38 protein-coding genes, 1 tRNA gene, 2 pseudogenes and 1 riboswitch are annotated in these 44,359 nt (G+C 70.2%); of the genes and pseudogenes, 21 read left to right on the top strand and 20 right to left on the bottom strand.

The window, feature by feature from the left end; all coding sequences use genetic code 11:
- Positions 1–174: 174 nt before the first annotated feature.
- Complete coding sequence (thrC, locus tag NMN56_RS38910; protein WP_274044957.1) at positions 175–1,521, bottom strand: threonine synthase; 1,347 nt, start codon at positions 1,519–1,521, stop codon at positions 175–177.
- A riboswitch (SAM riboswitch) is annotated at positions 1,515–1,668 on the bottom strand. (Overlaps the previous gene by 7 nt.)
- Positions 1,669–1,818: 150 nt before the next feature.
- On the opposite strand from thrC, the gene NMN56_RS38915 reads away from it, so the two are divergent.
- Positions 1,819–2,778 (top strand): glucosyl-3-phosphoglycerate synthase, encoded by a 960-nt coding sequence (locus tag NMN56_RS38915; RefSeq protein ID WP_274044956.1) that lies wholly within the window; start codon positions 1,819–1,821, stop codon positions 2,776–2,778.
- Positions 2,779–3,088: 310 nt separating this feature from the next.
- Here NMN56_RS38915 and NMN56_RS38920 read toward each other — a convergent pair whose 3' ends face one another.
- On the bottom strand, positions 3,089–3,226 hold the full coding sequence (locus NMN56_RS38920; protein WP_274044955.1) for a hypothetical protein: 138 nt from the start codon (positions 3,224–3,226) through the stop codon (positions 3,089–3,091).
- Positions 3,227–3,461: 235 nt separating this feature from the next.
- Between NMN56_RS38920 and NMN56_RS38925 the strand changes: the two genes are divergently transcribed.
- The 5 genes from NMN56_RS38925 to NMN56_RS38945 all read left to right on the top strand — a co-directional run bounded on the left by NMN56_RS38925 (position 3,462) and on the right by NMN56_RS38945 (position 8,721).
- The gene (locus tag NMN56_RS38925) at positions 3,462–4,733 is read left to right on the top strand and encodes an ABC transporter substrate-binding protein (RefSeq protein WP_274044954.1); all 1,272 of its coding nucleotides are present in this window, start codon (positions 3,462–3,464) and stop codon (positions 4,731–4,733) included.
- Positions 4,733–5,746 (top strand): carbohydrate ABC transporter permease, encoded by a 1,014-nt coding sequence (locus NMN56_RS38930; RefSeq protein ID WP_274044953.1) that lies wholly within the window; start codon positions 4,733–4,735, stop codon positions 5,744–5,746. The genes NMN56_RS38925 and NMN56_RS38930 overlap by 1 nt, the downstream gene beginning before the upstream one ends.
- Complete coding sequence (locus tag NMN56_RS38935) at positions 5,739–6,680, top strand: carbohydrate ABC transporter permease (RefSeq protein WP_274044952.1); 942 nt, start codon at positions 5,739–5,741, stop codon at positions 6,678–6,680. The genes NMN56_RS38930 and NMN56_RS38935 overlap by 8 nt, the downstream gene beginning before the upstream one ends.
- Positions 6,681–6,685: 5 nt before the next feature.
- Entirely contained in the window at positions 6,686–7,921 is a 1,236-nt protein-coding gene (locus NMN56_RS38940; RefSeq protein ID WP_274044951.1) for a Gfo/Idh/MocA family protein, read from the top strand.
- Positions 7,922–8,586: 665 nt separating this feature from the next.
- Complete coding sequence (locus NMN56_RS38945; RefSeq protein ID WP_274044950.1) at positions 8,587–8,721, top strand: hypothetical protein; 135 nt, start codon at positions 8,587–8,589, stop codon at positions 8,719–8,721.
- A gap of 271 nt (positions 8,722–8,992) precedes the next feature.
- On the opposite strand, the gene NMN56_RS38950 is transcribed toward NMN56_RS38945, so the two are convergent.
- The 4 genes and pseudogenes from NMN56_RS38950 to tdh form a co-directional block, all read right to left on the bottom strand.
- Entirely contained in the window at positions 8,993–10,246 is a 1,254-nt protein-coding gene (locus NMN56_RS38950) for a helix-turn-helix domain-containing protein (protein WP_274044949.1), read from the bottom strand.
- A 300-nt stretch (positions 10,247–10,546) separates the two neighbouring features.
- A pseudogene (locus NMN56_RS38955) lies at positions 10,547–11,446 on the bottom strand (LysR family transcriptional regulator); the annotation flags it as partial.
- A gap of 192 nt (positions 11,447–11,638) precedes the next feature.
- Positions 11,639–12,832, bottom strand: a complete 1,194-nt coding sequence (locus tag NMN56_RS38960; protein WP_274044948.1) for a glycine C-acetyltransferase — start codon at positions 12,830–12,832, stop codon at positions 11,639–11,641.
- 57 nt (positions 12,833–12,889) lie between these two features.
- Positions 12,890–13,936 carry an L-threonine 3-dehydrogenase gene (tdh, locus tag NMN56_RS38965; protein ID WP_274044947.1) on the bottom strand — a complete coding sequence of 349 codons (1,047 nt, stop codon included), beginning with the start codon at positions 13,934–13,936 and terminating at the stop codon, positions 12,890–12,892.
- 396 nt (positions 13,937–14,332) lie between these two features.
- Between tdh and NMN56_RS38970 the strand changes: the two genes are divergently transcribed.
- Entirely contained in the window at positions 14,333–15,778 is a 1,446-nt protein-coding gene (locus NMN56_RS38970; protein ID WP_274044946.1) for an alpha,alpha-trehalose-phosphate synthase (UDP-forming), read from the top strand.
- Positions 15,779–15,924: 146 nt separating this feature from the next.
- Here NMN56_RS38970 and otsB read toward each other — a convergent pair whose 3' ends face one another.
- The 3 genes from otsB to NMN56_RS38985 are packed head-to-tail and all read right to left on the bottom strand — an operon-like array spanning position 15,925 to position 18,584.
- Positions 15,925–16,767 (bottom strand): trehalose-phosphatase, encoded by an 843-nt coding sequence (gene otsB / locus NMN56_RS38975; protein ID WP_274044945.1) that lies wholly within the window; start codon positions 16,765–16,767, stop codon positions 15,925–15,927.
- A 10-nt stretch (positions 16,768–16,777) separates the two neighbouring features.
- Positions 16,778–17,236 carry a DUF3263 domain-containing protein gene (locus NMN56_RS43485; RefSeq protein ID WP_430542828.1) on the bottom strand — a complete coding sequence of 153 codons (459 nt, stop codon included), beginning with the start codon at positions 17,234–17,236 and terminating at the stop codon, positions 16,778–16,780.
- Positions 17,237–17,288: 52 nt separating this feature from the next.
- Complete coding sequence (locus NMN56_RS38985) at positions 17,289–18,584, bottom strand: extracellular solute-binding protein (RefSeq protein WP_274045073.1); 1,296 nt, start codon at positions 18,582–18,584, stop codon at positions 17,289–17,291.
- Positions 18,585–18,973: 389 nt separating this feature from the next.
- On the opposite strand from NMN56_RS38985, the gene NMN56_RS38990 reads away from it, so the two are divergent.
- The 3 genes from NMN56_RS38990 (at position 18,974) to NMN56_RS39000 (ending at position 22,149) form a co-directional block, all read left to right on the top strand.
- A complete protein-coding gene (locus tag NMN56_RS38990) occupies positions 18,974–19,894 on the top strand; it encodes an ROK family protein (RefSeq protein WP_430542829.1) in 921 nt (306 codons plus the stop codon).
- Positions 19,891–21,039, top strand: a complete 1,149-nt coding sequence (gene nagA, locus NMN56_RS38995; protein WP_274044943.1) for an N-acetylglucosamine-6-phosphate deacetylase — start codon at positions 19,891–19,893, stop codon at positions 21,037–21,039. The genes NMN56_RS38990 and nagA overlap by 4 nt, the downstream gene beginning before the upstream one ends.
- 159 nt (positions 21,040–21,198) lie before the next feature.
- On the top strand, positions 21,199–22,149 hold the full coding sequence (locus tag NMN56_RS39000) for a 1-phosphofructokinase family hexose kinase (protein WP_274044942.1): 951 nt from the start codon (positions 21,199–21,201) through the stop codon (positions 22,147–22,149).
- A 402-nt stretch (positions 22,150–22,551) separates the two neighbouring features.
- Here NMN56_RS39000 and NMN56_RS39005 read toward each other — a convergent pair whose 3' ends face one another.
- From NMN56_RS39005 to cdgB, 3 genes are all read right to left on the bottom strand, one after another.
- Complete coding sequence (locus NMN56_RS39005; protein WP_274044941.1) at positions 22,552–22,953, bottom strand: hypothetical protein; 402 nt, start codon at positions 22,951–22,953, stop codon at positions 22,552–22,554.
- 94 nt (positions 22,954–23,047) lie between these two features.
- Entirely contained in the window at positions 23,048–24,010 is a 963-nt protein-coding gene (locus NMN56_RS39010) for a carbohydrate-binding protein (protein WP_274044940.1), read from the bottom strand.
- Positions 24,011–24,104: 94 nt separating this feature from the next.
- On the bottom strand, positions 24,105–25,877 hold the full coding sequence (gene cdgB / locus NMN56_RS39015) for a diguanylate cyclase CdgB (RefSeq protein ID WP_274044939.1): 1,773 nt from the start codon (positions 25,875–25,877) through the stop codon (positions 24,105–24,107).
- 426 nt (positions 25,878–26,303) lie between these two features.
- Between cdgB and NMN56_RS39020 the strand changes: the two genes are divergently transcribed.
- On the top strand, positions 26,304–26,777 hold the full coding sequence (locus NMN56_RS39020) for a flavin reductase family protein (RefSeq protein ID WP_280842835.1): 474 nt from the start codon (positions 26,304–26,306) through the stop codon (positions 26,775–26,777).
- A gap of 190 nt (positions 26,778–26,967) precedes the next feature.
- On the opposite strand, the gene arfB is transcribed toward NMN56_RS39020, so the two are convergent.
- Positions 26,968–27,405 (bottom strand): alternative ribosome rescue aminoacyl-tRNA hydrolase ArfB, encoded by a 438-nt coding sequence (gene arfB / locus NMN56_RS39025; RefSeq protein WP_274044938.1) that lies wholly within the window; start codon positions 27,403–27,405, stop codon positions 26,968–26,970.
- Between the two features lie 216 nt (positions 27,406–27,621).
- On the opposite strand from arfB, the gene NMN56_RS39030 reads away from it, so the two are divergent.
- The 3 genes from NMN56_RS39030 (at position 27,622) to NMN56_RS39040 (ending at position 29,241) form a co-directional block, all read left to right on the top strand.
- A complete protein-coding gene (locus NMN56_RS39030; RefSeq protein ID WP_274044937.1) occupies positions 27,622–28,197 on the top strand; it encodes a TerD family protein in 576 nt (191 codons plus the stop codon).
- Between the two features lie 178 nt (positions 28,198–28,375).
- Positions 28,376–28,873 (top strand): hypothetical protein, encoded by a 498-nt coding sequence (locus NMN56_RS39035; RefSeq protein ID WP_274044936.1) that lies wholly within the window; start codon positions 28,376–28,378, stop codon positions 28,871–28,873.
- 89 nt (positions 28,874–28,962) lie between these two features.
- Entirely contained in the window at positions 28,963–29,241 is a 279-nt protein-coding gene (locus tag NMN56_RS39040; RefSeq protein ID WP_274044935.1) for a DUF2630 family protein, read from the top strand.
- A gap of 194 nt (positions 29,242–29,435) precedes the next feature.
- On the opposite strand, the pseudogene NMN56_RS39045 reads toward NMN56_RS39040, so the two are convergent.
- Together NMN56_RS39045 and NMN56_RS39050 are read right to left on the bottom strand one after the other, a co-directional pair.
- Positions 29,436–30,770 (bottom strand): annotated as a pseudogene (locus NMN56_RS39045) (glycoside hydrolase family 27 protein); the annotation flags it as partial.
- Between the two features lie 203 nt (positions 30,771–30,973).
- The gene (locus NMN56_RS39050; protein ID WP_274044934.1) at positions 30,974–31,642 is read right to left on the bottom strand and encodes a pentapeptide repeat-containing protein; all 669 of its coding nucleotides are present in this window, start codon (positions 31,640–31,642) and stop codon (positions 30,974–30,976) included.
- Positions 31,643–31,770: 128 nt separating this feature from the next.
- On the opposite strand from NMN56_RS39050, the gene NMN56_RS39055 reads away from it, so the two are divergent.
- The 4 genes from NMN56_RS39055 to NMN56_RS39070 all read left to right on the top strand — a co-directional run bounded on the left by NMN56_RS39055 (position 31,771) and on the right by NMN56_RS39070 (position 35,095).
- Positions 31,771–32,823, top strand: a complete 1,053-nt coding sequence (locus NMN56_RS39055; protein WP_274044933.1) for a zinc-binding dehydrogenase — start codon at positions 31,771–31,773, stop codon at positions 32,821–32,823.
- A gap of 221 nt (positions 32,824–33,044) precedes the next feature.
- Positions 33,045–33,824, top strand: coding sequence for an endolytic transglycosylase MltG (mltG, locus tag NMN56_RS39060; RefSeq protein ID WP_274044932.1), 780 nt, complete (start codon positions 33,045–33,047; stop codon positions 33,822–33,824).
- A 15-nt stretch (positions 33,825–33,839) separates the two neighbouring features.
- Entirely contained in the window at positions 33,840–34,421 is a 582-nt protein-coding gene (locus NMN56_RS39065; RefSeq protein WP_274044931.1) for a TIGR03086 family metal-binding protein, read from the top strand.
- A 146-nt stretch (positions 34,422–34,567) separates the two neighbouring features.
- Positions 34,568–35,095 (top strand): GNAT family N-acetyltransferase, encoded by a 528-nt coding sequence (locus NMN56_RS39070; protein WP_274044930.1) that lies wholly within the window; start codon positions 34,568–34,570, stop codon positions 35,093–35,095.
- Positions 35,096–35,166: 71 nt separating this feature from the next.
- Here NMN56_RS39070 and NMN56_RS39075 read toward each other — a convergent pair whose 3' ends face one another.
- The 4 genes from NMN56_RS39075 to NMN56_RS39090 form a co-directional block, all read right to left on the bottom strand.
- On the bottom strand, positions 35,167–35,910 hold the full coding sequence (locus tag NMN56_RS39075) for a hypothetical protein (protein WP_274044929.1): 744 nt from the start codon (positions 35,908–35,910) through the stop codon (positions 35,167–35,169).
- 498 nt (positions 35,911–36,408) lie between these two features.
- Entirely contained in the window at positions 36,409–38,568 is a 2,160-nt protein-coding gene (locus NMN56_RS39080) for a restriction endonuclease (protein WP_274044928.1), read from the bottom strand.
- A 1,653-nt stretch (positions 38,569–40,221) separates the two neighbouring features.
- Positions 40,222–40,425: an ATP-binding protein gene (locus tag NMN56_RS39085; RefSeq protein WP_274044927.1), complete on the bottom strand. Its 204-nt coding sequence runs from the start codon at positions 40,423–40,425 to the stop codon at positions 40,222–40,224.
- Between the two features lie 8 nt (positions 40,426–40,433).
- Positions 40,434–40,616, bottom strand: coding sequence for a hypothetical protein (locus NMN56_RS39090; protein WP_280842829.1), 183 nt, complete (start codon positions 40,614–40,616; stop codon positions 40,434–40,436).
- A gap of 211 nt (positions 40,617–40,827) precedes the next feature.
- Here NMN56_RS39090 and NMN56_RS39095 point away from each other — a divergent pair, with 211 nt between their 5' ends.
- On the top strand, positions 40,828–41,136 hold the full coding sequence (locus NMN56_RS39095) for a putative quinol monooxygenase (protein WP_274045071.1): 309 nt from the start codon (positions 40,828–40,830) through the stop codon (positions 41,134–41,136).
- Entirely contained in the window at positions 41,133–42,353 is a 1,221-nt protein-coding gene (locus NMN56_RS39100; protein ID WP_274044925.1) for a helix-turn-helix domain-containing protein, read from the top strand. Before NMN56_RS39095 ends, NMN56_RS39100 begins: the two co-directional genes overlap by 4 nt.
- A 184-nt stretch (positions 42,354–42,537) precedes the next feature.
- Here NMN56_RS39100 and NMN56_RS39105 read toward each other — a convergent pair.
- Positions 42,538–42,611 (bottom strand) — tRNA-Thr (locus NMN56_RS39105).
- Positions 42,612–42,799: 188 nt separating this feature from the next.
- Between NMN56_RS39105 and NMN56_RS39110 the strand changes: the two genes are divergently transcribed.
- A complete protein-coding gene (locus tag NMN56_RS39110) occupies positions 42,800–43,930 on the top strand; it encodes an ABC transporter ATP-binding protein (RefSeq protein WP_274044924.1) in 1,131 nt (376 codons plus the stop codon).
- The last annotated feature ends 429 nt before the right edge of the window (positions 43,931–44,359 follow it).

The following is a 44,359-nucleotide window of genomic DNA, read 5'->3' on the forward strand; positions in this document are numbered from 1 at the left end:
GTCCTAGAGGGGGGCGAAGCCCCCCTCTAGCGGGGGGCTGTTGGGGGGCAGCGCCCCCCAACGCCCGGCCGGCGAGGCCAACGGGGCAAGGGGCGAAGCCCCATCAGGAACGGACGGGGACAACGGACCGGTCAGGACAGGACGAAGACCAGGCCCAGGCCCAGGGAGCAGGAATCACGCAAGCCCAGCGGCCCGAAACGCACTCAACGAAGGCGCAATAACCGCACTGGGCCCAGAGGAAGACGCAACAGCGTCAAGCGTCTTCAACCCGTCCCCGGTGTTCAACACCACCGTGCTGAGCGACGGATCGACAACCCCCGCCTCCAGCAACTTCCGCGTCACGCCCAGCGTGACGCCACCCGCCGTCTCCGCGAACACCCCCTCCGTCCGCGCCAGCAACTTCATCGCGTCAACGATCTCCGCATCGTTGACGTCCTCGACAGCGCCGCCGCTCCCGCGGCAGATGTCGATGACGTACGGCCCGTCCGCCGGGTCCCCGATGGCGAGCGACTTGGCGATGGTGTCGGGCCGCCGCACGGGCCGGACCACGCCGCCGTCCTTGAAGGCGCGCGAAACCGGCGAACAGCCCTCCGCCTGTGCGGCGAAGATCCGCACAGGCTTGTCCTCCACGAGCCCCAACTCAACGAGCTCCCGGAGCCCCTTGTCGATCTTCACCAGCTGGCAGCCGGAGGCGACGGGGATGACGATCTGGTCCGGCAGTTTCCAGCCAAGCTGTTCGCAGATCTCGTACGCGAGGGTCTTGGAGCCCTCGGCGTAGAAGGGGCGCAGGTTGACGTTGGTGAAGCCCCAGCCCTCGCCGAGCGGGTCGCCGATCAGCTCGGAGCAGAAGCGGTTCACGTCGTCGTAGGTGCCGTCGATGGCGACCAGGTCGCCGCCGTAGATGGCGGCCATCACGACCTTGGACTGCTCCAGCCCGTCCGGGATGAACACGCACGAGCGCAGGCCCGCACGCGAGGCCGCTGCCCCGACGGCGCCGGCGAGGTTGCCGGTCGAGGAGCAGGACAGGGTGGTGAACCCGAAGGCGCGTGCGGCCTCCAGGGCGATGGCGACGGGGCGGTCCTTGAAGGAGTGCGTCGGGTTGCCCGAGTCGTCCTTGACGTACAGGCCGCCGGTGACGCCCAGCTCGGCGGCGAGCCGGTCGGCCTGGACGAGCTGGGTGAACCCGGGGTTCAGGTTCGGCTTGTCCGCGACATCGGCAGGAACGGGCAGCAGCGGCGCGTAACGCCACATCGAGGCGGGTCCGGCCTCGATCTGCTTGCGGAGCCTCTCGGGGTCACCGGTCGGCAGCTCGTAGGCGACCTCCAGCGGACCGAAACACTCCAGGCACACGAAGCTGGGCCCGAGCGGAACGCGGGTGCCGCACTCGCGGCAGGAGAGCGCGACGGCGGAGCCGAGCGAGACATCGGAGGCGGCGGACGTACCAGCGGCGGGGATACCAGCGGCGCCGGCGGAAGATTCTGCGGCTTGCACAGCCATGGAGGCGAGGCCCTTTCTCCTCATCTTCCCCGTGACGTATCTCGTCCCGGGACGGAATTGGCACCGTCCCCACGAAGGCTTCTCTCGCCTGTGGTGTCCGCTTACGCGCGGATTCGCGGGATGGTTGCCGGGGCTTCAACGGGCCGTTCCCTCTGCCCCTCTGGATGAGCTCTATGGCACCGGAGCCGTATCAGGCACCGGGCGTTTGTCGCGACGACCCCGGCATGCGGGGCCTGCTCACGTTGTTCAAGACTGTAACTGACGACAGTGACGCTTGAGATAGTCGTCCGAACAGCGAGATGGGTCACAGGAGGAGCGGACGTGCTCGATGAGGTGGGCCGATGGCTGCGGGACCGCTCCTGGTCCGCGGCCGACCGGCCGCTCGACCAGCTGCTCGCGGCCAAGCGCCGGACGGGCAGCACGGTCAGCGTCGTGCTGCCCGCGCTGAACGAGCAGGAGACGGTCGGCGAGATCGTCTCGGTGATCCGCGACGAGCTGGCCTCGACGACCTCGGCGGGGGGTCCGCTGGTGGACGAGCTGGTGGTCATGGACTCGGGCTCGACGGACCGTACGGCCGAGGTCTCGGCCGCGGCCGGGGCCAAGGTCATCCACCGGGACGAGGTGCTGCCGCGGCTTCCGGCCCGTCCCGGCAAGGGCGAGGTGCTGTGGCGCTCGCTGCTGGCGACCAGCGGCGACATCGTCTGCTTCGTGGACGCTGACCTGCGGGAGTTCTCCCCCGACTTCGTCTCCGGCATCGTCGGCCCGCTGCTGACCGATCCCGGCCTGCAGTTCGTCAAGGCGATGTACGACCGTCCACTGCTGGGCAGCACGGGCGGCGGCGGCCGGGTCACGGAGCTGGTGGCACGCCCGCTGCTGAACCTGCACTGGCCCAGGCTGGCCGGCCTCGTCCAGCCGCTGGGCGGCGAGTACGCGGCGCGGCGCGATCTGCTGGAGCGGCTGCCGTTCCCCGTCGGGTACGGGGTGGAGCTGGCGCTGCTGGTGGACGCGCTGGAGCTGGTCGGCCTCGACGCGCTCGCACAGGTGGACGTGGGTGTGCGGCGGCACAGGCACCAGGACGGGCAGGCGCTCGGCCGGATGGCCGCGGCGATCTACGCGACCGCTGAGCGCCGCCTGACGGGCGAGCCGCGCGGGTCGACGGCGCTGACGCAGTTCGAGCGGGACGCGGCGGGCGCCTTCGTCCCCCGCGACCACACGCTGGAAGCGGAGGAGCGTCCGCCGATGTGCGAGGTACCGGAGTACGCCCCCCGCCACGCGGCCTGACCCGCACCGCATCGGCCGGCTGGCCGCAGCCGGCGAACTCGGCGCACACCCGAGCCGCACCCGACCGGCCGGTCCGCCCGACGGCAGCGCACCGGCCGACCGGTCCTCCCGACGGCGACGGCAGCGCACCGGCCGACGACCGGTCCGTACGGCCCACGGACAACCGCACCGACCGGGCGATCCCCCCGGCGGCAGCGCATCGACGGACGACCGTCGATCGCGACGCATCAGCCGACAGCCGCCGACCGGTCATCGCAGACGCATCAGCCGACGACCGACGACCGACAGCCGACAGCCGATCGCAGGCGCATCAGCCACCGGCCGCCAATCGCACCCGTATCGGCCGACGACCCACCAACCGCGGCCACACCAGCTCCGCCAGTTCCGCCAGTTCCGCCAGTTCCGCCGAGTCCGCCAACTCCCCCGCCCCACCCGGAATTTGGCGCATTCCGCACTCCCCCGCGGCAGCGGCATGTGCTCTCCGGGGCCGCCCCGCGAGGGATCGCGCGAACCCATGACTGCGTAAAGATGATCGGAAGAGCCATTGACCCGTCATCTTTGAGCAAATAGCGTCCGGTCATCCCGGTTGAGGGCAGCGGCGCCCGCGGAAACGACATCCGGTCGACCGGGGGCCACCCGTGCCCGAATGACGCCGCTACTCCGGCTCCTCAGGAAGGCTCCGCGTGCGCAGACGTTCTCTCCTCGCCGCTGCCGCCACGACCACGCTCGCGGCAGGCTGCGGCGCTCCCACCGTGACCACCAGCGACTCCCTGCGCGGGCGCATCACCTACGGCGTCTGGGACGTCTACCAGATGAAGGCGATGCGCAAGGCAGCCAAGGAGTTCGAGCGCACGCACCCCGGGACGACCGTGGACGTGCAGCTCACCCCCAACGCCACGTACTGGACGAAGCTGCGCACCGCGTGCTCGGGCGGCTCGGCTCCGGACGTGTTCTGGCTGAACGGGCCCAACTTCGGCCTCTACGCCGACGCCGGGCAGCTTCTGCCGCTGGACACCGAGGGCGCCGACGCCGTCTTCGACCCCGGTGACTTCCCGGCCGACATGACGAAGCTGTACCGCTGGAAGGGCACGCAGTACGGGGCACCCAAGGACTTCGACACGATCGCCCTGTGGTTCAACAAGGAACTGTTCGACCGGGCCAAGGTCGACTACCCGGACGGCTCCTGGACCTGGCAGGACATGATCAACAACGCGCAGCGGCTCACCGACAGGAAGCGCGGCACGTACGGGATCGCGGCGCCGGTGCGCTCGCAGGAGAACTACTACGACTCCATCGCGCAGGCCGGCGGCTGGGTCATCTCCAAGGACCGCACGAAGTCCGGCTATGCGGACCCGAAGACCATGGAGGGGCTCAAACTGTGGGTCGACCTGATCCACCGTTACCGCGCCTCGCCCACGCTCCAGCAGCTCACCGACACCGATCCCACCCAGATGTTCCAGGCGGGCAAGCTCGCGATGGGGTGGGAGGCGTCGTACAACGCGGCCACCTTCTGGGCCGATCCCGAGCTGCGCGCGAAGATCGATGTGGCCCCGCTGCCGCGGGGCAGGCACCGCGCCAGCATTCTTCACGGGCTCGCCAACGTGATCTACGCCCGCACCAAGTACCCGGCGCTGGCCCGCGAGTTCGTCCGGTTCATGTCCGGTAAGAGCGCCTCCCTGATCCAGGCGAAGTACGGCACCGCCATCCCCGCGCGCAACGGCACGCAGAAGCCGTGGACCGACGGCATGCCCAAGTTCGACCTCCAGGTCCATCTGGACGCCGTCGACTACTCCGTGCCGTACCCGATCTCCACCAACACCGCCGCGTGGGCGCACAAGGAGCTGCAGATGCTCGCGAGGGCATGGAGCGGGAACGAGAGCCTCGACAGCGCGACGCGTTCCCTCACCAAGGCGATGGACAAGCTGCTCGCCCAGGAAGGGAAGGCACGGAGCTGATGAGCCCGGAGACCGAGACAGCGGGGGCGAAGGGCGCCCCACCTCCCGTAATCCCCGTAACTCCCGTCACGTCCGTCACCGCACTGGACGAGCGCCAACTGCGCAGGCGCGAGCGCAAGTTCCACAACAGGGACAAGTGGTGGGGCTACGCACTGATCGCTCCGGCCGGGCTGGGCCTCGCGGTCTTCTACTTGTGGCCCGTTCTCCAGACGCTGTACTACAGCTTCACCGAGTGGGGCCCGTTCGGCGGCACCACCTGGATCGGGATCGAGAACTACCGCACGCTGGTGTCCGACCCGGAGGTGTGGCAGTCCCTCGGGAACACCCTCTTCTACACCGTTCTGGTGCTGCTGGGCATTCCGGTCGCGATGGTGCTGGCGGTCCTGCTGAACCTCAAGGGGATGCGGGGCACCGGCTTCTACCGCACCCTGTACTTCCTGCCGGTCGTGACCATGCCCGCCGCCGTGGCCGTCGTATGGCGCTGGCTCTACAACGGTGACATCGGCATCATCAACGAGGCCCTCGCGAAGATCGGCATAGACGGCGCCTACTGGGTCTCCGATCCCAGCACCGTCCGGTTCGCGGTCGCCGCCGTCGGCGTCTGGATGACCGTCGGATACAACATGATCCTGCTGCTCGCCGGGCTCCAGGGCATACCGCAGGACTACTACGAGGCGGCTTCGCTGGACGGCGCGGGGCGCGTGCGCCAGTTCTTCTCGGTCACGCTGCCGCTGCTGAGCCCGACGCTGTTCTTCACGACCGTGCTGTCGGTGATCCAGTCGCTCCAGGTCTTCGACCTGATCTACATGATCCTGGGCGCCAACACCGCCGTAGGGCCGACGAATCCGGCCTACTCCGAGGGCCAGACGGTCGTGATGCTCTTCTTCCAGAAGTCGTTCTACGACAACCAGCGCGCGTACGGAGCAGCCATCGTCTGTGTGCTGTTCGTCCTGATCATGGCGCTGACCGCCCTCCAGTTCCGGTTGCAGAAGAGGTGGGTCCACTATGGCTGAGACGACAACCGCACAGCCCACGCGGCCGGCGGGCGGACATCCGGCCCCCGGCGGCCCCGCGTCCGAACGCCCGGCGGCCGAACCCCCGGCGGCCAAGCGGCGGGTGAGGCGCGCGAGCCGTCAGGGGCGGCTGTGGCCGGCGCATGTACTGCTCTCGCTCGGAGCGGTCGTCACGGTCTTCCCGCTGCTGTGGCAGGTGCTGACCTCGTTCAAGAGCTTCGGTGAGTCCACCCGGGTACCGCCGACGATCTGGCCCGAGCACTGGCAGTGGTCGAACTTCTCCACGGTGTTCGACTCGATCCCGTTCGGCGACCAGTTCGTCAACACCGTTCTGATGACGCTGATCAGGACCGTGGCCCAGCTGCTGCTGTGCTCGATGGCGGCGTACGCGTTCGCACGTATCCGCTTCCCCGGGCGCGGGGCGATCTTCCTCGGGTTCCTGGCCGTGCTGATGGTGCCGAGCCAGCTGTTCCTGCTGCCGCAGTACCAGATCATGCAGGACCTCGGCTGGCTCAACTCCCTTCAGGCGCTGAGCGTCCCGGGCATGTTCAGCGCGTTCGGCACCTTCCTGCTGCGGCAGTTCTTCCTGGGCCTGCCCGGCGAGCTGGAGGAGGCGGCCCGCCTCGACGGCGCCAACCCCTTCACCGTCTACTGGCGCATAGCCCTGCCGCTGGCCCGCCCCGGACTGCTGGCGCTCGGCATCCTCACCTTCCTGTGGTCCTGGAACGATCTGATGTGGCCGCTGGTGGTCAACACCGACCCGGCACAGATGCCGCTGTCGGCGGGGCTCGCCTCGCTCCAGGGCTCCCACATGACCGACTACCCGGTGCTGATGGCGGGTTCGCTCCTCGCCACGCTCCCGGTGATCGTGGTCTTCGTCGCGATGCAGCGCCACTTCATCCAGGGCATCGCTTTCTCCGGAATGAAGGGTTGAGCACCATGACCGACACCCAACTCACCCCCGCCGACGCCGCCCAGGCGCGTACCGGCACCCGCGACCTGCGCCTCGCCGTGCTGGGCCTCGGGGTGCGCGCCACCCTCGCGCGCGAGGCGCACAGGCCGGGCGAGGGTGCCGCCGTCGTCGCCGCCGTCGATACGAGCCCCGGCATGTTCGGGCGTGCACGCGAATGGTTCGGCGAGGACGTACGGCTCTACACCGACCACCACGCGCTGCTCGCCGCCGAAGAGCTGGACGCGGTCTTCGTCATCACCCCCGACCACACGCACGAGGACATCGCCGTCGACCTGCTGCGGGCCGGCGTCGCCGTCTTCGTGGAGAAGCCGCTCGCCATCACCACCGAGGGCTGCGACCGCGTACTGGAGGCCGCGCGCACCGGCGGGGCGCGGCTCTACGTGGGCCACAACATGCGGCACATGCCCGTGGTGCGCACGATGCGGGACCTGATCAGAAGCGGAAAGATCGGCGAGGTCAAGGCCGTATGGTGCCGCCACTTCGTGGGCCACGGCGGCGACTTCTACTTCAAGGACTGGCACGCCGACCGCCGCAACACCACGAGCCTGCTCCTCCAGAAGGGCGCCCACGACCTCGACGTCATCCACTGGCTCGCCGACGCCTACACCGAGCGCGTCACCGCACTCGGCGGGCTCACGGTCTACGGCGACATCGAGGACCGCTCGGGCCAGGCCCCGGGCGCCGTGATGCCCGACTGGTACGACCCGGAGAACAACTGGCCCCCGCTGTCCAACACGGGGCTCAACCCGGTCGTCGACGTAGAGGACCTCTCGATGATGGTGATGCGCCTGGAGGGCGGCATCCACGCCAGCTACCAGCAGTGCCACTACACCCCCGACTACTGGCGCAACTACACGGTCATCGGCACCGAAGGCCGCCTGGAGAACTTCGGCGACCACGGCGACACGGCCGAGGTCCGCGTCTGGACCCACCGCAGCGGCTACCGCGCCGACGCCGACCTCGTCGTCCCCATGGCACCCCCCGGCGAAGGCGGCCACGGCGGCTCGGACCCGGCACTGGTCACGGAGTTCCTCCGCTTCGTCCGCTCCGGCGGCACCACCGACACCAACCCCGTCGCCGCGCGTGAGGCCGTGGCGGCAGGAACGGCCGCCACGGAGTCGCTGCGCAACGACGGCACACCGGTGACGGTACGGCGCGTGGCGCCGGAGTTGGCCCGGTGGTTCGAGGGCGGGCAGGAGTAGGCACACGGCCGCGCGAGGCCCTTGCGGGCCGGCGGCCCCTGCGGCCCTGGTGCCCCTTGTGCCCTTGGTGCTCCCTGGGGCCCAGGGAGCACCAAGGGCGCCTGCTGAACATGCTCCGCTTCCCTGTACCTGGCATCGCCTTGTAGAGCTGCGCATCAGGAGGCTTGTCCAAAGGAACGCCGTGCGGCACACAAGGCACCTACCTTTGGCCTGTGAATGGCAGACGTAGATGGATCGGGACAGCAGCCTTGTATGTCGCCTGGTGGGGCGTGACAACGGTGGGGTTCCGCCTTCTTGGGCTGCTCATCGACGACTTCAAGAGCTGGCCGGTGTGTGCGGGGATGGGCGTCGCTTCGATCCTGATAGGGGAGCTGTCGGAGCGGCGGCGCCAACGTCGGCGAGGTCGGGAGTCGCATACGTCTCCCAGCACCGCACCTCCGCCCGGCCGCACCACAGGCGCACCAGATCAACCGGAGAACAGCGGCGAACCACGGTGAGAGCGGCGAGTCCGCCGAGGCCGCGCCCGCAGGCCGCCCGCGATGCCCTTGAAGCTCGGTGCCGGGCGCGGTTGACCCCGCCAACGGCCCGTGGCCGGTCCGGCGGCGCGAACGGGCCGTCATAAGGCCCGGCTGTCATGACGGGTCTCCCGCAAGGGGCGTGCACACATGGGTGCCGTTGACGACGAGCCATGGGAGGCCGTCTGCGTTGCCGGGAGCTGGGTCGTCGTACACGTCGAAGCCCAATGGGCCGCCGCAGCGCGGGCATCGTTCGGGCCAGGCCGCCTCGGCGGCGTGGCCTAGGCACTCGACCGCGACCGCGAGGTCACGAGACATTGCGGGGGCGGCAGCGCGGGCAGGCGCAGGGCGGGTAGAGCATGGGGAGCGGCAACGGTGCGGGGCCCTTCCTGCCTTCCAAATTCCCTGGCCCTTCAGGGTCAGGGGGTACGGCCCCAGAGCCTTCGTCGGCGTCGTGCATGGCGACCTCTCCACGTCCGTGATCAGGTAGTCACTGACGGTAGAGGTGCGCGCACGGCCGAGGGGACACAGTTCGTGTCCCCTCGGCAAGCGCCGCTCAGGCGGCGAGGAGCCCGATTTTCACGGCGAGTTCGGAGGCACGGCGGCGGCGCTGCGGGCTCTTCGCCTCGGCCTCTTCCAGCACGATGCGCCGGGCGTACCCGTTGTAGCGGATGGTCTCCGGCGCGGCCTCGTACGCCTTGTCCAACGTCGCCAGCGCTGCCTCGGATTGCCCGTCCAACTGGTAGCCGCGCGCTTCCTCGATGCGGTGGCGTGCACGGCGGGGGCGGGACGGGATCGTGATCGCGTCGGCCGCCGCCGCCTGCCGCACGCTCTCCCCGCCCGCGTGCAGTTCGACCGCCACCGTCACCGCGTGCGCACCCATGATGGCCTGCGAGAAGGAGGTGACCGGGTGGTAGTAGCCGGTGGGCAGACGCGATGCCTTCCCCCGCGCCTTGTCCCACCAGCCCCACGCCGAGCCGGTGTCACCCCGCCGCGCGGCGGTGTAGCCGGCCTCGAATTCGAGCGCGCCCGTGATCGCCAGTACATCGTCCGAAGCATCCGGCAGCAGCGGCGTCAGATACTCCAGCGTCGCCCTGTTGACATCGTCGGCGGCATCGAAATGCGCAGGGCCGCTGTCCCGGTGCGCCTGCGCGCTGAGCCATGCCGCGACACCGATCGCGTGCGGGTCCTCGGATTCCTGTGCCGCGACCATGCCGCGGTCGGCCACACGCCACAGCAACGAGGACTCCGGCTGGTAGGCCACGAAGAACTGCGTCAGCGAGTACACCTCGGAGAGCACGGCCTGTGCGGCCCTGCGTTCGCAGGCCGAGGTGGCCTGCCGCACCGCGAGTTGCGCTCCCCGGATCAGGTCGGGCAGCAACTGGCCGATCACCTCACGGTGGTTCGGAGCCTGGTGGCGGGCCCTCCACGCGTGTGCGAGCCGCGCGGCAAGGTGCCCGGGGCGGGGCGCCTCCGTGTCCGCGTGAACGGGGAACGCGTTGACCGCGGCGGCCACGGCGGGAAGGCGACGGTGGCCGGGCCCGATGAACAGTTCAAGACCGGGCTGTTGAGTGCCGGTGAGGTCGGCCAGAGAACGGACCCGAAGGGCCTCAGCGATGCGCAGGATCACCGGCAGCTTCGGCATCTGGAGCCGCCCGTACTCAAGCTGCTTGACCCAACTCGGCGACATGCCGAGCAGACCGGCCAGCACCGTTCTTGGCATCCCCCGCCGCTCGCGGAGCAGTTGCATCCGTTGGCCGAACGCCAGCGGCTCGCTGTACGGGTCCGGGGTCCCATCCTCAGCAGACACGGCCTTGCCCCTCTCTGCGGAACTCGACACTGCCAGAGTATGGGCCGAGGCGTACGCGCAGGCGGGTACCGCACATCGCCCACCATGACCAGCGGCGCACACCCTCTCCGTGGCCCGGCCCGGCAACCTCTCATACGGTCACCGGACCACCACCCCTCACGCGCCTTTCCTGACCTCCGCCGGAGCCCCGCGCTCCGCCGACCCCGCCCGCCCTGCCGGAGCCCCGCGTTCCGCCGGAGCCCCGCGCTCCGCCGGGTCACGCACCCGCTCGCCCGGATCCACCCGCTCACCCGGATCCACCCGCTCCGCAGCCGCCAGCAGCGCGTCCAGTGCGGGCCGTATCAGCGGGTGGCCCTCCGCGCCGCTGCGTACGGCGGCGAAGACGCGGCGGGTGGCGGCGACGCCTTCCAGGGGGCGGACCACCACGCCGCCCAGTTCCATGCCGAGCAGGGCGGAGCGGGGGACCATCGCGACGCCGGCGTCGGCGGCTGCGAGGGCCACGACGGCGCGGAAGTCGTCGGAGAAGTGTTCCAGGCGCGGCTTGAAGCCGGCGTGTTCGCAGGCCAGGACGGCGACATCGTGGCACGGGTTGCCGGGGTAGGGGCCGATCCAGCGTTCGCCCGCCAGGTCGCTGATGCTCAGCCGGCCCGAGGACGCCAGCGGGTGTGCGGAGGGCAGTACGGCATCGAACGGTTCGCTGTACAGGGGGGTCAGGTGCAGGCGCTGGTCGTCCTGCCGGGGCGTGCCCCGGTACTCGACGGCGACGGCCAGGTCGGCCTGCCCGTCGAGGACCATCAGCAGGCTCTCGTCGCCCTCGGCGTCCCGCACCCGTACCCGCACGCCCGGGGCGCTGTCGGCGAGCGCGGTGATGGCGGGCGCGACGACGAGGCCGATGCCGGTGGCGAACGCCGCGACCGTGATCTCGCCCGCCATACCGGAGGTGAAGGCCGCCAACTCGGCCTCGGCCCGCTCCAGTTGGGCACAGACGACATCGGCGTGCTTGAGCAGGATCTCGCCGACGGCGGTGAGCTGGATGCCCCGGCCGTTACGTTTCAGCAACCGGTGCCCCGTCTCGTTCTCCAGCGCGGCGAGCTGCTGGGAGACGGCGGAGGGCGTGAGGTACAGCGCGGCGGCGGCTGCGGTCACCGTCCGGTGGTCCGCGACCGCCTGGAGGGTACGCAGCCGCCGGGCGTCGATCACGTGTTCATAGTGCCAGAGCCGCCAGGGCCCCAGGGCCCCCAATGCTGCCAGCGCCGGCCACACCACCAGCACCGCCCGCACCACCAGCGCCGCCCGCACCACCAGGGCCACCAGCGCCGCCCGCACCACCGGCGCCGCCAGCGCCACGGCGCCACCCCGCACCACGGCGCCACCCCGCGCCGCTCACGCCGCTCACGCCGCCAGCGCGGTCCTGGCCTTCACGAACGCGCTTACGGCCTGCTCCACGTCCTCGGCCGAGTGCGCGGCCGAGAGCTGCACCCGGATCCTGGCCTGGCCCTGCGGCACCACGGGGTAGGAGAAGCCGACGGCGTAGATCCCCTCATCCAGCAGGTGGTCCGCCATACGTCCGGCGACGGACGCGTCCCCGATCATGACGGGCACGATGGGGTGGTCGCCCGGCAGTATCTCGAAGCCCTCCTCGGTCATCCGCGAGCGGAACTGCGCGGTCCGTTCCTGGAGCTGCTGCCGCAGCTCGCCGGAGGTCTCCACGAGGTCGAGCACCTTGAGCGAGGCGGCGGCGATGACGGGTGCGAGGGAGTTGGAGAACAGGTACGGGCGCGAGCGCTGGCGCAGCAGTGCGACGATCTCTGCGCGCGCGGCGACGTAGCCGCCCGAGGCGCCGCCGAGCGCCTTGCCGAGGGTGCCGGTGAGGATGTCCACGCGGTCCATCACGCCGTGCAGTTCGTGGGTGCCGCGTCCGCCGGGGCCCGTGAAGCCGACGGCGTGCGAATCGTCGACCATGACCATGGCGTCGTAGCGGTCCGCGAGGTCGCAGATCTCGGGCAGCGGCGCGAGGTAGCCGTCCATGGAGAAGACGCCGTCGGTCACGATCAGCCGGCGCCGCGCGTCCTGGCTCTCCTGGAGCCGCTCCTCCAGCTCGGCCATGTCGCGGTTGGCGTAGCGGAACCTTCGGGCCTTGGACAGGCGGATGCCGTCGATGATGCTGGCGTGGTTGAGCGCGTCGGAGATGACCGCGTCCTGGCCGTCGAGCAGGGTCTCGAACACCCCGCCGTTGGCGTCGAAGCAGGAGCTGTAGAGAACGGTGTCCTCGGTGCCGAGGAACGCGGAGATCCGGTCCTCCAGCTCCTTGTGGATCTCCTGCGTACCGCAGATGAAACGTACGGACGCCATCCCGTAGCCCCAGCGGTCGAGGCCGTCGCGGGCCGCGGCGACGACCTCGGGGTGGTCGGCGAGACCGAGGTAGTTGTTGGCGCAGAAGTTGAGCACGGAACCGGGTGCGCCGCCTGCCGTGACGGTGACACCGGCGCTCTGCGGGGTGCCGATCACACGCTCCGGCTTGCTGAGCCCGGCTGCCGTGATCTCGTCCAGGGTGGTGCGCAGTTCGTCGCGTACGGAGTCGAACATGGGGTCCTCCAGAGGTCGGTGGGGTGAGGGCGCGGGTGGGACGGGACCGGATACGGGTCAGGCGGTCCAGTCGAGGATGACCTTGCCGCCGTTGCCGCTCGCCGCCTCCGCGAAGGCGTCCTCGAACGACCGGTAGGAGTACCGCCCCGTGATCACCGGGCTGAGGTCGAGGCCGCCCTCCAGCAGCACGGACATGGCGTACCAGGTCTCGAACATCTCGCGCCCGTAGATGCCCTTGATCGTGAGCATGGAGGTGACGATCCGGGCGAAGTCGACGGGGAACTGCTCGGTCGGCAGGCCGAGTACGGCCATCTTGCCGCCGTGCGTCATGTTGGCGACCATCTCGCCCATCGCCGCCGGACTGCCGGACATCTCCAGGCCGACGTCGAAGCCCTCGCGCATGCCCAGTTGCCGCTGCCCCTCGGCGACGGAGGTCTCCGCGACGTTCAGCGCGAGGCTCACGCCCACCTTGCGTGCCAGCGCGAGGCGGGGCTCGCTGACATCGGTGATCACGACGTTACGGGCACCCGCGTGCCGGGCAACGGCGGCGGCCATGACGCCGATGGGGCCCGCGCCTGTGATCAGGACGTCCTCGCCGACCAGCGGGAAGGACAGCGCGGTGTGCACCGCGTTGCCGAACGGGTCGAAGATCGCGGCTGTATCGAGGTCAACGGGCCCCCTGTGCACCCACACGTTGGAGGCCGGCAGCGCCACGTACTCGGCGAAGGCGCCGTCACGGCCGACGCCGAGCCCGACGGTGCTGCGGCACAGATGACGGCGGCCCGCACGGCAGTTGCGGCACTTCCCGCACACCAGGTGGCCCTCGCCGCTGACGAGGTCGCCCACCGCGAGGCCACCCTGATCGGGCGCCTCTCCCGCGTGCCGGCCGACCTCGACGATCTCGCCGACGAACTCGTGCCCCGGTATGAGCGGTGGCCGCACGGCGCCCTGCGCCCAGCCGTCGTAGGCGAGTATGTGCAGGTCGGTGCCGCAGATGCCGCTGCGGAGCACCTTGATCAGCACCTCGCCCGCGCCGATGGCGGGCTCAGGCACGTCTCTCAACGTCAGTCCGGGCTCTGCCTTGTCTTTCACGAGTGCTTTCACGCGTACGTCTTCCTGAACACAGGGGAAGGGGGGACGCGCCCGTGCGCACGGCTCCCGCCCGCACGGGCGCGGTCGGCGAACCTCAATCTGCCCCCTCCCCGCCGCAGGGTCCATCGAGCTTTTCTTAAACCGGGCAACAGCAGAGCTAAAACCCTGACGCCTCAGCCCTGAACGGCCGGAGTCTCAGCAGTCCTGAGCCGCAGGAGTCAGCAGTCCTGAACGGCCGGAGTCAGCAGCCCTGAGCCAGGGGAGCCAGCAGCCCTGAGCGGCCGGAGTCAGCAGGGTGCCGGCCCGCCGACAGCGGCGCTTCATGACGCCCCCGCACACCGCCCCCACCAGCCCCGCACGGCAAGACGCGCACGTTTGAGCGGATCTGTCGGCGGTTAAGCTCCGCGCATGGTCGCTGGGGCAACATCGCAGGTACTGGTCGCTTCCAACCGGGGACCCGTCTCCTACACCAGAGGTGACGACGGGAAGCTCACCGCCGAACGCGGAGGCGGCGGGCTCGTCTCAGGGCTCTCCGCGATGGGCTCCGAGGCGGTATGGGTGTGCGCCGCACTCGGTGACGGGGACCGCGAAGCCGTACGCCGCACGGGCGGAACACTGGACCGCGCGGACACGGGCGGTCAGACCGTACGGATGCTCGACATCCCGCCCGGCACCTTCGAGGCGGCGTACCACGGAGTGGCCAACTCGGTGCTGTGGTTCGTCCACCACATGCTGTACCAGATCCCGCTTGAACCGGCGTTCGACGACGACTTCGTCCGCCAGTGGGAGGCGTACGAGGCGTACAACGCCGCCTTCGCCGTCGCGCTCGCCGACGAGGCCGAGCACGGCGCGACGGTCCTGGTGCAGGACTACCACCTCACGCTGGTCCCGACCCTGCTGCGCGAGCGACGTGCCGACCTGCGCATCGGACACTTCTCGCACACGCCCTGGGCGCCGCCGGACTACTACCGCCTGCTGCCCGACGCCGTCGCGGCGCAGGTGCTGCGCGGCATCCTCGGCGCCGACCGCGCCGCCTTCCTCACCCGCAGGTGGGCCGATACGTTCGCGGAGTGCTGCGCCCGCGTCCTGGGCGCCGAGGTGCGCGGCGACGAGATCACCTACGAGGGCCGCACGACCCGCCTCGGGGTGCATCCCCTGGGCGCCGACGCCGACTTCCTGCGCGAGCGTGCGCACCGCGACGATGTGGCGGAACGCATGGGCCAGTTGTGCGAGCAGATCGGCACGGCCCCCGACGGAAGCCCGCGCCGCACCGTCGTACGGGTGGACCGCACCGAGCTGTCCAAGAACATCGTGCGCGGACTGCACGCCTACCGCCGCCTGCTCTCCGACCGTCCCGAGTGGCGCGAGCGCGTGGTCCATCTCGCCTTCGCCTACCCCTCCCGGCAGGACCTCGCCGTGTACCGCGACTACACGGCGGAGGTGCAGCGCGTCGCGGAGGAGATCAACTCGGCCTTCGCCACGGCCACTTGGACGCCGGTCCTCCTGCACGTCAAGGACGATTTCGCACGCTCACTTGCCGCCTACAGACTGGCCGACGTGGCGCTGGTCAACCCGATCCGCGACGGGATGAACCTCGTGGCGAAGGAGATCCCCGTGGTCTCCGACGACGGCTGCGCGCTGGTGCTGTCACGGGAGGCCGGGGCGTACGAGGAGATGGCTGAGGACGCGCTCGTGGTGAACCCCTTCGACGTCGTGGCAACGGCCGAGGCGCTCCGGACGGGCCTGGAACTCGATCCGGCCGAACGGCTCGACCGCACCAAGCGCCTCTCCGCCACCGCGACAGCACTCCCCCCGGCCCGCTGGCTCCTCCAGCAGCTCGAAGCCCTGCGCTGAAGCGCACAACTCCGAAGCGCACAGCGTCGAAGCCCCGCGCTGAGGCGCCCGACGTCGAAGCCCCGCGCTGAGGGGCCCGGCGGAAGGCGCACCGCGGGCTGAGCAGGCTCGGTCCGCTGTGCGCCGGTCACTCCGCCGGGCAGCGCTCAGTCCAGGGCCTCGGCCAGGGACTCCAGGAGCGCCGCCACGCCTTCGGGGCCCGGCACCAGCAGGTCGGCGCGCTCGGCGAGGCGGGGTACGGACTCGCCGGTGCCCTCGGCGCCGCTGCACACCAGCAGGCCGGGCACGCCCTTGCCCCGCAGGGCCTCGACCGTGTCGTAGGCGGCCAGGTCACCGAGGTCGTCGCCCGCGTACACGACGGCCCCGGCGTCCGTCTCACGGACGAAGTCGTCGAGCGCGCCGCCCTTGTCGGCGCCAGGCGGCCTCAGTTCGAGGACCATCCGGCCCGGCTCGACGACCAGCCCATGGCGCGCGGCGAGGTCGCCCAGCGGGCCCCGCAGCAGCGAGAAGGCCGCCTCGGGCGAGGCGGTACGGCGGGTATGGACGGCCAGGGCGCGGCCCTTGTCCTCGGTCCAGGTGCCCTCGGGAACGCCCAAGCCGTCCAGCAGCGCGGGCAGTTCGGCGCGTACGGCCGCGACGCCCGGCGGCGGTTCCTCGGCGCGCACGGCGCCGTCGGGCGCCCGCCAGCTCTCGGCACCGTAGGCACCGAGCACAGTCAGGTGGTCCAGTCCTTCGGCGCCCTCGAAACCGCCGTACCGCACGGCGTCGGCCGCCGGCCGGCCCGTGATGACGGCGACGGCGCGCAGCCGGGGCGCGAGCCGGGAGAGCGCGGGCACGGCGCGCGGGTGGGAGCGGGCCTGCCGGGGGTCGGCGACGATGGGCGCGAGGGTGCCGTCGAAGTCGAGCGCGAGCACCGCGCGCCCGGGGTCGGTGAGGAGGGCGGCGAGCCCTTCCCGTCCGGCTTCGGTGGCTGGTTCAGGCAGCGGCATGCCGCGCACCCTAGCGCGTGCGATCGCGCCGTTCCTGTCGCTCGCGGCGCAGCCTGTTGACGGTGACCGGGTCGTACGCGAGCGCGTGCACGTCGTCGAGCAGCGCGTTGAGCAGCTGGAAGTAGCGGGTGGGCGACATGTCGAGCCGTTCCCGTATGGCCCGCTCGCGGGCGCCGGGCGAGGACCAGCCGCGCGCGGCGAACGCCAGCACGGCCCTGTCGGTCTCGTCGAGCCCGGGTGTCTCCGCCCGGTCGGTCCCGGGCGCCTCCGAACGGCCGGCCCCAGCCACCTCCGCGTACTCCGGCGGCAGGGGCGTCTCCGTGTCCTCGGAAGCGGACTCGGACGCATCCTCAGAAGCGGGCTCGGAAGCAGGTTCGGAAGCGCCCTCAGAAGCGGGCTCGGAAGCAGGTTCGGAAGCGTCCTCGGGCGCATGCTCACTGCGGACCGTGTCGGCGCTGTGCTCGCTCATCTCTCCACGCTACTCGCTCGCCGCGCCGCGCCCCGTTCACCTGGTCAACCGCTCACTTCGACGGCGAACTGGTGGCCTTCTCCTCGGCCTCGGCCTTGCGCTGGAGCCCGTTGAGAACGCTCTTGGGGTCGCCGCCCCTGGTGACGGCCTCGCCGACGTTCTTCTTGATCGCGGCGCTGGTGCCCGCCCAGGAGACCTTGCCGACGGGGTAGAACTGCGCGGTGTCGAGCTGGTCGAGGAAGCGCCACAGCTTCTTGTGCCGCCGGTCCTCCCGCATGCGGGTGGTCGCCGAGGTGGTGACGGGCATGAGGTCGTAGCGGGAGGCGAAGGCGTAGTGGTTCGTCTCGCGGTAGACGAAGTCGAGGAACTTGCCCGCCTGTTCCCTGTTCCCGTTGGCGCGGAAGGCCATCATCCAGTCGGCGACGCCGAGGTTGGACTCGGAGGGCCCGCCCTTGCCGGGGATCTTGCCGGTGCCGTAGCTGACGCTGCGCCGCTCGGCCTGCTGCATGAGGGTGGGGTGACCGTTGAGCATGCCGACATCGCCGCGTCCGAAGGCGTCGAACAGCTCCTGCCTGTCGGTACGCGCCGGGTTGGTGCCGGTGAACCCCGGGGTGACGAGGTTGTCCCGTATCCAGGTGAACGTACGGACGTTGGCGGCGGAGTTGATGGTGTAGTTGCCGACGTTGTCGACGTACGAGCCGCCGCCGCTGAGCATCCACATCATGGTCTCGGCCGGCGCCTCCTCAGGTCCGAGGGGAAGGCCGTAGGGGATCTCCACGCCCGCCTTCTTGAGGGCGAGGGCCGCGGCCTTCAGCTCCTCCCAGGTCTCGGGCGGCGACTCGGGGTCGAGGCCGGCGTCGCTGAAGAGGTTCTTGTTGTAGAAGAGCAGCCGGGTGCTGGAGACGAAGGGCAGCCCGTACTGCACGCGCTGCACCTCGCCCGCCTCGGCGAGCCGGACGAGGAAGTCGGCCTGTACGGGGATGGAGAGGAGTTCGCTGACCTTGTAGAGCCTGCCCTGTGACGCGTAGTCGGCGTAGGCCCCGATCTGGGCGACGTCCGGGGGCTCATCGGCCGCGACCATGTCGGCGACCTTCTTGTCGACCTCGCTCCAGCTGTGGACGGCGACGTCGACGGAGATGTCGGGGTTCTTCTTGGTGAAGGCGTCGGCGAGGGACTCCCAGTACGTCTGGGAGCTGTTGTTGCCGCCCGGGTCGCCGTAGTCGGCCGCCACCAGCTTCAGGGTGACCTTGCCCGAGCCCGAGCCGTCTCCGCAGCCCGAGAGCGCCGTCATCCCGGTTGCGCCTGCCAGACCGGTGGCGGCCATGCCCAGGAATCGCCGTCTTTCCATCATCCCCACTACCCCTCAGAGCCCCGCCGTGTGCCGTCCGGCAGCGGATGGCGCGTGCCCCGCACCGTCCGGTGCCGGGCGAGTGTCCCGCCGTGCGAGCTATAAGGTCTACACCAAAGGTGATAGCGGTACGGATTCGACTTGGACTCCTTTCGGAATCTCCCAAAGCTGTCCGCGTCCGGACAAACCCCTCCCCCGTACGTGTCCCGCACCCCCTTCAGCCCCTCTCCGCGCGGCCGGGAGACGCCGGGAGGGAAGAAGATCCCCCCTAGTGGACTAGACCTTTTTCGTGGTCTCGCGGGAGACTGTGCCCCGTGAGTAACCGTGATGAGCCCACGACCGTACGCACCGCGCAGTACGTCATCGCCCTCGATGTCGGCGGCACGGGGATGAAGGCCGCCCTCGTCGGGTCCGACCACACGCTGCTGTACGAGACCCGCCGCCCCACCGAGCGCGAACGCGGACCCGAGGCCGTGATCCAGGGCATCCTCGACTTCGCCGCCGAGCTGCGCGCCTTCGGCGTCCAGCGGTACGGCGCCGAACCACTGGCCGCCGGCGTCGCCGTGCCAGGGGTCATCGACGAGGAACACGGCATCGCCGTCTACTCCTCGAACCTCGGCTGGAGCGACGTACCCATGCGCAGACTGCTGCGCGAACGGCTCGGCGAGGACCGCCCCGCCGGTCTGCCCCCGCTCCCCGTGGCGCTCGGCCACGACGTGCGGGCTGGCGGGCTGGCCGAGGGCAGGATCGGCGCGGGCGAGGGCGTCGACCGCTATCTGTTCGTCCCTCTCGGCACCGGCATCGCCGGCGCCATCGGCATCGGAAAGACCGTGGAACCGGGCGCGCACGGCAGCGCCGGCGAGATCGGCCACATCGTCGTACGCCCCGACGGGCCCCCGTGCGAGTGCGGGCAGCGCGGCTGCCTGGAGCGGCTGGCCTCGGCATCGGCCGTGGGCCTCGCCTGGGCCGAGGCGTGCGGCGACCCGCAGGCCACCTCCGCCGACGCGGCCAAGGCCGTCGAGTCCGGTGACCCGCGCGCCCGCGAGGTGTGGCGGAACGCCGTCGACGCGCTCGCCACCGGCCTCGTCACGGGCCTCACGCTGCTCGACCCGCGCACACTGATCATCGGCGGCGGCCTCGCCGAGGCGGGCGACACCCTCTTCGTTCCGCTCCGGGAGGCGGTACGCGAGAAGGTCACCTTCCAGCCACTCCCGGCAATCGTGCCTGCGGCACTCGGGGACGCCGCAGGTTGCCTGGGCGCGGGACTTCTCGCCTGGGATCTTCTCTCCGCGGAGGTTGCGAGCCGATGAGCAAGCGAACAGTGCTGACCGGTGCCAAGGTCGTGCTGCCGGGAGGTGTGCGGGAGGACACGGCGCTGACGGTCGAGGACCGCAGGATCGTCCCGGGCGCACCCGGCGAGGGGGACAACACGCTGGATCTGACCGGGCACTGGATCGTGCCGGGCTTCGTCGACATGCATGTGCACGGCGGGGGCGGCGCGTCCTTCTCGGCCGGTACGCACGACGAGGCGATGACGGCCATCGCGACACACCGCCTGCACGGAACGACGACCATGGTCGCCTCGACCGTCACAGGTGACCTGGACGACCTCTCCCGGCAGGCGGGCGCGCTCAGCGAACTCGCCGAGCAGGGCGAGCTGGCGGGCGTCCACTTCGAGGGACCCTTCATCTCCTGCGAGCGGCGCGGCGCGCACGAGCCGTCGCTGCTGCGCGACCCCGACCCCGCCGACGTACGCAAGCTGCTCGACGCGGCACGCGGTACGGCGAAGATGATGACCCTCGCACCCGAGCGCCCCGGCGGCCTGGAGTCCGTAAGGCTGCTCGCCGACAACGGTGTCATCGCCGCCGTCGGACACACCGACGGCACGTACGAGGACACCCACGAGGCCATCGAGGCGGGCGCGACCGTCGCCACGCACCTCTTCAACGCCATGCCGCCGCTGGGCCACCGCGCCCCCGGCCCCGTGGCAGCGCTGCTGGAGGACGAGCGCATCACCGTCGAGCTGATCAACGACGGCGCCCATCTGCACCCGGCCGTCGTGGAGTTGGCGTTCCACAGGGCGGGCGCGGCGCGCGTGGCGTTCATCACCGACGCGATGGGCGCCGCCGGTGTGGGCGACGGCCGCTATCCGCTCGGCGGCCTGGAGGTCGACGTACGCGACGGCGTCGCCCGACTGGTCGAGGGCGGCTCCATCGCCGGCTCGACGCTCACCCTGGACCAGGCGTTCCGGCGCGCGGTGACCGTCGACCGGCTGCCGGTCGGCGACGTGGTCAGCGCCCTCTCGGCGAACCCGGCACGGCTGCTGGGCGTGGACAGCGAAGTGGGCTCGCTGGAGCCCGGCAAGTACGCGGACCTGGTCGTGCTGGACGGCGAGTTCATGCTGCGGGGCGTCATGCGGCGCGGGGAGTGGGTGGTGGCTCCGCAGGGGGCCTGAGCTGCCCGTATCGGCCCGGGGGGTCGCCCGTCGGCGCCTCCAGTGGCATGATCGCTCACGCGTCCCTCGGGACTCCGCGGGAACTCCCGTGGGACCCGTAGACCTGTGAGTCCGTCATGTCCGTCATGCCCGTTACATCGGTGAGGGTGGTGTGAGCGAGTGATTCTGACCGTCACGCTCAATGCCGCGGTCGATCTCACCTACCGCGTGCCCAGTCTCACGCCGCACAGCTCGCACCGGGTACGCGAGGTGATCGAGCGGCCGGGTGGCAAGGGCCTCAACGTCTCCCGGGTGCTCGCCGCCCTCGGCCTCGCCACCACGGCGACGGGCTTCACCGGGGGCGACACGGGCCGCGAGCTGCGCGGCCTGCTCGCCCAGACCCCCGGGGTGACCGACGCGCTGGTGCCCGTCGCCGGGCGCACCCGGCGCACCGTCGGCGTCGTGGACGAGGGCAGCGGCGACACCACCCAGCTCAACGAGCCGGGCCCGCACATCTCGGCCGAGGAGTGGGAGACCTTCCTCGGTACGTACCGCGAGCTGCTGCACGCAGGTCCCGCGCCGTCGGGCGAGCGCACGGAGGCGGTGGCGCTGTGCGGCAGCCTGCCGCCCGGCGTACCCGTCGGCGCGTACGCGGCGCTCGTACGCGAAGCCCGTACGGCGGGGGTGCCGGTGCTGCTCGACACCAGCGGCGAGCCGCTGCGGCGCGGGATCGCGGCCAGGCCGGACATGGTGAAGCCCAACGCGCACGAGCTGGCCGGGATCACCGGCACAACGGAACCGCTGCGCGCGGCGCGCGCGGCCCAGCGGCGCGGCTCCCGCGCCGTTGCCGCCTCGCTCGGCGAGGACGGGATGCTGCTGGTCACCCAGGACGGCGCGTGGAGCGCCGCCGTACCCGAGCGGCTGTCGGGCAACCCGACAGGCGCGGGCGACTCGGCCGTCGCCGGCCTGCTGTCCGGCCTCTCCGAGGGCCTGCCGTGGCCCGACCGGCTGGCTCGCGCCGTCGCACTCTCGGCGGCGACCGTACGGGCACACGCTGCGGGCGAGTTCGACACGGAGACGTATGCACGGCTGCTGCCGGAAGTCCGCGTAAAACCCCTCACCACGCCGTAACGGCTCGCGCCTGGCCCTTACGACACCGGCCCCGGTGTGCCCCCGTGTGTGCTTCGCCCCCCCCGCCTCGCCTCGCCTCGCTTCGCCTCGCTTGGGAGGTCTGCGCCAGAGGCGCAGGGCTGGCAAGCGCAGCCCTCACGCGGGGTACGCGCACCGAGAGGCTGCCCCTGAACGCGCGTCGCGGGCTACCGGCCCGCCGTGGCCGATCGCGCAGTTCCCCGCGCCCCTTCGGGGGCACACCTCGCTTGGGAGGTCTGCGCCAGAGGCGCAGGGCTGGCAAGCGCAGCCCCCACGCGGGGTACGCGCACCGAGAGGCTGCCCCTGAACGCGCGTCGCGGACCGCCGGCCCACCGTGGCCGATCGCGCAGTTCCCCGCGCCCCGTCGGGGCGCAGAGCTGCGGGTTACATCCAGTCCGTGCAGTAGTTCTTCAGCTCGTTGCCCTGGTAACGAGCTGCCTGTACGCCGACATCGAAGATGCCGGAGTCGTTCTTCGCCGTGGTCTTCCAGTACTTGGGAGCGCTGGACGCGTTCGAGCGCCAACGCCAGTACTTCTTCTTGCCGTTGACGTCCTTGGTGACCAGCCGCACCCGCGCGTGGGCGCCGTCACCCTTCTTGTCGTCCTGTGCGTTCAACTCGACGCTGATCTTGTCGGTCGCACCGCCGAAGTCGAAACTCGCGCCGCCGTTGGCTCCCGCGGTGCGGCACCCGATGTACTGGGGTGCCGCCTGGGCCGGGCCCGCCAGGGTCAGGGCCAGGGTGCCCGCGGCAGTCGCGGCACCCAGCACGGTGAACTTCCTCTGCACCGGGACTCCCCCAAAAACACGTCCACGTACGGATCACTGCGTCCGCAAAACTAGGTGTCCGTTGCAGAGGGCGTCAAGGAACCCCAGCTCAGCGCTACTTCCAGCCGCGTTCGAGCCTGACCTGGTCGAGGTTGGCGTTGCACTGGTTGCCGTCCTCGCAGGAGATCTTGATGCTGTTCTCGCCCTTGGTGAGCTGGATGTTGGACCACGTGGTCGCCCAACCCTTCGCCCAGTCACCCTTCTTGGCGCCGGCCCAGTTCTTCATCCGGAGCGGACGGTCCTGGGCCTCGCCGTTGACGGTGAGCGTGGCGTCGGCGTCCTCGCCGGGTACGCCGTAGCGCACATGCAGGGTGTACTTGCCGCCCTGCGGCACGTCCTTCAGCTCCCACGTCGCCGAGGCGCCGGGCTGGTTGAGGCCGCCGACGTAGGCGCCGCCCCTGCCCTTGGCGTTGGGGACGTCCTTGGACGCCGTCGCCCCTCCACCGAGCGTGAGGCTGGCCGCGTCCTCCTTGGGCGGAGTCTTGGGCGCCGGCTTGTCCTTGTCGGGCTTGGGGTCCTTGCCGCCCTTGTCCCCGTTCTTGTCGCCGGCCTGCTGGGAGGTGTCGTCGTCCTTGCCCTCGGCCGCGTTCGCGCCGTTGTCCTTGTTGAAGATGATCGCGGCACCGATGCCGATGACCACGGCGGCGACAACGGCGATGGCGCCGACCAGCAATCCGGTACGGCTACGGCCCCCGCGGCCGTAGCCGTCTCTGCCGCCCGCTCCCTGCCGCGCCGCCGCGCGTCCGCCCGGCACCGTCTCGGGTGCGGCGTAGTGCGCGCTGGGCTGCTGGTTCGGCGGCGGCGGGGGCTGCTGCTGCGGGCGCTGCTGCGGATAGCCGTAGCCGTACTGCCGCTCGCCGACCGCGCGTACCTGGTTGTACGAACGACGGGGGACGCCGGGCTGCTGGGTCGGTGCCTGTGCGGCACCGTCGCCGCCCTCCTGCCGGTAGAGATAGGCGAACGGGTCGTCCTCGCCGCCCTCCGGCGCAGCGCCGTTGCCGTTGTTCTCGGCGGTCATCCCCTTCACTCCCTACTGCGTCAGGTATCCGGGCGAGCCTACCTCTCCTGGGCGAACCACTTGTTGCGGTCGTAGCGGATCGCTGCACGCGGAGCTACCCTGCCCGGCGCTGGCCCTTGGCCCGTGACCGCTTCTCCACATACATCCGCTGGTCAGCGGATTGCAGGACCTCTTCGGCCGTCATACCGCAGCCCGCCCAGCCGATGCCGAAACTGGCGCCCACCCGGACGCCCCGGCCATCGACCCGGATCGGGGGGATGATCGCATTCCGCAGCCGCACCGCAAGATCCTGGGCCTCGGCAGGGCCCAGCCCGTCGGCCAGCACCACGAACTCGTCGCCGCCCATCCGGGCCACCGTGTCGTTGTCCCTGACCCCGGCCGAGAGCCGGCGCGCGACCTCGACGAGGACCGCGTCACCGCAGTGGTGCCCGTAACGGTCGTTGATCGACTTGAACCCGTCCAGGTCACAGAAGAGGACGGCGAGCCCCTTCTCCCCGGGCCCGTCGCCCTCGGGCGGCACCGCGTGCACATGGTGGTCGCGCACTCCGGGGCCGCCGGGCTGCCCCGGCACCCCTCCGGAGCCCTGGTCACCCGGGACGCCGGGCAACTGGCCGGGGCCGCCGTGGATACCGGTCAGCTGCCCGGACTCCGCAGGTCCCGGTCCCGCTCCGGCAGCCATGTCTCCGAGCCCGTCGAAGTCCACGAAGCTGTCGTACTCCCGGCCGTAGCCGTGCCCGTCGGGCTCGATACGGGCCACGCCCGCCGCCGCCCCGCCGCCCACGCCCCTGGCGGGCAGCGGGCAGAGCCTGCTGTTGAGCCGCGCGCGCAGCTCGGCGCTGTTGGGCAGCCCGGTCAGTGAGTCATGGCTCGCACGGTGCGCGAGCTGCAGCTCGTGCCGCTTGCGCTCCTCGATGTCCTCGACGTGCGTGAGCAGATAGCGAGGCCCGTCCGCCACATCGGCGACCACGGAGTTGCGCAGCGAGACCCAGACGAACGAGCCGTCCCGCCGGGCCAGCCGCAGCTCGGCCCTGCCGCCCTCGGCTGAGGTGCGCAGCAGGGTGCCGATGTCCTCGGGGTGCACGAGGTCGGAGAAGGAGTAGCGGCGCATCGCGGAAGCCGGCCGGCCGAGCAGCCTGCACAGCGCGTCGTTGATCCGCAGCAGCCGTCCGTGCTGGTCCCCGCCCATCTCGGCGACGGCCATACCGCTGGGCGCGTACTCGAACGCCTGCCGGAAGCTCTCCTCGCTCGCGCGCAGCGCCTGCTGCTCCCGCTCCAGGCGCACCAGCGCCCGCTGCATGTTCGACCGCAGCCGTGCGTTACTGATCGCGATGGCGGCCTGCGAGGTGTACATCTGGAGCGCTTCGCAGCCCCATGCGCCGGGGCGGCGTCCGTTGCGGGGCCTGTCGACGGAGACCACGCCCAGCAGCTCACCGTCGGAGGCGTAGAGCGGCGCGAAGAGGCGGTCCATCGGATGCCACTCGTCATTGAAGCGCGGCGCGGGTCCCGCCGTGTGCCACTGGGGCACATCGTCGTCGTCGAGCACCCAGCCCTCGGTGTACGGGATGAAGCGGAGCACTCCCCACTGCTCCCCCATCGCCAACCGCCGCTCCCAGGAGATACGGGAGCCGACCCGGCCCGCCATCATCGCCTCGGCCGCCGGGCTGCCCGCGACGGCGGCGACGACGAGGTCACCGTCGGCGCGCACCAGATTCACAGCGGCGATCTCGAAGCCGAGTCCCTCGACCACCCCGTCGGCCACGGTCTGGAGCGTGTCGGCGAGGCTGCGTGCGGTGTTGAGCTGCGCCACGACGTGGTGCAGCTGACGCAGACTGGCGAGGCGGACATAGGGCTCCGACTCGGTTTCCATCGCCCTCCCCCTGAGCCTTGTACGTCAACTCCAGGTGCTCGCGGGACTTCGCTGTCCGACTGTCACGGCCACTGAATCACAGCGAGCTGTTCACCCGGTACACAGGGTCAACAATTAATGCCCTCTGTGACTCAAGTCACAACAGTGTGCGACCAGTTGACTGCGGCGCGTGCCGCCCTCGCCCCGTCCCCGTACCGCGCAGGTGGAAGCCGGGAGGGAGCGGGATGGGAGCGGTTCCCCACCCCTCGACCCGCACTCCTACGGCCGCTGGTCCTAGTCCCAGCCTGGTCCCGGAGGCCGATGCGCCCCCCGCGCGGAGATCGTTAGCGTATACACGTGTCCCAAGCAGTGCAGCAGCAGATGAGCCAGCCGCCCCGCCGGATGCCCCATGCTGATGGGGTGAGTGATGAGGAGTTCCGTGCCGCGATGGCACGTCTGGCAGCGGGTGTGGTGCTCGTGACCGCGCACGACCCGGAGGAGGGAGCGCACGGCGACGACGTCGGCATGACGGCCACGGCCTTCATGTCCGTCTCCCTCGAACCACCACTGGCGCTGATCAGCCTCCGCAACGACTCGCGCATGGACGAGTTGCTGGCCAGGCAGGACCAGTGGGCGGTCTCGCTGCTCACCGACGGACAACGCCAGACCGCCGGTCGCTTCGCTATGAAGGGGCGGCTCAGCGACCGGCTCCTTTTCCAGGAACTCCCGCATTCACACGGAGCCACGACGGGGGCCGCCCTGGTCGACGGGGCGCTCGCCGCCGTCGAGTGCCGCACCGAGCAGCGGGTCACGGCGGGGGACCACACGCTGGTCATCGGCCGCGTCCTCGCCACCCACCTCACCCAGGGCGAGGGCGGCCCGCTGCTGTACTACGGCGGTCGTTACCGCTCCCTGGGCTGAGCCCCGCAATCTGACCGAAACTCGATGCGGCCGAAGCTCGATCCGGTCAAAGCTTGATGCGGCCGAAGCTCAACGCAGTCAAAGCTCGATCCGGTCAAAGCTCGACCCGGCCGAAGCTCAATGCGGTCAAAGTTGGATGCGGCCCAGAGACACGGTGCCCCTCACGTACGGCTTACGGCGTACGGCGCGCTCAGTCCCAACTGCGGCCCGTACGGCCCCGCTTGATGTCGCTGCGCTGCTTCTTCTGCCGGAGCCGGCGCTCGTTGATGCCGCGGGGGATCTTCTTCTTGCGGCGGGGCGGAGGGGGCGGAGCCGTCGCTTCCGCGAGCAGTGTGGCCATCCGGACGGCGGCCGTCTCACGGTTGCGCCACTGCGAGCGGTGCTCACTCGCCCGTACGACCAGGACGCCGTCCACCAGACGGCCCGCGAGGCGCTCCAGCGCGCGCCGCTTCCACACCTCGGGCAGCGCCTCGGTCTTCGCGAGATCGAAGCGCAGCTCCGCCTGGCTGTCGCTGGTGTTCACATGCTGTCCACCGGGCCCGGACGAGCGCGAGAAACGCCACGTCAGCTCGGCCTCCGGCAGGGAGACCGAGCCGCGAATGAAATAGGGACCGGGCATGGGTTCCATGGTCAGGGCTTCCGGCGCCCGCGTCATCCGCTTTTACGGACGCGTTCACGGACGCGCGTGCGCGCGATGAACGTAAAGAAGGCAAAGAAAGCTGGAACCCGGTCGTCCCCCGACTGCGTTGTGGAGTGTGTGGGGCCGTCGGCCGACCGTCGGCCCCGCGACTGGTCTCTCGGAGATTTCCTACAGATCCACAGATCGCAACAGAAGGGCACCCCCATGGCTGTAAGCCTGTCCAAGGGCGGCAACGTCTCGCTCACCAAGGAGGCACCGGGCCTGACCGCCGTCACGGTCGGCCTCGGCTGGGACGTCCGCACCACCACCGGCACGGACTTCGACCTGGACGCGAGCGCCATCGCGGTGACCGCCGAAGGCAAGGTCTACTCCGACCAGCACTTCATCTTCTTCAACAACAAGGCGACCCCGGACCAGTCGATCGTCCACACCGGTGACAACGTCACCGGCGAGGGCGAGGGTGACGACGAGCAGATCAAGGTCAACCTGGCCGCGCTGCCCGCCGAGATCGACAAGATCGTCTTCCCGGTCTCGATCTACGACGCCGAAACCCGCAGCCAGAACTTCGGCCAGGTGCGGAACGCCTTCATCCGCATCATCAACCAGGCCGGCGACGCCGAGATCGCCCGCTACGACCTGAGCGAGGACGCCGCCACCGAGACCGCCATGGTCTTCGGTGAGCTGTACCGCAGCGGTGCCGAGTGGAAGTTCCGCGCCGTCGGCCAGGGGTACGCCTCGGGCCTCGTCGGCATCGCCCAGGACTTCGGCGTCAACGTCTGAGTCCACGCACGGCGCTGCTGACGTCCCCGCACGCACGGTGCGGGGCCAAGTTCCGGCACGCACGGTGCGGGGCCAAGTTCCGGCACGCACGGTGCGGGGCTGAGTTCCGGCACGCACGGTGCGGGAGTGGTGCTCCCTCGGCGGAGGGAGCACCACCCCGGCGTGACACCATCGCCCCGTGCTCGATATCGGCTACGCCCTCTCCCATCGTTTTCCCGACCCCCCGCAGACGGATTACAGGACGGCGGACGTACGGGCCCTGCGCCACGACCTGTTCAGCGGCGACGTCTACCTCGCCGACACCACCGAAGACCGCGAGCTGGCCACGGCCTGGGGCTGGGTCCCCGTCCTGGACTTCGCGTGGGCGCTCTGCGACATCGCCGAGCAGCTCGACCGGGACCCGCTCGGCAGCAGGTCACCCGGACCGCACCGCACCGAACTCGACTTCACCGAGTCGGCCGACCTGCTGCGCTTCACCCGCCGCTTCGGCTGGGTGGAGATCACCGCAGACTGGTCGCGCGAGACAGAGCGCCCCCTCTCCTTCCCGTTCACCGAGCTGCGCCGCGAGTCCCGCGACTTCCTGCACGACCTGATCGCGGACCTCACCGACATGCACGACGGCCTGGCCGACAACCCCGCACTCTGGGCCCTCACGGCCCGCTTCCCCCGCGTCTGAACCCGGCCCGCAAAGGCGGTCCGCCGCATCGCGTCTCCCGGCCCCTGTTCATAGGGTGGGAAGAGCGACCTGAGAGAAGGTGGGACCCCATGGGCCAGCCGCAGGACGAACGCCGCGAGCAGCAGGCCGAGGAGCAGATCCTCGCTCGCGTGAAGCAGCTCATCGAGGACGAGCACATGCTGCGCCGGCAGCTCGCGAAGGGCGACCTCTCCACGTCGGAGGAGCACGAGGCACTGCGCGGCCTCGAACGGGAGCTGGACCAGTGCTGGGACCTGCTCCGCCAGCGCCGCGCGAAGCGCGACGCCGGCGAGAACCCCGCCGACGCCTCCCCGCGCCCCTCCCCCGAGGTGGAGGGCTACCTCTCCTGAGCCACGCCTGAGCCCCTCCGGAGCCTCCGGTGAACGCGGTGCTCGGCGCACCGGGAGCCCGGCTGCCCAAGGGGTTCCGGGCCCGAAGCCCCTCAAGCCCCGCTCACTCCACCTTCAAAGCCCCGCTCACTCCGCCCTCAGAGCCCCGTCCGCCGCGCTCGCCCCGCGCGCGGGCGCGCTCACTCCGCCGGGCCGACGCGGACGAGGACCGTGCCGTGCGCGGGCACGGTCGCGGATATCTCACCGGTCGACGTGCTGTCCTGGTGCTTCCACAGGTCCCGCACGTCGTACGAGTCGGCCTGTGGCAGACCGGCCTCGGTCGCGGTGGTGGCGATGGACTGCTCCTGACCCGTCTCGTTGAAGAGCGCGACGGCGCGGCTGCCGTCCGCCATCTCCTTGCTGACGACCCAGCGCCCGCCGTCCTGCGAGACGACCTCGCCCTGCTTTCCGAGGGCGTCCTGGTCGACGGCGACGACCTCCTTGTTCCCGAGGATCTCCAGCGTCGCGCCGTCCGCCTCGCGCAGGTCGGAGCCGATGAGCAGCGGCGCCGCCATCACCGACCACATCGAGAAGTGGGTGCGGTACTCCGTGTCGGTCATGCCGCCGTTGCCGACCTCCAGCATGTCCGGGTCGTTCCAGTGCCCGGGGCCCGCGTACGGCGCGAGCGGCAGGTTCTGCTTCATGATCCCGAGCATGCTGCCCCAGTTGTCGGCGATGTCCCCGGTAGTACGCCACAGGTGACCGACGCCGGCCGCCCACTCCCATGGCTTGTTCTCGCCCCACTCGCAGATGCTGTAGACGATGTCCCGGCCCGTCTTCTCCAGCGCGGCGCGCATCGTCTCGTACCGCTCCCGCGCGGGCACACCCTGGTTGTTGCAGTTGTCGTACTTGAGGTAGTCGACGCCCCAGTCGGCGAACTGCCGCGCGTCGCTCTCCTCGTGCCCGAGCGCGCCGGGCATCCCCGGGGAGTTGTTGCAGGTGTGGGTGCCGGCGCTGGTGTAGATGCCGAGCTTCAGGCCCTTGTCGTGCACGTAGTCGGCGACGGCCTTGATCCCGCTGGGGAACCGCTCGTGGTGCGGAACCAGCTTGCCGTCCCCGTCACGCTGGGGCTCCGCCCAGCAGTCGTCGAGGTTGACGTACTCGTACCCCGCGTCCTTGAGGCCCTTCTCGACGAAGATGTCCGCGATCCCCTTGACCATCTCCTCGTTGAACTCGGGCCCACAGCCTGTGGAGTTCCAGTTGTTGAACCCCATCGGCGGCGTGAGCGCCAGGCCGTCCCCGGGAGCGTGCGGCGCCGCCTGCCGGTCGGCTTGCGGGCTCCCCGCGGCGGGGGTCGCCGCCGTTTCCGGGTTCACCACCGGAACGGGATTCGTCACCGCGGCGGGATTCGCCGCCGGAACGGAATCCGTCCCCGGAACGGAATTCGCCGCCGAAGCGGGGGCCGCGAGTCCGGCGCCGCACAGCAGCGCTGTCCCGAGCGCGCTGACCAGTCTCTTGCGGGTGGCACGGCGTAACACGGTGGGGCGCATGGTCCGTTCCTCTCCTCGCTCAACCGATCCATCGCCATGTACGCGACAGTTTTAGCGCTTCACCGTACGACCGTGTTCAGCTCTGCTGGAAGGCCGTCCGCACATGTTCGTTCACGTCCGCTCGCGAGAGGCCCACGAGAGCCCCGCAACCCCTTCCCCACCCCAGCCCCTCCCCTCCCCTCCCCTCGTCCGGTCCGGTCCGGTCACCCCTCCACGCGCACCCCGATCTGCGCCGCGAACGCGGGAGCCAGCTCCATCAGTTGGTCCGGGCTGATCACGGCGCCCGCCAGCCGGTCGAGGCCCGTCGCGATGTCCAGCTCCGTCACACCGCGCAGGTCCACGTCCTTCAGCTGCGCCTGGTGCAGCTCAGCGCGCCGCAGCACGCAGTCCCTGAACGTGACCCGTTCAAGACGCGCGCCCCCGAAGTCCGGCTCGACCAGCACACAGCCCTCGAAGGTCACATCCGTCAGCTTCGCCTGACGGAGATTCAGGAAGTCGATCTTCCCGCCGCGCACCAGCACCCTGTTGAGCCGTGCCCCGTGCATCTGCGTACCGCCGAGCCGCGCGTCCCTCAGCTCCACGTCCCGCAGCTCGCAGTTCTCCATCCGGGTGCCGACACCCGAGACCCCCTCCAGCACCGAGTCGAGCATCCGCGCCCGCCCGAGAGCGGTCTCGCCCAGCGCGCAGCGATAGATCCCGCAGTCCAGGAAAGTGGCCCCCGCCCCGTCCTCCCCGCCCAGGTCCAGGTCCTCGAACCGCAGACCGTCGTAATCCCCGTCGGGCTCCAACCCCTGACCCTCGTACGTACGCAGCTCCGGCAGGTTGATCTCCGGACGCCGCGCCTCGCGCTCCACCGACTTCGACTTCGCCATCCCCTCATCCTGCACGGAGCCACTGACATCGCCCCGGCAGCGAGATCTGGCCAGAACCCTTGACTTGAACCTCACTTGAACTAACAGGATGGCCTCCGCACCCCATCCCACGAGCGTCAGGAGCGCCCATGCACGCCGTCCGCCTGCACGCCTTCGGTCCGGCCGGAAACCTCACCTACGAGGAGGTCCCCGACCCCGCCCCGGCCCCCGGCCAGGTCCGTATCGCCGTCGAGGCTGCCGGCGTCCACGTCCTCGACACCGTCATCCGTGCGGGCGTGACCGGCGGCCCCATGGCCCTGCCCGAACTGCCCACCATCCCGGGCCGCGAGGTCGCCGGCACCGTCGACGCACTCGGCGAGGGCACGAGCCCCGACTGGCTCCGGCGCCGCGTCGCCGTCCACCTCGGCATGGTGCCCGGCGGCTACGCCTCGGTCGCCGTCGCCGACGCCGCCGCACTCCAGCCCGTTCCCGACCAGCTCGGCCTCCCGGCAGCTGTCGCCATGATCGGTACGGGCCGTACGGTCATGGGCGTACTGCGCGAAGCGGAGATCGCACCCGGCGACACCGTCCTCGTCCTGTCAGCCGCCGGCGGCATGGGCGCACTCCTGGTCCAGTACGCGAAGCACCACGGCGCCCGCGTCATCGGAGCGGCGGGCGGCGAGGCCAAGACGGCGCTCGTACGCGAGCTGGGAGCTGACCTCGCCGTCGACTACACCGGCCCCGACTGGACCGACCGCGTCCGCGAGGCATACGGCGAACACCCCGTACGCCACCTCTTCGACGGCTCCGGCGCCACCCCCGGCCGCGCAGCCCTCACCCTGCTCGCCCCCGGCAGCACGCGCTACGCGTACAGCCGCCCGCTCACGGAGCCCGACGGCGCTGTGGAAAACCGGCCAGGCGACGAGGCGGCCACGGGCTCCGGCGCCGACTCCCGCACCGGCGCCGCGCCCACGGAGGCGGCGATCGCGGAGGACCTCAGCGCCCGGGGCATCACCGTACGCGGGCTGGACCCCCAGCGGATGATGGCCCAGAAGCGGGAACTGGAGACCGAGTCCCTCACCCTCGCCGCGAAGGGCGTCCTGGACCCGCTCGTGCACACGTTCCCCATGGCGAAGGCCGCGGCAGCGCACCACGCCCTGGAGACGCGGGCCACATCGGGAAAGGTGGTCCTCATCCCCTGAAGGGGGCCGGGGGACGAGGGCCGGGGACCACGGGTTGAACGCCCCCTCGAAACCGCGAACTCCCGCCCGCTGCCGAGCCACAGGAGAGGTACGGGGACCGAAGAGGTACGGGGAGGCGCGGAGAAGCAGGGGGAGGTGCGGAGAAGTGCGGGGAAGCACGGCGAGGTACGGGAAGGTACGGGAAGGGCACCCCGCGACGGGGGCCCGCTAGCGTGCCCCTCATGACCACGAAGCGGAAGCGATGGATCGTCGGGACGACCCTCCTGTGCGCCGTGGCCGTCGCGGCAGCGGCCACCGTGTTGCTGCTCCGCCTACGCGAGGACCGCCAGGCCGAGCCTCTCGTGATCCCCGAGGGCTGGCGTGCCAAGCAGGTCTACGCCGCGGCCGACAAGGCGCTCTCCGTTCCCGGGGGGACCACGAAGCGGGCCGCCGAACGTGCGGCGAAGAAGGGCGCCCTCAGGCTGCCGGCCGAGGCCAAGGGCAACCCGGAGGGCTACCTGTTCCCCGCCACGTATCCCGTACGCGCCAAGACCACCCCGACCTCGCTCGTCACCTCCATGGCCAGAACGGCGCACGACCGCCTCTCGCGTGGAGGCCCCACCAGTTACGAGACCCTCACCATCGCCAGCATCGTCCAGGCCGAGGCGGACACCCCCGAGGACATGGCCAAGGTCGCCCGGGTCATAGACAACCGCCTCAAGCGCGGCATGCCCCTCCAGATGGACTCCTCCATCAACTACGCGCTGGGCCGCTCCACCCTCACCACCACACACGCAGACACCCGCCTCGACTCCCCCTACAACACCTACCGCCACAAGGGCCTCCCCCCAACCCCCATCAACAACCCGGGCCCCCACGCCCTCAAGGCGACCGCCTCCCCGGCCAAGGGCCCCTGGCTCTACTTCGTCACCGTAAAACCGGGCGACACCCGGTTCACCGACGACTACGGGCAGCACATGAAGTGGGTGAAGGAGTTCAACGAGAACCAGAAGCGGGACTGAGGCACGCTGGGACGCATGACACATGACGTACTCAGGGCCTTCGACGCCGCCTTCCCTCTCTTCGACCGCACGGTCCGCGAGGTCGGGCCCGACCAGTGGGCACGGCGGACCGGGGCGACCGACTGGACGGCCAAGGACCTGGTCAACCACCTGACCAGCGAACACCTCTGGGCCCCGCACCTCCTCCGCAAGGAATCCCTCGACGACGTCGGTGACCGCTACGACGGCGACGTCACCGGCACCGACCCCGCAGGCGCCTGGGCAGAGGCGTCCAAGGACTCCCAGATCACCTTCCACGCCCCGCACGCCCTGGAAGGCGACGTCCACGTCACCAGCGGCACCATCCCCGCCACCGAGTACGCCTGGCAGATGACGACGGACCTCGCCGTGCACGCCTGGGACCTGTCCCAGGCCACGGGCGCCCGCGTCCACCTCCCCGACTCCCTGGCCCAGCCCCTCTTCGAACAGGCCCGCACCTTCGTCCCCGCCACCGGCATCCCCGGCCTCTTCGATCCCCCGGTCGAGGTCCCGGAGACGGCCGACTGGCACTCCCGCCTCCTGGCCCTGCTGGGCCGCGACCCGACGCCCCAGCACTGACGCCGACAGTCCCGAAGCCCCGACCCCGAAGCCTCACCCCTGACGCCGCCGGGGGAAGATGGCGACCAACGGCGACCAACGGCGACCAACAGAGTCCAGCGCACGGCCACTTGGTCCGCCCGGCCCCCGGCGAAGGGAGACGACGCATGAGCGTCGATTGGGTACGGCTCACACTCGATCTGAACGCGTTCGACGAGACGCCGTTCGAGCCACGGCTACGGAAGTGCCGCGAGGCCGGCATCACGTTCACGACCATGTCCGAACTCGGCGACACCGCCGAAAACCGGCGCGCACTCTACGAGTTGAACAAGACATGCGCCGCCGACATCCCCGAACGCGGCGAGTTCTACACCTACGACGCCTACGTCGCCGAACGCATCGAGACCCCCACCTACAACCCCTGCTGCGTCACCCTCGCCCTGGAGGGACCCACCTGGGTCGGTATGTCCACCGCCTCCCTCCACCCGGACCACGCCTTCAACGAGATGACCGGCGTCCTCCCCACCCACCGCGCCCAGGGCCTGGCCCTCTCCCTGAAACTCCTCACCCTCACCCACACCCGCACCCACGACGTCCCCACCGTGACCACCTTCCACCACCCCGCCAACACCGCCATGATCACCCTCAACCGGCAGCTGGGCCACGTACCTGTCGCCGACGCCAACGGGGGCTGAAGCGGGGGCGGTTGACCGGCGCCATCATTTGTGATCGGTCACCGTTCAGGAGCGTTCAGGGGCCGCACCGTTCAGGAGGTGGCCACGGCATCGGAGGCGTCCCAGAGCCGTTCGGCCTGCTCGCGGTAGGTTTCGAACCATTCACCGTCCGCGAGTGTCAGTGCGAAGATCGGCCGGGACTCCCCCGACTGGTCGAACGAGTAGAGCTGAACGCACAGCAGCGCACTGCTCTTCTGGACGTCCACGAAGTTCATGCCGAACTTGAGTGCTGTGCGAGTGGTGCGCATTTCCAGCCGGCCCCCCGTCTCCGCGCCCAAGCGCCCAAGAAGCCTCAGCGTCTGCCGTATCTCGTCCCGGATCTCTTGGTGACTGGGCCGCGTCGGCCTGTTCTGAGTAGTGACTGCCGCGTCGTCCGCCTCAGGGCTCGCAAGCAGGATCCGCACGTGCCCGCCCGAGGAGAGAGTGCGCTCAAGCTCCCGGTAAGAGGTCTCCAGAGTCCTGCTCAGACTGACGCCGATGAGGTAGATGTCGGACGAGCCCGCCCGCCGCGCCGGCAGGTCAGCGGGAAAGTCGGACAGAAAGCGAACGCCGCCGCCCGTATGGCTACGCGCGAAGTCCTCGACAGCGGAACGAGTGGCGAGCGTACTGAACGCAAGGACTGCGAGCACCGCGAGCACAGCGCTCGTGATCTTCCCGGTGGGCACCACGTCGAATGCCGCGAAAACACTGGTGCTGACGGCCACGAGGATGGTCGCGTAGACATCCAGATTTCGCCGGGCCCGCAGATCCCGCCGCAGACGTCCCCAACCGGTCACGCGCCCCCACTCCCCCCGTTCCAGCGGCCCTCCCCAGAGGCCCGGCCTTGACGAGTCTGACCGGACCACGCCACCCCGACAAGCGCCCCGCCCCTGCCGGGACCACAACACCCCGGCCACACAGAGGAGTTGCCGCCACCCCGACCGGCCGACCCCGCCACCACAGGCGGACCAGCGGGCTTACGGTGCGAGAAGGGAGGCACGCGCCTGACCCCTGCGCAGGCGGCCCGAAGCCGCCCTCCATCCAGCGCCAGGGGGGCGGGCGCCGGCGGTCCGTACTCCGGGGGGAGACGTTATGAACGACGGCACCGATCTGCGCGCGCACCCGGAACGGCGCCTCGCGGACGACCGGACGACGGCTGGCCGACGACCGGCCGACCTGACGACCGGCCGCCGGGCCATCGGACCCCGGACCACCGGGCCGGACCCCGGAGCACCAGCACCCGCACCCGCACCCGCACCGCTGACGCCCGAGGTCACTCCCCCTCGGCGAGACCGTCAGCCCTCCGCCACGTCGATCCCGTAACCCTGCACCAGCTCCTCCAACCCGCCCCGGTAGCCCTTGCCGCCCATGACGAACTCCCAGTCGCCGCTGACGCGTCGGCGGAAGGAGCCGAGGACGAGGGCGGTTTCGTGGGGGCGGCCGTCGGAGACGTCCAGACGGTCGAGTTCGGTGCCTGCGGCGTCCAGCAGGCGGATGCCTGCCTGGGTGAATCCGGCCAGGTCGGCACCGGGGTTGGTCACCGGGTCGACGGCGGCGACGATGACGAGGCGGTCGGCCCGTTCCGAGAGCGCGTCGAAGGAGACGCCGAGCGCGGCTCTGTCGGGTGCGGCGGGCGGGAGGGCCCGGACGGCGCCGTCCGGGGTGCGGAGGTTGTTGAAGAAGACGAAGTGATCGTCGTCCAGGACCTGATCACCTCGGCAGACCAGCGCGCACACGTCAAGGGCGACGGTGCCGGACCAGAACATGCCCAGCACGTTCTGGTCGTCCGCCCCGTCCCTGACCTCGGGCACGGTGCGCCGACCCGGGCCCGAGTCCCTACCCGTGCCCGTGTCCGTGGCCATCGACCCTGCAACCGACTGGCCTCCCAGCCGGCCTCCCGCCTGGCCTCCCACCTGGCTTCCGAGCCTGCCCCGCAGCCCGTGGCGGCCCAGCAGATCGACCAGTTGGGAGCCGGACACCAGTTCCAGGGGCTTGCCGTTGGCGAAGGTGTGGGAGCCGGGGCCGAACTTCGACGTCGTAACGAGCACGCCCTTGTTCGCGCCGGCGTCCTGGACGGTGCCGTACAGGTCGCGTACGGCGGTCGGCGGCACGGTGTTGCGGTAGCGCTTGACCTGAACGACGATCTTGCCGCCGCGTATCGGGGCAGGGTCCAGCGCGTCGACGTCCACGCCGCCGTCGTTCGAACGCTGAGTCGTGACCGCCTGCATGCCCATGGCCCGGAACAGGTCAGCGACCAACGACTCGAACGCCACCGGGTCCATCTCGTACAGGTCAGGTTCCTCGTCCCCACCATGCGTCACGACCTCGTTGCCGACGTCTTCGGGTACCCGGCTCGGCCGTACCGCCGTGAGCTGGTCCGGACGCGGCGAGAACTGGCCGCGGAGCCCGTCCACCAGGCAGTCGACCGCGCTCACCTGCCCGAGGTGCAGCGCGGTGAACGTGTCGCGCGGCGCCATGACGGTGGCCAGGAAGATCTGCGCCTGCCTGCCGGTCGCGGGTTCATGATCGTCGACGAAACCGTTCAACACGACGGACTCCAGCGCGCCGAACTCGTCCGCGGCGAAGAGGTCGTGCAGCGCCAGCAGAACGCACTGCGCGAGCATGTCCCGGTACAGCGCCCGGCGTTGGGCCACCGGGCGCGCAGTCTCCTTGTCCTGGTCGGTGGAGGGCATGTAACGCACCGACTTGCTTTCCGGTACGACGCCGTACTTGGGAAGCTCCCAGTTCAGAACCAACTGCCGCGCACCCGGTTCATACGCGGCCGACACCTGCCGCGGCAGGTCCTCGGGCCACGCGGTGGACGCGTACAACGCCGCGGAGAAGTAGTCCACAGCAGCGCCCGGATCGCCGTCACGGAGCCCCGCCGTCATCTCGGCGATCGTGGCGTTGTGCCGGCGGATCTCCCCCAGCCTGGCCTCGGCCCACTGCTCGTACTGCGCACGGTACGACGCCAACTGCTGCTGCCGCTGGGCCTCCACCGCATGCGCGGCATGCCAGTCGTGCTCGAACCTGGCGCGCGCCTCCGCCTGCGCCTGCACCCGCCGCGCGGCGGTCCAACCGCCCTGCGCCTGATACTGGTTCGGATCCGGCAGCGGAACGGGAACCCCGAGCTGCCCCGGAGCGAACGCCTCCACCTGCTCGGCCCGGGTGAGCGCCCCCGCCCGGAACGCCGGTGCCCGGCATCCCGCAGCCAACAGCCCCTGCAGCACCTCGACCCGGGCATCCAACTCCTGCGTACGCCGCCTGGCGTCCGCCTCGCGCTGCTCCCGATACGCGGCCCGCTGCTCCCGATAACTGCGGGCGACATCCCGCTGGTAAGCGCGCTGCCGCCGCTCCTCTTCCCGCTGATACCTGTCCTGCGCCTCAACCCGCCGCTGCTGCTGCCGCTGCGCTTCAGCCCAGACACCGACCATCCCACCGGAACGACGACTCATCCCCGCCAGTCCCTCCCCACCACAACCCCGACTCCCGCCGAGCACCGACCCCTTGACCAGCAACAAGAAACAGACTTTAGCCGTTAAACACCATTTGGCCCATGAGTGTGGCGGGGTAACTGGATTCGGGGTTCGCTAGCGGGTCCTGCGCGCCGCCTCGCGGCCCGCGCCGTCCGGTTCCGTCCAGTCCGTCCGGGGCGAGACGGGCCGGGGCCAACAGGAGCGGAACGACGGGTTCGCGGTGCGAACGACGCCTGGGCGAACGGCTCGCCGCGGCCCGTACCGCTCAGTCCGCCGCCTCGCTTCGCCGCCGTACGGCAGGCAGGACACAGGCCCGCTCGTAACCCCCGTGACGAGCCTCTGACCGCCGGAGCGGCCTGTCGGAACGACCCAAGGGCCTTCTGCTCATAACTCAGAGAGTGCGGCCGACAGCAGCTATATCGGCCGCAGCGGGGTCCAGAAGAGCCGCCGTCAGCCACCAACGGTCGCCGGGGTTGCCGTCGCTGCTGTACAGCAACGGTCCGCTTGTGCCTCAGCCGAAGATAGCCCGCAACGATGACGGGGGTCGCCGGATGACCAGCCGTGCGCTTATAGCTCGCCGAACCGCCACCGGCCTCAGCCACACTGCTAACGCAATTCTGGACAGCATCGCCCCATGCTGCGGACGAGCCGTGCAGGACAAGAATGGTAAGAGATGATTGGGACCCTGACCTGGATAAACCGTGGCTTCACATGCTGCTGTCAGTGGTAAGCCCTAGCCTGTCTTCCCACATTGCTGGTGCGAGAGAGGAAACACCTTGAACGGAGTACTGACGCCGTTACTTGGCGGCGTGGGCTTCGTGGTCGCTGCGGCAGCCGGGCCGATAGTGACCGGTGCAATCCAAAATCGCCGTGACGCCCGCCTGACCGCCGATCTTGAGCGCAGCCGGGAGCTCTTGAGTCAGCTCCGGACTGATCACTCGACGACGTGGGACCACGAGACCGCGCAGCTAGAGGTCCTGATCAAGCGTCAGTTCGGCGCTGTTGCTGCCCGTCAGACGAAGTACGTTGAGCGTCGCCGGAACTGGGCGAGCCTCGGTGCGGTTGTCTTGGTCGTGGTCCTTGTTTTCCCGCCGCTTTGGTTGCTTGCCATGCCGGGAGCATGGTGGTCCTGGACCCTTTTCGCTGGCCTTCTCTTCGTAGCGCTGGCCATGTGCGGGATCGGCCGGCTTCTATCAGACCTTCAACCCGGACGAGCCCGCTGCTCCGGAAGACGACTCGGACGGCCAGGATGATCCTCCCTGATTCGATGCAGTCAGCGGTTTTGGGCTGAGGTCGCCGGGTCGGGAGATCGGAGACCACTAAGCCGCCTACGATTCGGGTAGTTACTCGAATGCCTGGGATTGTCCGAGCGCGGTCCCCTACCGCAGAGACTCGCCCCCGAAGTGCAGCTCAGATCCGTAAGAAAACCGGGCCGGCCATGAGCGGATTTTCGCGATCAAGTTGACTCGCCACCTCGTGCGCGCGGGCTGGTGGACCGGGGCGGAGACAGGAAGCCCGCCGGGCCGCGCGCGGCCCGCGTAAGCGGGCCGCCTCGAAGTCGCAGAGAGAGCTGTTCCAAACGCCGCTCGACCGCTGTACCGCGGTGGCCTCATGTGCGCTGCTGCGCTTCCTTTACCGAAGAGTGCTTTCGCCCCAAGACAGCTCGAACCACACCAAGTTCGGCCTCTCGACGCCGTGCTTGTCGGCGAGCACATCAACGATCGCCAGGCCACGGCCGTGTTCGGCCTCCCGCTCCTCCTCCGTATCGACGTGCGGCACGTCACCCACGGCCGAGCCCTCGTCCTCGACCTCCGCCCGCACGCTGCCGCGCTCCACCCTCAGCGTCAGCGCGAAGTGCCCGCCGGGTCGGCCTGAGCGGGTGTGCTGACGGCATTCGTCGTGACCTCGCTGACCATGAGGCAGACGTCTGTGACCGCTGGAGTGTGGCGGAGATAGTGGTACGTGAAGTGGCGGGCGCGTGAGACCTCTTCTGGTCGTCCGGAGAAGGTATGGCGGTAGGTGGGCATGGCGTCCTCCATGGCACTGACCTGCGGCTTCCCGGGCCGTCTAGCCAGCTCAGGTGGCCGGAAGAGCGAGAGCCGTACAATAAGTACTAGCACCGTACTCGGAGTGTGAGTACTTCAAGTGCGAGACAGTACTTTTCGTACGGGTGAATCTCCGCTCGTGGCACACCCAGGGGCACAGGTGCCCACAGCCGAACTGGAGGGAGAAGGCGGCATGTTCGGATTGATGGTCCGCTTCACGTGCAAGGACGAGGAAGCGGCAGCCGAGTTCGATGAGCTGGTGGCGCACACCGGCGAGCAGATCAAGGCACACGAACCGGGGACGCTGATCTACACCGTGCACCGCGTCGAGGGCCGCCCCTTGGAGCGGATCTTCTACGAGCTGTACCGCGACCGGGAAGCGTTCGACGTGCACGAGTCGCAGAACCACGTGCGGGAGTTCCTGAAGGCGCGCGGCAAGTATCTGTCGTCCACGGAGGTCGATGTGTTGGACTTCATGTCCGGCAAGGGCGTGGACGCTTGAGCCCCGACAACCGTGACTACGAGGAATCGCTCGGCAAGAAGATCGCGTTCAACCGCAAGCGACGCGGCCTCTCGCAGAAGGAGTTCGCTTCTCTTCTCGACCGATCGGAAGCCTGGGTGTCCCAGGTGGAGCGCGGCGTACGCCGCATCGACCGGATGACCGTGCTGGAGAAGGTCGCCGAGGTCCTGGACCTTCCGGTATCCGAGCTGGCCGCCGAGGCCCCCGTGATCGCCGCCACCAACACTGAACCACCAGGCGCCAACCAGCTGCGCCTAACCCTGAGCACCGCGCACTCGCTCAGTGCCGTCCTCGGCCGGCACGAGCCACCGGACCTGGACGCGCTCCGCCTCCAGGTCGACCGCGCCTGGAACCTGACGCACGAGGGAAACTACGCCGCCCTGGCCGAGCTGCTCGAAGGGCTGGTCCCTCAAGCCGAGATCGCCGCACGGTCCGCCGTAGGAGACGAACTCCCCGGCGTGTTCCGGATGTTGGTGACCATCTACCAGACCTGCAGCGCGGCCCTGGCCAACATGGGCGAGCCGGAGGCGGCCTGGGTCGCCGTGGACCGCGCCGTTGTCGCCGCCGAGCGGGCGAATGACCCACTCCTGATGGCCGCCGGTCAGTTCCGGCTCTCCATCGTCTTCATCGGCGCCCAGCACTACGACCAGGCCGCCCACGCCTCGGGCAGCGCCGCCGACGCGCTGCGCCCACTGGCCGAGTCCGGGGACGTCCAGGCCGTCGCCCTGCGTGGTGCGCTCACCCTGCAACGCGCCGTGGCTGCCGGCCGCGCCAACCAGGCCGACGAGGCATACGCATTCATCCGGCAGGCCCGCGGCATGGCCGACCAGGTCGGCCCCGGACGCAACGACTACAACACCGAGTTCGGCCCGGCCAACGTCGACCTGCACGAGGTCGCCGTAGCCGTCGGCCTGGGGGATGCAGGGGTCGCCCTCCGCGCCGCCGCACGCGTCGACGCCTCCGGGCTCTCCGCCGAGCGCCGGACGCGCTTCCACCTCGACGTGGCCCGCGCCCACGCCCAGCGCCGCCAGGTGGCCGACGCCGTCACGGCCGTACGGGCAGCGCAACGCCTCTCACCCGAGATCGTGCGTGCCATGCCACCGGTCAAGCAGCTCGTGTCGGACCTCGTGACGATGAGCCAGGCCCCGTCCGACGCACTGCGTGCGCTCGCAGCCGAGCTGGGCGTACACGGAACATAGGTCGGCACGGGGAGTGCGGGTTACCGGTGACCGTTCCCAGCGCACTGCCGCAGTGTCCCTGCGGCTTCGGCGAACGCGGCGGTCCGTTCCGATCACAACGGGTTGCCGTACTCCGCCGTCACGAGCCCGACAGAGGCCCCGTACCCACCCGGTACGGGGCCTCTGACCTGCGTAAAGCAACCTGAGCCGCCTGTCGGATTCGAACCGACGACCTTCTGTTTACAAGACAGATGCTCTAACCAGCTGAGCTAAGGCGGCCTGCACTGAATCGTGCCCGTGAAGTGTACCCGGAGGGGTGGGGGGTGGGGCGAGGTGGTTTGCGGGGTGCTGGGGTACTGACAAAACGTGGGTCAGCGGCTAGCGTCACCGCAGGTCCACGCGGTGGACTACACCTCCCTTTACGACGGATCGTCCGGCACGTACCTGCCGGTGAAGGAGAAGAGAACATGGCCACGGTCACCTATGACCAGGCGACCCGGGTGTACCCCGGCGCCGACACCCCCGCCGTCGACAAGCTCGACATCGAGATCGAGGACGGCGAGTTCCTCGTACTCGTCGGCCCCTCCGGTTGCGGCAAGTCGACCTCTCTGCGGATGCTCGCGGGGCTTGAGGACGTCAACGAAGGCAACATACGCATCGGTGACCGCGACGTGACCCACCTTCCTCCGAAGGACCGGGACATCGCGATGGTGTTCCAGAACTACGCGCTCTACCCGCACATGAGCGTCGCCGACAACATGGGCTTCGCGCTGAAGATCGCGGGCGTGCCGAAGACCGAGATCCGGGCGAAGGTCGAGGACGCGGCGAAGATCCTGGACCTCACGGACTACCTGGGCCGTAAGCCCAAGGCGCTCTCCGGTGGTCAGCGGCAGCGTGTGGCGATGGGCCGGGCGATCGTCCGGGAGCCGCAGGTGTTCCTCATGGACGAGCCGCTCTCGAACCTCGACGCCAAGCTCCGCGTCCAGACCCGTACGCAGATCGCGGGCCTCCAGCGCCGCCTCGGGATCACCACCGTGTACGTCACCCACGACCAGGTCGAGGCCATGACGATGGGCGACCGCGTGGCCGTGCTCAAGGACGGGCTGCTCCAGCAGGTCGACACCCCGCGCCACATGTACGACCGCCCGGCCAACCTCTTCGTCGCCGGCTTCATCGGCTCCCCCGCGATGAACCTCGTGGAGGTCCCGATCACGGACGGCGGCGTGAAGTTCGGCAACAGCGTCGTGCCGGTCGAGCGTGACGCGCTCGCGACGGCGGCCGACAAGGGCGACACGACCGTCACGGTCGGTGTACGCCCCGAGCACTTCGACCTCGTCAACGGCGAGGGCACCGGCGGCGCCAAGACGCTCTCCAAGGACGAGCACGCCGGCCTGGCCGTCACCGTGAACGTCGTTGAGGAGCTGGGCGCCGACGGCTACATCTACGGCACCGCCGAGATCAGCGGCGACAGCCGCGACGTGGTGGTCCGCGTCTCCGGCCGCAACGTTCCCGAGAAGGGGTCCACGGTCCACGTCGTCCCGCGCGGTGGCGAGACCCACGTCTTCTCCACCTCCTCGGGTGAGCGCCTCAGCGACTGACCTCAGCGGACCGTCGCCTCAGCGACGGACCCCGTGGTCGGTCCACGTGGTCCGGGGTCCGTAGGCCGGCGAGCCCAGCGGGCCCGTAGGCCCAACGGGCCCTGTAGGCCCAACAGGCCCTGTACTCCGCCCCGTCACCCGGGGGCCCGCCTGCCAACCGGTTTCGGGGAGCAGCGGGGACGCCTCTGGAGGTCCCTGTGGCCGGAAACGGGCCAGAGACGGGCCGGCTACAGGCCCACAGAACGAACGTCCCGCGGACCCCGTAAACCCCGTAACGGGCCCGCGGGCCACGGCAATCCCGGTGTCACAGGGGCCGTGGTGGACACCTCGTCCACCACGGCCCCTGCCGCGTCTTCTCTCCCCCCTCACACCTTCCCCCTCCCCTCCCTGCCCCACCCCTCCCCCAGACTGGGGCCGGTGCGGCCGTGA

Source organism: Streptomyces iconiensis, from assembly GCF_028657195.3.
Taxonomy (GTDB): domain Bacteria; phylum Actinomycetota; class Actinomycetes; order Streptomycetales; family Streptomycetaceae; genus Streptomyces; species Streptomyces iconiensis.

Excerpts from the sequence above, each read along its gene's own strand:
- thrC (WP_274044957.1), bottom strand. The coding sequence starts at position 1,521 with ATGAGGAGAAAGGGCCTCGCCTCCATGGCTGTGCAAGCCGCAGAATCT.
- NMN56_RS38920 (WP_274044955.1), bottom strand. The coding sequence starts at position 3,226 with ATGCGCCAAATTCCGGGTGGGGCGGGGGAGTTGGCGGACTCGGCGGAA.
- NMN56_RS38930 (WP_274044953.1), top strand. The coding sequence starts at position 4,733 with ATGAGCCCGGAGACCGAGACAGCGGGGGCGAAGGGCGCCCCACCTCCC.
- NMN56_RS38935 (WP_274044952.1), top strand. The coding sequence starts at position 5,739 with ATGGCTGAGACGACAACCGCACAGCCCACGCGGCCGGCGGGCGGACAT.
- NMN56_RS38940 (WP_274044951.1), top strand. The coding sequence starts at position 6,686 with ATGACCGACACCCAACTCACCCCCGCCGACGCCGCCCAGGCGCGTACC.
- NMN56_RS38945 (WP_274044950.1), top strand. The coding sequence starts at position 8,587 with ATGGGTGCCGTTGACGACGAGCCATGGGAGGCCGTCTGCGTTGCCGGG.
- NMN56_RS38960 (WP_274044948.1), bottom strand. The coding sequence starts at position 12,832 with ATGTTCGACTCCGTACGCGACGAACTGCGCACCACCCTGGACGAGATC.
- NMN56_RS38970 (WP_274044946.1), top strand. The coding sequence starts at position 14,333 with ATGGTCGCTGGGGCAACATCGCAGGTACTGGTCGCTTCCAACCGGGGA.
- otsB (WP_274044945.1), bottom strand. The coding sequence starts at position 16,767 with ATGCCGCTGCCTGAACCAGCCACCGAAGCCGGACGGGAAGGGCTCGCC.
- NMN56_RS43485 (WP_430542828.1), bottom strand. The coding sequence starts at position 17,236 with ATGAGCGAGCACAGCGCCGACACGGTCCGCAGTGAGCATGCGCCCGAG.
- NMN56_RS38985 (WP_274045073.1), bottom strand. The coding sequence starts at position 18,584 with ATGGAAAGACGGCGATTCCTGGGCATGGCCGCCACCGGTCTGGCAGGC.
- NMN56_RS38990 (WP_430542829.1), top strand. The coding sequence starts at position 18,974 with ATGAAGGCCGCCCTCGTCGGGTCCGACCACACGCTGCTGTACGAGACC.
- nagA (WP_274044943.1), top strand. The coding sequence starts at position 19,891 with ATGAGCAAGCGAACAGTGCTGACCGGTGCCAAGGTCGTGCTGCCGGGA.
- NMN56_RS39010 (WP_274044940.1), bottom strand. The coding sequence starts at position 24,010 with ATGACCGCCGAGAACAACGGCAACGGCGCTGCGCCGGAGGGCGGCGAG.
- cdgB (WP_274044939.1), bottom strand. The coding sequence starts at position 25,877 with ATGGAAACCGAGTCGGAGCCCTATGTCCGCCTCGCCAGTCTGCGTCAG.
- NMN56_RS39020 (WP_280842835.1), top strand. The coding sequence starts at position 26,304 with ATGGCACGTCTGGCAGCGGGTGTGGTGCTCGTGACCGCGCACGACCCG.
- arfB (WP_274044938.1), bottom strand. The coding sequence starts at position 27,405 with ATGGAACCCATGCCCGGTCCCTATTTCATTCGCGGCTCGGTCTCCCTG.
- NMN56_RS39030 (WP_274044937.1), top strand. The coding sequence starts at position 27,622 with ATGGCTGTAAGCCTGTCCAAGGGCGGCAACGTCTCGCTCACCAAGGAG.
- NMN56_RS39040 (WP_274044935.1), top strand. The coding sequence starts at position 28,963 with ATGGGCCAGCCGCAGGACGAACGCCGCGAGCAGCAGGCCGAGGAGCAG.
- NMN56_RS39050 (WP_274044934.1), bottom strand. The coding sequence starts at position 31,642 with ATGGCGAAGTCGAAGTCGGTGGAGCGCGAGGCGCGGCGTCCGGAGATC.
- NMN56_RS39055 (WP_274044933.1), top strand. The coding sequence starts at position 31,771 with ATGCACGCCGTCCGCCTGCACGCCTTCGGTCCGGCCGGAAACCTCACC.
- mltG (WP_274044932.1), top strand. The coding sequence starts at position 33,045 with ATGACCACGAAGCGGAAGCGATGGATCGTCGGGACGACCCTCCTGTGC.
- NMN56_RS39065 (WP_274044931.1), top strand. The coding sequence starts at position 33,840 with ATGACACATGACGTACTCAGGGCCTTCGACGCCGCCTTCCCTCTCTTC.
- NMN56_RS39070 (WP_274044930.1), top strand. The coding sequence starts at position 34,568 with ATGAGCGTCGATTGGGTACGGCTCACACTCGATCTGAACGCGTTCGAC.
- NMN56_RS39080 (WP_274044928.1), bottom strand. The coding sequence starts at position 38,568 with ATGAGTCGTCGTTCCGGTGGGATGGTCGGTGTCTGGGCTGAAGCGCAG.
- NMN56_RS39090 (WP_280842829.1), bottom strand. The coding sequence starts at position 40,616 with ATGCCCACCTACCGCCATACCTTCTCCGGACGACCAGAAGAGGTCTCA.
- NMN56_RS39095 (WP_274045071.1), top strand. The coding sequence starts at position 40,828 with ATGTTCGGATTGATGGTCCGCTTCACGTGCAAGGACGAGGAAGCGGCA.
- NMN56_RS39110 (WP_274044924.1), top strand. The coding sequence starts at position 42,800 with ATGGCCACGGTCACCTATGACCAGGCGACCCGGGTGTACCCCGGCGCC.